Consider the following 57,671-nt stretch of genomic DNA (forward strand, 5'->3'; position numbering starts at 1 on the left):
CATCTGCTAGTAAAAATCCCCCCGAAATTATCGATATCACACGTAATAGGTCATTTGAAAGGAAAGACAGCGCTGAGATTGTTCAGCAAATTTCCGTACCTGAGGAAGAGCAAATTGTGGGGAAATCATTTCTGGGCGCGAGGGTATTGCGTGGATACCGTAGGTATCAATGAAGAGATGATAAGAAGGTATGTGAAATATCAGGAAAAACACGAACAAGAAGAGAGCCAGCTTCAGCTAAAAGAGATGTGAAGCGAAGGCTCTCAGAGTCAGAGCTAAGTACGCCCCTCTGGGGCGCAATCAATGCCACCTGCTATGCAGGTGGTTTTTTACGCCTGTAATTTGTGCCGGGCGGGTTGTTAGCCTCCCTGTCTGGCTTCATCTGGCGATTCTGCCGGCTGCGACAGCCTGCATCTCTCTTCTGGCATTCTGTTTCTGGACTGCACGCAATGTGCTGAACCGGATAGATGCGAGCAGCAAATTGAAAGCTCTGCGCTTTACCCACGCACCGATGCAGCTTGCCCGATGGGTAACCAGAAAGGTGAGATGTTTCCGCCTCAAGACCCTTTTTTTAAAGCCATTTATAACCCTCTGATTAACAAGTTCTTTTATATTGCGATGAAAAAAAGGGTTAAGACGCTGAAAAGTGATTATCTTTTATTAAAAACAACAGGATGATATTGTTTCCCTTCAGTTCACTGCCGCACAGGCAGCTTAGAAAGCAAGGAACAGGACGAACTTTTAGATGAATGGGTTCACTGCCGCACAGGCAGCTTAGAAAAGTGTAGGATATATTTGGTTCATGGCGCAATGGTTCACTGCCGTACAGGCAGCTTAGAAATTCTCCTGCGTTGCCTTTCACCGCCCGCAGCCGTTCACTGCCGTGCAGGCAGCTTAAAATCATCGCTACCGCACAGAAAACCGTTTGCTAACGTTTGCAACTGTGTAGATAAGCAGAAAATAACAGGCCGTTAAAATCGGTGGGGAAAAGCTAATTAAGAGTTAATTTAGCAGCACTATTATTTTTGTTGCGAAGAAACACAAAAGACCGGGGATTACCCGGCCTTTAAAAGAGATGCACTTAACTGTGCTGGCGGAAGATCTTAGCGGCTACGGAAGACAATGCGGCCTTTGCTCAGGTCGTACGGGGTCAGTTCCACAGTCACTTTATCGCCCGTCAGAATACGGATGTAGTTTTTACGCATTTTACCGGAGATATGCGCAGTGACCACGTGACCGTTTTCCAGTTCTACGCGGAACATCGTATTAGGTAACGTTTCAAGAACGGTACCCTGCATTTCAATATTGTCTTCTTTGGCCATCTAATCCTCGGGGGTATCACTACCATAATTTTTGAACCGGCAAGATAATGCCGAAGTTCGTGTGTTAAGTAAAGATTTGTGCTGATAAAACGCAAGTGCAGCAAAACGACTTTTGCCAGTTACCCTCACGCCACAGCCAGGACGCGCTAAATGCGCAACCGTAAAGGGGAGCGATGGAGTAAACGAAGGGCATCCCTGATACGAACAACTCCCGGATGGGGCGGGGCAACAGGCAAAAGCTGCTTTGAGCGTCCATTATAACACCCTGATAAAAAATGTGCCGAAAACATTATTCAGGAGATAAAAACAGCGTACGTGGCACCCAAAAATGCGAAGGCAAAGGGACTGCACGCAATTTGGCAAGCTGGAGTAAATAATCTCTGCGCGGTATTTCTACCGCGCCCAGCGATGCAGTGTGATTATTTAGTACCTGGCAATCAATCAGTTTGCCGCCCTGACGGAGAAACTCGTCGCAGAAAACAAGCAGCGCCGTCTTCGAGGCGTTAATGCGGCGGCTAAACATCGACTCGCCGCAAAACAGCAAGCCCTGCGCCACCCCGTACATTCCGCCGACCAGTTCGTCACCTTCCCACACTTCAATTGAGTGCGCATGACCAAGCTCGTGCAGGCGATGGTAGGCCATCACGATATCGGACGTAATCCAGGTCCCTTCGTCGCGATCCTGCGCGCAACCGTCAATCACTTTGCCAAAGGCATGATTAAGGGTAACGCGATAAGGGGAGGACTTATGAAAACGTTTCATGCTGCGGCTGATATGAAACGTCTGCGGCCACAGTACGGCGCGAGGATCGGGTGACCACCAGAGGATCGGGTCGCCAGGAGAAAACCAGGGGAAAATGCCGCGCTGATAGGCCATCAGTAACCGGGCCGGGCTTAAATCTCCGCCCAGCGCCAGCAGACCATTAGGTTCGCGTAGCGCCGCTTCAGGCGAAGGAAAAGCGATAGAGTGACGAGAAAGCTGAACCAGGCGCATGACAACAACGCTCCACAACGCGACAAGGGACCCCTTTTAATATCGTCATTTTGCCATTTCACTTTAATTGCGCTGCGGCAGAAGCGGCAAAATGACGAATATCCACTACAGACGCTGCTTAAACTGGTAGTACCGACCCTGTTTCGCCATTAACGCTGCGTGATTACCTTGCTCAATTATTTGTCCGTTGTCCATCACAATTATGCGATCAAAAAACGCCAGACCGCGAAGACGATGCGTGACCATTAACAGCGTTTTGCCTTTCATCACTTCACGAAGTAATTCAAGAACCTGGCTCTCTGTTTCAGCGTCCAGCCCTTCAGTTGGTTCATCCAGTAAAACCAGTGGAGCGTCATGCAACAGCGCGCGGGCAATGGCCAGACGGCGCAATTCACCGCCGGAAAGCTGGCGTCCACCTTCCCCAAGCCACGCGTTCAGACCGCCATCATTGAGCAGCTTTTCCAGCCCGACGCGCGTCAGCATTGCACTCAACGTTTCATCACTGGCTTGCGGCGCTGCAAGCAACAAGTTATCACGCAGCGTAGCGCTAAACAGATGCACGCGTTGTGGAACCATGCTGATGAGCGAACGCAGCGTTGCTTCGGCCACATCGCGCAGAGGCCGATCGTTCAGCCGAATTTCGCCTTGTTGTGGATCCCAGGCACGCGTAAGCAGTTGCAGCAATGTTGATTTGCCGCAGCCGGTACGGCCGAGAATAGCGACATGTTCACCAGCGGCTATCGACAAGGCGATATTCTCCAGCGCACGCTGTGGTTGCCCTGGATAGCTAAAAGCCAGATCCTTAAATTGCACCGCAACATGCTCGGGTACAGGCATACTGGCTTGCGGGAAAGTCACATCTGGCGGGCAGTCGGTGATTTGCGTAATACGGGTGGCAGAAGCGATCACCTGGCCAAGGTGCTGGAAAGCGCCAGTAACCGGTGCCAGCGCTTCAAACGCCGCCAGTGCGCAAAAGACGAACAGTGCGATTAATGCGCCTGGCTGAGAATTGCCGCCAACATCGGCGGAAGCAAACCACAGCATAACGATGACTGCTGCACCGCTAATCAGCAACATCAGCGCCTGCGAGACGGCACTCAGATCAGACTGACGGCGTTGAGCGTCGTGCCAGTTTAATTCTGTGTTCTCCAGTTGTTCACGGTAGCGCTGGCTGGCGCCAAAAATGGTCAGCTCCGCCTGGCCCTGCAACCAACTGGTTAATTGCTGACGGTACTGGCCACGCAGGGATGTCAGACTCTCACCGGTTGGTTTCCCCGCCCGGTAAAAGAGTGGCGGCAACACAAGCAGCGTAGCCAGCATAATACCGCTGAGCATGAGCGCCAGAGAGACATCCAGCATGCTTAAACCGACCATCACCACAATGATGACCACCAGTGCGCCTACCAGCGGAGAGATGACACGCAAATAAAGATGGTCGAGTGTATCGACATCGGCCACCACCCGGTTCAGTAACTCCCCCTGGCGAAAACGCGCCAGCCCGGCAGGGGAGAGGGGCAACAGTTTGCTGAAAGTGGCGACGCGCAAATGTTCCAGTACGCGGAAAGTGGCTTCATGGCTGACCAGACGCTCAAAATAACGTCCGGCGGTACGGATAATAGCTGCACCACGAACCCCGGCCGCAGGCAGCATATAGTTAAAACTGTAAAGCCCGGAAACGCCAACGACCGCAGAGGCCGACAGGAACCACCCGGAGAGCGTTAACAACCCGATACTGGCCAGCAGGGTGATAATCGCGAGGATCACGCCCAGCAGCAACATCCATTTGTGACGTTTATACAGCGCGAGATAAGGCAACAAAGCACGCATTTAAATCTCCTCCTGGCGGTGGGCGAGAAGGTCGGCAAACGTTCCCTGCGACGTTGAAAGTTCAGCATAGCTGCCTTGCTCAATGATCTTGCCATCCTGCATCACCCAAATGGCATCCCATTCGTTCAGATTTTCCAGTTGGTGAGTAACCATCAGTGTGGTTTGCTGGTGGGAGGCCTCAGTCAATGCCTGCATAACCCGTTGCTCGCTATGGGCATCCAGGCTGGCGGAAGGCTCATCCAGCAACAGCAATTTGCATGATGAGATCAGGGCGCGGGCTACGGCGACACGTTGCGCCTGACCAACAGAGAGACGCACGGCCTGGTCGCCAGGCTGCGTTTCCAGACCTTCCGGCAACAGAGGTAAAAATTCGCTGACCCAGGCTTTATCCAGTGCCGCTTGCAATTCAGCCGCACTGGCATTTGGCCGCGCCAGCAAAACATTTTCCCGTAATGTGGCAGCCGGAAGCTGTGGATTTTGCCCCACCCAGCTTATCACTTCGTGCCAGCTATCCGGCTCAAGCGCGCTCAGCTCAACGTCATTGACGCGCAGTGAACCCTCATAAGGCAAGAAACCGGAGATAACATTAATCAGTGAACTTTTACCGGAACCACTTTTCCCTACCACTACCACTCGTTGTCCGGCAGCAAGGGTGAAGTTGAGCGGACCGGCGAGTGCTGCGCCTTCTGCTGACTTTATTATCAGATTGTGTGCGGTGAGTGTGACAGGCTCATCGCTTACTAGCCGGGTTTCACCGCGTTGAGGATGTGCCAGCGGTGCTTCCATAAACGTTTTTAAGCTGTCGGCGGCGCCGATAGCTTGCGCCTTGGCATGATAGAAGGTACCCAGATCGCGTAGCGGCTGGAAAAACTCCGGCGCCAGTACCAGTGCAAGGAAGCCAGCGAACAACGTAACGCCGGTGCTGTAATGACCAAAATTCAGCTCGCCAAGATAAGAAAAGCCGAAGTAGACAGCGACCAGCGCAATCGACAACGAAGCAAAAAATTCCAGCACGCCGGAAGATAAGAAAGCCAGACGCAATACTTCCATGGTTCTGCTGCGGAAATCCTGAGATGCGCGACGGATACTTTCGGTTTCCGCTTCGCCACGACCAAAAATACGCAGCGTTTCCATGCCGCGCAGGCGATCAAGAAAATGACCGCTCAAGCGCGCCAGCGCTTTAAAATTACGGCGGTTAGCATCGGCGGCTCCCATTCCAACCATCGCCATAAACAGCGGGATAAGGGGAGCTGTACCGAGCAAAATAAGCGCGGCGGCCCAATTGACGGGGAGTAAAGTGACAACGATTAACAGTGGCACGCTGCCCGCAAGGGCCATCTGTGGTAAATAGCGGGCATAGAAATCGTGCATATCGTCAATTTGTTCAAGGACCAGTGTCGCCCAGCTCCCGGCGGGTTTACCCTGGATCCAGGCAGGCCCCGCCTGGTGAAGGCGATCCAGCACTTGTCGGCGGATTTCAAAACGAATATGTGCCCCGGCATAAAATCCTACTCGTTCCCGCAGCCAGACAACCCAACTACGCAGGATGAAGATCAGCGCCAGTAAGGTGAAGGGTAGCAGCAACGCCTCACGCGGTATATTTCCCATAATCATATGATTGAGGATGCGCGCCAGTATCCAGGCTTGCGCCACAATCAGTGCACCGCTTACCACACCGAGAAGGCGGGAAAGCATTAACCAGCGGCGGGAAATAATGCTTTGCTGTTTCAACCAGCGAGTGAGTTCTTGTTGACGGGTTTTATTCATTGCGCGCTTAGCAGGTGAAGTTATCGGAATTTTTAACTTGCGCAATGTTACATCGGGGCAAAAATAAAGGCGACTTATAGTCGCCTTCTTTACCTTTGTTACTGACTTGTAAAGATTATTTACTTTCAGCCAGCCCGTCGAGATAGCGTTCCGCATCCAGAGCGGCCATACAGCCTGTACCTGCAGAAGTGATCGCCTGACGGTAGATATGATCCATAACATCACCGGCGGCAAAGACACCCGGAATGCTAGTTTGCGTGGCGTTACCGTGAATACCAGACTGCACCTTGATGTAGCCATTTTCCAGTGCCAGTTGACCTTCGAAGATACCGGTATTCGGGCTGTGGCCGATAGCCACAAACAGCCCCGCAACGTCCAGTGACTCCACGTTGTCTGCATTTTGCGTATCACGCAGACGCAGACCCGTGACGCCCATCTGATCGCCGGTGACTTCTTCCAGCGTGCGATGAGTATGCAGCACAATGTTACCGCTCTCTACTTTATCCATCAGACGCTTAATCAGGATCTTTTCCGCACGGAAAGTGTCGCGACGATGGATCAAATGCACTTCAGAGGCGATATTTGCCAGATATAGCGCTTCTTCAACAGCGGTATTGCCGCCGCCGATTACCGCTACTTTCTGATTGCGGTAAAAGAAACCGTCGCAGGTTGCGCAAGCGGAAACGCCGCGGCCTTTAAATGCTTCTTCCGAAGCCAGCCCCAGATAACGTGCAGACGCGCCAGTCGCGATGATAAGCGCATCGCAAGTATATTCGCCGCTATCGCCAGTCAGGCGGAAAGGCCGATTTTGCAAATCAACGCTGTGGATATGATCAAAGATGATTTCAGTATCAAATTTGGTGGCATGCTCATGCATGCGCTCCATCAGCAGCGGCCCGGTCAGATCGTGCGGGTCGCCCGGCCAGTTTTCCACTTCAGTGGTGGTGGTGAGCTGGCCGCCTTTTTCCATCCCGGTAATCAGCACTGGCTGTAGGTTTGCGCGTGCAGCATAGACCGCAGCGGTATAACCGGCAGGGCCTGAACCAAGGATGAGCAGCTTACTGTGTTTGGCCGTACCCATGAGATCCTCATTGTTGTTTGGCAGACATTAAGCTGAATTGTAGGGAATTTAGCATCGTAAAAAAAGAGCGCGCCAGTTTTGTTAACGATATGTGTAATAGAAATAGCCGATGACGCGGGGGGGATTTTGGCCAGAAATATAATAATTTCTACTGAAAATCGGTCAGTTATAAGGTGATAAAGTGAGGATTAGGGAGTGGGGTTGATGAATATCTGGCATGTTGTACTAAAAAAAGATGTTTTACTTTGACAATCCCCTGCGCATTTGCGAAAACATCAAAGGAAGAAAAAAGCAGTGTTTCGCGCGTCATGCAAACTCATGCACGTGAATGCCATCTTTTACCGGGCTAGTGAAATCTACGCATGGCGTGGACAGACGCCATGCGTGATATTGATAGCTGCCTTTGGCAACGGTCTTCTTAATATTGCCTCCGCAGCGCCGTAACGCGACGGGCAAAGACTCTGAACAGTGAAGTGCACAGGGTCAAGACAGGAGTAGGGAAGGAATACAGAGAGACAATAATAATGGTAGATAGCAAGAAGCGCCCAGGCAAAGATCTCGACCGCATTGATCGTAATATCCTGAACGAACTGCAAAAAGATGGGCGTATTTCCAACGTCGAGCTTTCTAAACGAGTGGGGCTTTCCCCGACGCCGTGCCTTGAGCGTGTGCGCAGGCTGGAAAGACAAGGATTTATCCAGGGCTATACCGCACTGCTAAATCCGCATTATCTGGATGCATCACTTCTGGTATTTGTTGAGATTACTCTGAATCGTGGCGCGCCCGATGTGTTTGAACAATTCAACACCGCTGTGCAAAAACTTGAAGAAATTCAAGAGTGCCATCTGGTTTCAGGCGACTTCGACTACCTGTTGAAGACGCGTGTGCCGGATATGTCGGCCTACCGCAAACTGTTAGGGGAAACCCTGCTGCGTCTGCCAGGCGTGAACGACACCCGCACATATGTGGTGATGGAAGAAGTTAAACAGAGCAATCGTCTGGTAATTAAGACGCGCTAATACGGAACAGGTGCACAATCGCTGTTTTTTGATTACACTCCTGTTAATCCATACAGCAACAGTGCCGGGGAGACCCGGCGCTGTTGTCCGTTTTAGCATCAAGGACCTGGAGAGCCTGTCTTGAGCCAGGAATACACCGAAGACAAAGAAGTCACACTGACCAAGCTTAGCAGCGGGCGCCGACTCCTGGAGGCGTTGCTGATCCTCGTTTCACTTTCTGCCATCTGGTTGATGGCCGCGCTTGTAAGTTTTAACCCGTCGGACCCTAGCTGGTCGCAAACGGCCTGGCATGAACCTATCCATAATCTGGGCGGTGTGCCCGGCGCATGGCTTGCCGATACGCTGTTTTTTATTTTTGGCGTTATGGCTTACACCATTCCGGTGATCATCATTGGCGGCTGCTGGTTTGCTTACCGTCACCGCGCCAGTGAAGATTATATCGATTACTTTGCCGTATCGCTGCGTATGATTGGTGCGCTGGCATTGATCCTGACCTCTTGCGGCCTGGCCGCGATTAATGCTGATGATATTTGGTATTTCGCCTCCGGCGGCGTGATTGGCAGCCTGCTGAGTACTACACTGCAACCTCTGCTGCGCAGCAGTGGCGGTACGCTCGCGCTGCTCTGCATTTGGGCTGCCGGGCTGACCTTATTTACCGGCTGGTCGTGGGTCACCATCGCCGAGAAAATCGGCAGCGTCATTCTCAATATTCTGACCTTCGCCAGTAATCGCACCCGTCGCGATGACACCTGGGTTGATGATGACGAGTACGAAGACGACGAAGAGTACGAAGAGGAAAAACCCCGTGAGTCGCGTCGTGCTCGTATTCTTCGCGGAGCGCTGGAACGCCGTAAGCGTGTTGCTGAAAAATTCGCCAACCCGATGGGGCGTAAAACCGACGAAGCGCTGTTCTCCGGTAAGCGGATGGACGATGAGGAAGATGAGATCGCATACAGCGCGCGCGCTGTACCAGCGGATGCCGACGACGTCCTGTTCTCCGGTCATCGTGCTACGGAAGCTGAGCAGGAATACGATCCATTGCTGAACGGCCACAGCGTTACTGAACCTGTAGTGGCCGCTGCCACAGCGACAACCGCAGCTGTGCAGGCGCATGCAGCACCTGCTGCTGCGATGCAGCAACAAGATGTCGAATGGCCGTATGCGCAGGCACCAGCAACTCAGGTGCCACCGCAGGCGTCTTATCAGCCAGAGCAGTATGCCGAAGCTGCTCAGAAGGCCCCGTATCATTCTCCTCAACATCTCCCCGAGTGGCAGCAACCTGTCGCAGAAGAAGTGTGGACGCCTGATGCGCCGGTAACGCCACTGCCGCCGGAAGAAGAGGTTTATGCTCAGCAGGCGCCGCAGGAACCGTTACCATGGCAAAGCGAATCGCAAATCGCACCAGCTCCGGAACCGATAGTCACGCCTGAATCTGAACCAGTTGTTGAAGAGGTAAAACAGACTCGTCCGCCGCTTTACTACTTTGAAGAGGTGGAAGAGAAGCGCGCGCGTGAGCGTGAACAACTGGCTGCCTGGTATCAGCCAATCCCTGAGCCTGCTGTTGATGAACCCGCGACAAAACCTGCTGTTTTCTCTGCGCCATCGGCCGCAGCAGTTGATCCATCCGTTGCTCCTGTTGCGGCTGGCGTACAACAAGCTACGGCACATGCCGCCGCCACCGCCGCAGCGCCAGTCTTTAGCCTGGCCGCTGGTGGTGCGCCGCGTCCGCAGGTTAAAGAGGGGATTGGTCCGCAGTTGCCGCGCCCGAACCGCGTTCGTGTTCCGACGCGACGCGAACTGGCGTCTTACGGTATCAAATTACCTTCTCAGCGTATGGCAGAGGAGCGTGCCCGCGAGGAAGAAGTGCGTCAGCATGATGACGACGAAGCCGATATGCTGCAGCAGAACGAACTGGCTCGCCAGTTTGCCGCTACACAGCAAGATCGCTATGGAAATGAATTCCAGCACGAGGCACCACAGTTCCATCCGCAGCACCCGGTAATCAGCGACGAAGAAGCGGAAGAAGCTGAACTGGCCAGCCAGTTCGCTGCCTCTCAGCAACAGCGCTATTCGGGAGAACAACCGGCAGGCGCACAAGCGTTTATGCCTGAAGATTTTGCATTTTCACCAATGAAAACGCTGGTTGATGATGGGCCGCACGAACCGCTGTTCACGCCAGGCTCGATGCCAGAGCCAGCACAGCCAGTACAGCAGCCGCATCATTATCAACAACCGACGCCGCCGCAATACCAACAGCCAGCACAGTCGCACTATCAGCCGCAGGTTCAACAGGCGGTTCAGCAGTCCGCTATGCCGCAGCAACAGCATCAGGCTGCGCCACAGCCGCAAGAGAGCTTGATCCATCCGCTGCTGATGCGTAATGGTGATAGCCGACCCGTGCAGAAACCGACCACGCCGCTGCCATCCCTCGATCTGTTGACGCAGCCGCCAGCGGAAGTTGAACCTGTTGATACCTTTGCGCTTGAGCAAATGGCGCGCCTGGTCGAAGCGCGTCTGGCCGATTTCCGCATCAAAGCCGATGTGGTGAATTATTCGCCGGGGCCGGTGATTACCCGCTTTGAGTTGAATTTGGCGCCGGGGGTGAAAGCCGCACGTATTTCCAACCTGTCCCGCGATCTGGCACGTTCACTTTCCACCGTTGCCGTGCGCGTAGTGGAAGTGATCCCTGGCAAGCCATATGTTGGCCTGGAATTACCGAACAAGAAACGTCATACCGTCTATCTGCGTGAAGTGCTGGATTGCGTGAAATTCCGGGAAAGCCCGTCGCCGTTGACCGTGGTGCTGGGTAAAGATATCGCTGGCGATCCGGTGATTGCCGATCTGGCGAAAATGCCGCACCTGCTGGTTGCCGGTACGACTGGCTCTGGTAAGTCGGTGGGCGTGAACGCCATGATCCTCAGCATGCTGTATAAAGCGACACCGGAAGAGGTGCGCTTTATTATGATCGACCCGAAAATGCTCGAACTTTCGGTGTATGAAGGCATCCCGCATCTGCTGACCGAAGTGGTTACCGATATGAAAGATGCGGCCAATGCGTTGCGCTGGAGCGTCAACGAAATGGAACGTCGCTACAAATTGATGTCAGCGCTCGGCGTGCGTAATCTGGCGGGTTACAACGAGAAGATCGCAGAAGCAGCGCGTATGGGCCGTCCAATTCCGGATCCGTACTGGAAGCCGGGCGACAGCATGGATGCGCAACATCCGGTGCTGGAAAAACTGCCATATATCGTGGTGATGGTGGATGAGTTCGCTGACCTGATGATGACTGTCGGCAAGAAAGTGGAAGAGCTAATTGCGCGTCTGGCGCAGAAAGCGCGCGCCGCAGGTATTCACCTGGTATTGGCGACTCAGCGCCCGTCGGTCGACGTTATCACCGGGTTGATTAAAGCGAACATCCCGACGCGTATTGCTTTTACCGTATCGAGTAAGATCGATTCGCGTACCATCCTCGATCAGGGCGGTGCTGAATCGCTGCTTGGGATGGGTGATATGCTGTACTCCGGTCCAAACTCTACCTCTGCGCCTGTACGCGTACATGGTGCGTTCGTACGTGACCAGGAAGTCCATGCCGTAGTGCAGGACTGGAAAGCGCGTGGTCGCCCACAGTATGTCGATGGCATTACGTCAGAAAGCGAAAGCGAAGGTGGCGCCGGCGGAGGCTTTGATGTTGGTGAAGAGCTGGACCCATTATTTGATCAGGCCGTTAACTTCGTGACCGAAAAACGCAAGGCCTCTATCTCTGGCGTTCAGCGCCAGTTCCGCATCGGCTATAACCGTGCGGCGCGTATTATCGAGCAGATGGAAGCCCAGGGTATTGTCAGCGAGCAGGGGCATAACGGTAACCGTGAGGTGCTGGCACCGCCGCCGTTCGAATGATTGCAAAGCCAGGTAAATAAGTAAAAATTCAGTCTTTTCTTCTGTCTCTCTTTGCATACGGTGCTTAGAGTGACAGAAGTATTCTCCCGTGTCGGGAGTGACGTATCTGAGGAATAACGATGAAAAAAATCGCCGTGGCGTGTGCGTTAATGGGCAGCTTGCTGGCCAGTAACGTGTGGGCAGATGCTTCCAGCGACCTGAAAAGCCGTCTTGATAAAGTTAGCAGTTTCCACGCCAGCTTCACTCAAAAAGTGACGGATGGCAGCGGAGCTGCTGTACAGGAAGGTCAGGGGGATTTGTGGGTTAAACGCCCGAATCTGTTCAACTGGCATATGACCCAGCCGGACGAAAGCGTGCTGGTTTCTGACGGGAAAACCCTGTGGTTCTACAACCCGTTTGTGGAACAGGCCACTGCGACCTGGCTGAAAGATGCCACCGGCAATACACCGTTTATGCTGATTGCCCGTAATCAGGCCAGCGACTGGCAGCAATACAATATAGAGCAAAAGGGCGATGACTTTGTTCTTACGCCGAAAGGTAACAACGGTAACCTGAAGCAATTCACTATCAATGTTGGTCGCGATGGCACCATTCATCAGTTCAGTGCAATTGAACAGGACGATCAGCGCAGCAGCTATCAACTGAAATCACAGCAAAATGGCGCGGTCGATCCCGCTAAATTCACCTTTACCCCGCCGAAGGGCGTAACGGTTGACGATCAGCGTAAGTAAGAGGCGCGGATGAGCAATATGTCGCTCGATTTCTCCGATAATGCGTTTCAACCTCTGGCCGCCCGTATGCGGCCAGAAAATTTAGCGCAGTACATAGGCCAGCAACACCTTCTGGCGGCAGGCAAACCTTTGCCGCGCGCCATTGAGGCTGGGCATCTGCACTCGATGATCCTCTGGGGACCTCCGGGGACGGGGAAAACGACGCTGGCGGAAGTGATTGCCCGTTATGCGAACGCGGATGTTGAACGCATTTCTGCGGTGACGTCTGGCGTGAAAGAGATCCGTGAAGCTATCGAGCGCGCGCGGCAGAATCGCAATGCCGGGCGGCGTACCATTCTGTTTGTTGACGAAGTTCACCGTTTTAACAAAAGCCAGCAGGACGCGTTTCTGCCGCATATTGAAGACGGCACCATCACCTTTATTGGCGCAACAACGGAAAATCCCTCTTTTGAACTCAACTCAGCGCTGCTCTCCCGTGCGCGTGTTTATCTGTTGAAGTCTCTCACGACTGAAGACATTGAGCAGGTATTGACACAGGCGATGGAAGATAAAGCCCGTGGTTATGGCGGTCAGGATATCGTTCTACCGGATGAAACCCGACGGGCTATTGCCGAACTGGTGGGTGGCGATGCGCGACGGGCGCTCAACACGCTGGAAATGATGGCCGACATGGCGGAGCTGGATGAGGCCGGCAAACGCGTGTTGAAACCGACCCTGTTGACCGAGATTGCTGGTGAACGCAGCGCGCGCTTTGATAACAAAGGCGATCGTTTTTACGATTTAATTTCCGCATTGCATAAATCGGTACGCGGTAGCGCACCGGATGCCGCACTTTACTGGTATGCGCGCATTATCACAGCCGGAGGCGATCCGCTGTATGTGGCGCGTCGCTGTCTGGCAATTGCTTCGGAAGATGTCGGCAATGCCGATCCGCGCGCCATGCAGGTGGCCATTTCCGCCTGGGATTGTTTTACGCGCGTTGGCCCGGCCGAAGGTGAGCGCGCAATTGCGCAGGCAATTGTTTATCTTGCCTGTGCGCCGAAGAGTAATGCGGTGTATACGGCGTTTAAAGCGGCACTTGCAGACGCACGCGACCGCCCGGATTTCGATGTGCCTGTACACCTGCGTAACGCTCCAACGAAATTGATGAAAGAGATGGGGTACGGCCAGGAGTATCGTTATGCACACGACGAACCCAATGCCTATGCTGCTGGTGAGGAGTATTTCCCACAGGAATTAGCACAAACGCGCTATTATCACCCCACCAACAGAGGTCTTGAGGGCAAGATTGGCGAAAAGCTCGCCTGGCTGGCCGAACAGGATCATAAAAGCCCTATAAAACGCTATCGCTAGTGCAGGCGTTGCGGTAAGGTTACCGCTGTACATTATATCGATCGCAGGCAGCGATCGACTTCTTCTTTTTACAATACAACAAGCACAGGAAAAGCATGCTCGATCCCAATCTGCTGCGTACCGAGCCAGACGCAGTCGCTGAAAAACTGGCACGCCGGGGCTTTAAGCTGGATGTAGACAAATTACGCGCGCTCGAAGAGCGTCGTAAAGTTTTGCAGGTTAATACCGAGAACCTGCAAGCAGAGCGTAACTCGCGATCGAAATCCATTGGCCAGGCGAAAGCACGCGGGGAAGACATTGAGCCATTACGCCTGGAAGTGAACAAGCTGGGTGAAGAACTTGACGCAGCGAAAGCCGAACTGGAAACCCTGTTGGCTGAGATCCGTGAGATTGCACTGACTATTCCGAACCTGCCTGACGACTGTGTCCCGACGGGGCGCGATGAGAACGATAACGTCGAAATCAGCCGCTGGGGTACACCGCGCCAATTCGATTTTGAAATCCGCGATCATGTTACGCTGGGCGAAATGCACAGCGGTCTGGATTTTGCTGCCGCCGTAAAACTGACTGGCGCCCGTTTCGTGGTGATGAAAGGGCAAATCGCCCGTATGCATCGCGCGTTGGCGCAGTTCATGCTCGATTTGCACACCGAGCAGCATGGCTACGCGGAAAACTACGTACCGTATCTGGTCAACCACGACACGCTGTATGGCACCGGCCAGTTGCCGAAATTTGCTGGCGATCTGTTCCACACGCGTCCGCTGGAAGAAGAATCTGACAGCAGCAACTATGCATTGATCCCGACGGCTGAAGTGCCGCTGACCAACCTGGTACGCGATGAGATCATCGACGAAGACGATCTGCCGATCAAAATGACCGCTCACACACCGTGTTTCCGCTCCGAAGCGGGGTCTTACGGCCGTGATACCCGTGGTTTGATTCGTATGCACCAGTTCGACAAAGTTGAAATGGTGCAGATTGTCCGCCCGGAAGAGTCGATGGAAGCGCTGGAAGAGATGACCGGTCATGCTGAGAAAGTGTTGCAACTGCTCGGTCTGCCGTACCGCAAGATTCTGCTCTGTACTGGTGATATGGGCTTTGGTGCATGCAAAACCTACGATCTGGAAGTATGGGTTCCGGCGCAGAATACTTACCGTGAAATTTCTTCCTGTTCTAACGTATGGGATTTCCAGGCGCGTCGCATGCAGGCACGCTGCCGCAGCAAGTCCGACAAGAAAACCCGTCTGGTGCATACGCTGAATGGTTCTGGTTTAGCTGTCGGCCGTACGCTGGTTGCCGTGATGGAAAACTATCAGCAGGCCGATGGTCGTATCGAGGTTCCTGAAGTACTGCGTCCGTATATGAACGGTCTTGAATTCATCGGTTAATCATTTCTTTAATATTTATCAAAAAGCGCCTGTTGGCGCTTTTTTTACGCCCTTGCTTGATACCAAACAATAATCACCTTCCTCCAAAGTAGTAGTACTCAAATAGCATAGTCAGTACAAAACTCTGATAAAAAGCAAATTCGCTATATAAATAAATATATATCGGTTTTTCTTTATGAGCAATCAAAGCGAGTCGTTATGAACATGAAAATGTCTGATGAGTTGCTGGATGCTGAGGTTAGCCGTCGTGGGTTTATGAAAACGACGGCACTCGGTGGTCTGGCGGTTGCAAGTAGCACTTTCGCATTGCCTTTTACCCGCCTGGCGTCCGCTGCGGATGCGATTACCCCGGTGCAGGAAAACGTGGTATGGAGTGCCTGTACCGTGAACTGTGGTAGCCGGTGTCCGCTGCGCATGCATGTGGTGGATGGTGAAATCAAATATGTAGAAACCGACAATACCGGTGACGACAACTATGACGGGTTGCACCAGGTACGTGCGTGTCTTCGCGGTCGTTCAATGCGCCGCCGCGTCTATAACCCGGATCGCCTTAAGTATCCGATGAAGCGCGTGGGTAAACGGGGTGAGGGTAAATTCGAGCGCATCAGTTGGCAGGAGGCATTCGATACCATTACCAACAATATGCAGCGTCTGATTAAAGAGTACGGTAACGAATCTATCTATCTGAACTATGGTACGGGTACGCTGGGGGGGACGCTGACGCGTTCATGGCCGCCAGGCAAGACACTCATTGCCCGCTTGATGAACTGTTGCGGGGGATATCTTAATCAATATGGCGACTATTCTAGCGCCCAAATCGCCGCCGGGCTGAATTATACCTACGGCGGATGGGCAGACGGCAACAGTCCGTCGGATATTGAAAATAGCCAGTTGGTGGTGATGTTCGGTAACAACCCTGGCGAAACCCGCATGAGTGGTGGAGGCGTAACGTACTACATTGAACAGGCACGGCAAAAATCGAATGCCCGCATGATCATTATCGATCCACGTTACACTGATACTGGTGCCGGGCGTGAAGATGAGTGGATCCCAATCCGCCCAGGCACTGATGCTGCGCTGGTGTCAGCACTGGCCTGGGTGATGATCACGGAAAACCTTGTTGATCAGCCTTTTCTCGATAAATACTGTGTTGGCTACGATGAAAAAACGTTACCCGCAGACGCGCCAGCCAACGGACACTATAAGGCGTACATTCTGGGTCAGGGCAATGATGGCATTGCCAAGACGCCGGAGTGGGCATCTGTTATTACTGGGATCCCCCAGGCGCGTATTATTACGCTGGCTCGTGAAATTGCCAGCACCAAACCGGCATTTATCTCCCAGGGTTGGGGGCCGCAACGCCATGCGAATGGCGAGTTGGTGTCGCGTGCCATTGCCATGCTGGCAATTTTGACCGGCAATGTTGGGCTCAACGGTGGTAATAGCGGCGCACGTGAAGGCTCATACGAGCTGCCGTTTGTGCGCATGCCGACGCTGGAAAATCCGGTGCAGACCAGTATCTCGATGTTTCTGTGGACCGATGCTATTGAGCGTGGCCCGGAGATGACGGCTACGCGTGACGGGGTACGCGGCAAAGATAAGCTGGATGTGCCGATCAAGATGATCTGGAACTATGCCGGTAACTGTCTGATTAACCAGCATTCACAGATCAACCGCACCCATGACATCTTGCAGGATGATAAGAAGTGCGAGCTGATCGTGGTGATCGATTGCCACATGACCTCTTCCGCGAAATATGCCGACATTTTGCTTCCGGATTGTACCGCCTCGGAACAGATGGATTTCGCACTGGATGCCTCCTGCGGCAACATGTCGTACGTCATTTTTGCCGATCAGGCGATTAAACCACGCTTTGAATGCAAAACTCTCTACGAAATGACCAGTGAACTGGCTAAGCGTATGGGTGTGGAACAACAGTTCACCGAGGGCCGCTCACAAGAAGAGTGGATGCGTTATCTCTACGAACAGTCCCGTCAGGCTATCCCTGACATGCCAACTTTCGATGCATTACGCAAACAGGGCATGTTCAAACAGCGCGATCCGGCCGGTCACCATGTGGCTTACAAGACTTTCCGTGACGATCCGCAAAAAAATCCACTCACCACACCATCAGGGAAAATCGAGATCTACTCAGCGCAACTGGCAGCCATTGCGGCAAGTTGGGAGCTGGACAAGGAGGATGTTATCGATCCGCTACCGGTATACAGCGCTGGTTTTGAAAATTACAACGCTCCGCTCAGCAAAACCTATCCGCTACAACTAACCGGTTTTCATTACAAAGCGCGAACTCACTCTACATACGGCAACGTTGATGTGCTGAATGCGGCTTGCCGGCAGGAGATGTGGATTAACCCAATTGATGCGCAATTACGCGGGATCAGCAACGGTGACCGCGTGCGCATCTTTAACGACCGGGGTGAAGTTCAAATCGAGGCGAAAGTAACGCCACGCATGATACCAGGTGTGGTCGCGCTGGGTGAGGGTGCCTGGTACAACCCTGATGCCCGGCGTGTCGATCAGGCTGGATCTATAAATGTGCTGACTACGCAACGACCATCTCCGCTGGCGAAAGGCAACCCGTCGCATACAAACCTTGTCCAGGTCGAAAAGGCGTAAGGAGTAAGTGATGACTACGCAGTATGGATTTTTTATTGATTCAAGCCGTTGCACCGGGTGTAAAACCTGTGAACTGGCCTGTAAAGACTACAAAAACTTAACTCCCGACATTAACTTCCGCCGCATTTATGAATATGCAGGTGGCGACTGGCAACAGGATAACGGCGTCTGGCATCAGAATGTGTTTGCCTATTATATGTCGATTGCCTGCAACCACTGTGAAGATCCGGCATGTACCAAAGTGTGTCCTAGCGGCGCTATGCACAAGCGAGAGGATGGCTTTGTGGTGGTGGACGAAGATATATGCATCGGTTGCCGCTACTGCCATATGGCCTGCCCGTATGGCGCACCGCAGTACAATGCACAAAAAGGACATATGACCAAGTGTGATGGTTGCTATGAACGCGTTGCTGACGGGAAAAAACCAATTTGTGTGGAATCCTGCCCATTACGGGCGCTGGAATTCGGCCCTATAGAAGAACTACGGCAGAAACATGGCCAACTGGCGGCTGTCGCGCCGCTACCCGCAGCGCATTTCACGAAACCATGTATCGTAATTAAACCCAATGCTAATAGCCGCCCGACAGGGGACACCACCGGTTATCTGGCGAATCCGCAGGAGGTGTGAGATGGGAAGTGGATGGCATGAGTGGCCGCTGATGATCTTCACGGTCTTTGGGCAGTGTGTCGCTGGTGGGTTTATTGTCCTGGCGTTGGCTTTGCTGAAGGGCAATCTGACGGTTGACCAGCAACAGCGCGTAATACGCAGTATGTTCGGCTTATGGGTGTTGATGGGGGCGGCGTTTATTGCCTCGACCCTGCACCTCGGTTCACCGTTGCGCGCCTTCAATGCCCTTAACCGTGTGGGCGCATCGGCGTTGAGCAATGAAATCGCTAGCGGTGCCATTTTCTTTATTGTCGGCGGTGTGGGCTGGTTGCTGGCAGTGCTGGGCAAGTTACCTGTAGGGTTACGCAGCCTGTGGTTGGTAGTGACGATGGTGCTGGGTGTGGTATTTGTGTGGATGATGGCGCGCGTCTATAACAGCATTGATACCGTACCGACCTGGTACAGCATCTGGACCTCACTGGGTTTCTTCCTGACCATGCTTATCGGTGGGCCGCTGCTGGGTTACTTGCTATTACGTTGTGCGGGCGTCGATGGCTGGGCGATGCGTCTATTGCCTGCTATCTCACTATTGGCATTGTCACTCAGTGCCATGGTGGCACTGATACAGGGGACGGAACTGGCGACGATTCATAGCTCGATTCAGCAGGCTTCTGCGCTAGTTCCGGCATACGGCTCACTGATGGCATGGCGGGTAGCGCTACTACTGATTGCACTGGCGTGCTGGGTTATTCCGCAACTGAAAGGGTACCAGCCTGCTTTGCCGTTGCTGTCGCTGGCATTTGTCCTGGCGCTGGCGGGCGAACTTATTGGACGCGGCGTGTTCTACGGATTGCATATGACGGTTGGTATGGCTATTGCCAGCTAATATGTTAATGGGTTATATCCGGCCGGGCGAAATGCCCGGCTTTTTTCATTTTCTATCATGAAATTTTTCTACTGTTCTCTGTGCTGTTTCGGCGGCTTAGCACAATAAAAACAATCAGATGAATATTATCTGAAGTTCATTGAATCGATGCGGGATAAGTTTTTCAAATCGACAACGCACAATTCATGCCAGCCCGCTAATTCTGTGGATTGACTTTGCGTTTGCCAGTGGCATGATGCGCACGCAATCTGAACTTCCTCACGGTTTGAATCCATGTCCACCTATACCCGGCCGGTGCTGCTATTGCTCTGCGGTCTGATGCTGTTGACGCTGGCGATCGCGACGCTGAATACGCTCGTGCCGCTCTGGCTCGCCCATGAAAACTTACCCACCTGGCAGGTCGGTATGGTGGGGTCATCTTATTTTACCGGTAATTTACTCGGCACCTTATTGACCGGGCGTCTTATCCGTCGTCTGGGGTTTAATCGTAGCTATTACATTGCCTCGCTGATTTTCGCTGCCGGCTGCGTTGGGCTGGGGCTAATGGTGGGTTTCTGGAGCTGGATGATTTGGCGCTTCATCGCCGGTGTGGGCTGCGCAATGATCTGGGTGGTGGTGGAAAGTGCGCTAATGTGCAGCGGCACCTCCCGTAACCGTGGCCGCCTGCTGGCGGCTTATATGATGGTTTATTATGTAGGCACTGTGCTGGGACAGGTAATTGTCAGCAAATTGCCGACGGATCTGATGAGTGTGCTGCCTTTGATGACAGGGCTGGTGCTGGCGGCGATCCTGCCGCTGCTGTTTACCCGTATTGTTAATCAACAGAATGAGGAGCAAGCCGTGACCTCAGTATGGCCGATGCTGCGCCTTCGCCAGGCGCGCCTGGGGGTGAACGGTTGCATTATCTCAGGGATTATTCTCGGCTCGTTGTATGGTCTGATGCCGCTCTATCTTTCACATCAGGGGATCAGTGATTCCGGTATCGGTTTCTGGATGGCGCTGTTGGTGAGCTCAGGCATTATCGGGCAGTGGCCTGTTGGCCGTCTGGCTGATCGTTTTGGCCGACTGTTGGTGCTGCGTGTGCAGGTGTTTGTCGTGATTATCGGTTGTATGGGAATGCTGAGTAATGCGGCGATGGCACCGGCGCTGTTTGTATTGGGAACGGCCGGTTTTACTCTTTACCCGGTGGCAATGGCCTGGGCGTGTGAGAAAGTGGAACACCGCCAGTTGGTGGCCATGAATCAGGCTCTGCTGTTGAGCTACACCATTGGTAGCTTGCTTGGCCCGACGCTTACGGCGATGCTGATGCAAAGCTATTCAGACAGTCTGCTGTTTGTCATGATTGCGGGCGTATCGCTTATCTATCTGGTGATGTTGATGCGTAAAGCCGGGCATCATCCCACTCCGGTTGCGCACGCCTGAGTGACATCGGCAGTGAAGCAGCCCGGCATAAAAAAGCCACAACGGCGTGTTGTGGCTTTTTGCTGTTACAGCGGCTTAGTACATCACTTTATGACCGTACTGCTCCAGAATGCCTTTGACACGTTCCATGGTCTCTTTTTTCGGTGGATGGATGCCATCAAGCTTGTACTCTTCACCCATGGCGACCCATTTGTGTTTACCCAGCTCATGGTAGGGCAACAGTTCTATTTTCTCGACATTGCCCATATCACGGGTAAATTCACCGAGGCGGTGCGCGGAGTCGTCATCGTCTGACCAGCCCGGAACGACCACGTAGCGGATCCAGACCTGAATATTTTTCTTCGCCAGGTACTGGGCAAACTCCAGCGTACGCTGGTTAGAGACACCGGCCAGATTCTGGTGAATCTCATCGTTCATTTGTTTCAAATCGAGCATGACCAGGTCGGTAACTTCCAGAAGCTCATCAATCACCGGATCGTAGCGGCGCACAAAGCCGTTAGTGTCGAGGCAGGTATGAATCCCTTCTTTTTTACAGGCGCGAAACCAGTCGCGGACAAACTCCGCTTGCAGAATAGCCTCACCGCCGGATGCGGTTACGCCGCCGCCGGATGCGTTCATAAAATGGCGATAAGTCACCACGTCGCTCATCAGATCTTCAACCGTGATCTCTTTACCAGCATGTGTGTCCCAGGTATCACGGTTATGACAATAGAGGCAGCGCATCAGGCAGCCCTGGAAGAAAGTAATGAAGCGGATACCCGGGCCGTCAACCGTGCCACAGGATTCGAAGGAGTGGATGCGACCAATAACTGACATTGCGGTGTTTTCTCCAGATGCGGCCCATCCGGGCCTGTGTCTGCGCAATTTATTTCCTTTTGCGCTAAGTCTGTTTTGTCAGATATCCAGCAAGTATAGACCTCTGACAAAGCGGGCTCGGGTATTAAAAAGGCCCCACCTACGTGGAGCCTTTATTGTACGCTTTTTACTTCGCGATTTCAGTCAATACCATTACATGGTTTGAGTGAAGGTACGAGTAATAACGTCCTGCTGCTGTTCTTTAGTCAGGGAGTTGAAACGTACTGCATAACCTGAAACACGGATGGTCAACTGCGGATATTTTTCCGGGTTTTCCATCGCGTCGAGCAGCATTTCACGGTTCATCACGTTCACGTTCAGATGTTGACCACCTTCGATGGACGCTTCGTGATGGAAGTAACCATCCATCAGACCTGCGAGGTTGGCTTTACGCACTTCATCGTCTTTACCCAGTGCATTCGGAACGATAGAGAAGGTGTAAGAAATACCATCTTTAGCGTAAGCGAACGGCAGTTTAGCAACGGAGGTCAGAGAGGCAACAGCACCTTTCTGGTCACGGCCGTGCATCGGGTTGGCACCTGGTCCGAACGGAGCACCAGCGCGACGACCATCTGGGGTGTTACCGGTTTTCTTACCATACACAACGTTAGAGGTGATGGTCAGAACAGACTGAGTCGGGATAGCGTTGCGGTAAGTAGTCAGTTTCTGAATTTTCTTCATGAAACGTTCTACCAGGTCAACAGCCAGATCGTCGACGCGAGCGTCGTTGTTACCAAACTGCGGGTATTCGCCTTCGATTTCGAAGTCGATTGCCAGACCGTCTTCGTCACGAATCGGTTTAACTTTCGCATATTTGATTGCAGACAGGGAGTCAGCAGCAACGGACAGACCGGCGATACCGCATGCCATGGTGCGAATTACGTCACGGTCGTGCAGCGCCATCAGAGAGGCTTCGTAGCTGTACTTGTCGTGCATGTAGTGGATAACGTTCAGTGCGGTGACGTACTGTTTAGCCAGCCAGTCCATGAAGTGATCCATACGATCCATGACTTCGTCGAATTTCAGCAAGTCACCTTTGATCGGCTCAGCTTTCGGACCAACCTGCATTTTCAGTTTTTCATCAACGCCGCCGTTGATTGCGTACAGCATGGTTTTCGCGAGGTTAGCGCGAGCACCGAAGAACTGCATTTGTTTACCCACAATCATCGGGCTTACACAGCAAGCAATCGCATAGTCGTCGTTGTTGAAGTCAGGACGCATCAGGTCATCGTTCTCGTATTGCAGAGAAGAGGTATCGATGGAGACTTTCGCAGCGAATTTTTTGAAGTTCAGCGGCAGTTTTTCAGACCACAGAACGGTGATGTTCGGTTCCGGAGACGGGCCCATGGTGTACAGGGTGTTCAGGAAACGGAAGCTGTTTTTGGTAACCAGAGTACGGCCGTCAACGCCCATACCGCCGATAGATTCAGTTGCCCAAATCGGGTCACCGGAGAACAGTTCATCATACTCAGGAGTACGCAGGAAGCGAACCATACGCAGTTTCATGACCAGGTGGTCAATCATTTCCTGCGCGTCTTTTTCAGAGATTTTGCCTGCTTTCAGGTCGCGTTCGATGTAAGCATCCAGGAAGGTGGATACGCGACCGAAGGACATTGCAGCGCCGTTCTGAGATTTAACTGCAGCCAGGTAACCGAAGTAGGTCCACTGGATTGCTTCTTTAGCGTTAGTTGCCGGACCGGAGATATCGCAGCCGTATTTAGCCGCCATCTCTTTGATCTGACCCAGTGCGCGGTGCTGTTCAGCGATTTCTTCACGCAGACGGATAGTTGCTTCCAGATTTACGCCGTTTTCCAGATCGGATTGCAGAGACAGGAACTGGGCGTATTTGTCTTTCAGCAGGAAGTCGATACCGTACAGCGCAATGCGACGGTAGTCACCAATGATACGACCACGGCCGTAAGCATCCGGCAGACCAGTCAGAATACCGGATTTACGGCAGTTCAGAATGTCTTTGGTGTAAACATCGAATACACCCTGGTTATGGGTTTTGCGGTATTCGGTGAAGATTTTTTTCAGCATCGGGTCCAGTTCGCGATTGTACGCTTTGCAGGAACCTTCAACCATTTTGATGCCGCCAAACGGGATGATAGCGCGTTTCAGCGGAGCTTCAGTTTGCAGACCAACGATTTTCTCAAGCGCTTTATTGATGTAGCCAGCGTCGTGAGAAGTAATGGTGGAAGCAACAGAGGTGTCAAAATCAACTGGCGCGTGAGTGCGGTTTTCCAGTTTAACCCCTTCCATGACTTTGTCCCACAGGGCGGTGGTCGCGTCAGTAGCGCCAGCCAGGAAGGATTCGTCGCCTTCATATGGGGTGTAGTTTTTCTGGATAAAGTCACGTACGTTGACTTCTTTCTGCCAGTCACCTTTCGCAAAACCTTCCCAGGCTGTGGCTAATTTTTCATTAAGCTCGGACATGTAACACCTACCTTCTTAAGTGGATTTTTTATTTACTGCCTGAAACAACCATTAATGATGATCGTTGCCACGCAGGTAAATGACCCAGTATGTCAACCCGACTAATAACCCACCACCTATGATATTCCCGATTGTTACCGGAATAAGGTTATCGATGATGAAATTCGTAATAGTCAGATGAGAAAAACTTTCCGGGCTGGAACCAACTGCGGTCCAGAACTCCGGGCTAGCAAAGTTACGGATTACGACACCCATCGGTATCATAAACATGTTTGCAATACTGTGCTCAAAGCCGCTGGCAACAAACATGGCCACCGGCAGCACCATAATCAGCGCCTTATCGGTCAGACTGCGACCTGAGTAGCTCATCCATACGGCGAGGCAGACCATCAGGTTCGCCAAAATACCCAGTGCGACAGCTTCAATAAAGGTATGGTGCAGTTTATGGTCAGCAGTTTGCAGAACATTCAAGCCCCAGCCGCCATTTGCTACCATATATTCCCCGGATAACCACATCAGCAGCACGAACAGCAGTGCGCCAATCAGGTTACCGATATAGACGTTTATCCAGTTACGAGCCAACTGGCCCCAGGTAATGCGTCCACTGGCTTTTGCCACCACGATCAACACAGTTGATGTGAAAAGATCTGCGCCGCAGATGACGCAAAGAATTAACCCTAATGAGAAGCATATCCCACCAACCAGTTTAGCCATGCCGAACGGCATTGATGCTGTCCCGGTGGTGGCAGTAATATAAAAAACAAACGCGATGGAGATAAAGACACCTGCTGTAATCGCCAAAAAGAACGTTGTCAGCGGTTTCTTAGTTGCTTTGTAGACACCTGCTTCTTCGGCAACTTTGGCCATCGCAGCTGGAAGTATTAGATCAAAAGGGTTGTCAGCTTTCACACTAACTCTCTCTTTATTTAAGTCGGCGACGAGATACTAACAAAGCATTATGCAAGAGAATTTGATATGGATCATATCTCGCCTGGCTTATAGGACCGCAAAGTGCATGGTTTTTCAGCAGGTGCGGAGTAACTTGTTGATTATCAAAATAAAAATAAATTTTAAAAGTTATAAAATGAGTTGATTGTTTTTATGAAGCCTCCGAAAAATCGTTAATTAAAATGGGGTAGTTGCCATAAGAAGTAACAATATTAGTCCGCAGGTAATAATACCATTTACCCATATTTAACTTAATTATTACAACTGACTGGCATTGCAAAAATATAAATAAAAAGGGGCAATAAAATTGCCCCGTAATATAGCGTAGACCTGCGATGAAGCCTACATATTGTCGTACTGGTTGTCGTTATTTCGCCCAGAATGCCGCTTTGGCGCGTTGTAACTTTTCGTAAGCCGCTAACAGTGATTGATGCGCCGGGAATGCCTGCAGGGTACCGTCTGCTGGTTGCAAGCCATAGAACGGCGCTTCACCGCTCAATGCGGCGCTGGCCGCTTCAACTGTCTGCGCGCCGTACATGCGTACGAATGCATTCAGATATTGCAGCGGTTCGCGATCCTCTTCTTGCGCCAGCAACAGTAGCGTTTGCAGGCAGCGGTAGTAGTTGGCGCGCTCCGCACTGAAGATGGACGCGTTGAATTCCATGGTCCATTCGGTCCAGGTCAGCGCTTGATCCAGATCGCCACCAGCCAGCGCCAGCATCGCTTTTAACTCACCAATACGCAGGGTATACCAGCCATTCTCTTTACCGGTCGCCAGACCCAGCAGTTCACGAACGCGGGTAAAATCATCATGACCTTCGTCGTCCAGTTGGGCGATAAGATTGAGATACTCCTCTTTATCCCACTCGCTGGCTGGTAGTGACAGGATAGTTTCGCGCAGATGGCTGCCCATGGTGTTATTCGCCAGCCATAGATCTTCTGCCGGATAAATATCGGACATGCCCGGCACCAGAATACGGCAGGCGTACACGCCAAGGTGCTCGTAATCGGCGATATAAACCTCTTTATCCTCCGCATTGAAGATGGCCATCAGCGTGGCGAACTCTTCTTCGGTGGTTCCTGCGAAACTCCAGTCAACGAACGGATAATCCGCATCCTGCTTAAACAGATCCCATGAGATCAAACCGCTGGAATCAATGAAGTGAGTTTCCAGGTTAGCGTGTTCAGCCACTTCTTCGTCATCAAAAGTTGGCGGGGTAAAAACATCGAGATCTTTCAGACCGCGTCCCTGCAACAGCTCGGTGACTGTACGTTCCAGCGCAACGCCAAAATCCGGGTGCGCACCAAAGGAGGCAAAACAGGTGCCATTCGCCGGATTAAACAGCACGACGCAGATCACGGGATATTTACCGCCCAGCGAGCCATCGTAGGCAAAAATCGGGAAGCCTTCTGCCTCCAGTTTAGCAATGGCTTCCACCACGCCAGGGTAGCGGGCCAGCACTTCCTGTGGGATCTCCGGCAGGCTGATACTCTCTGCGATAATACGGTTCTTAATATGGCGTTCGAACACCTCAGACAGGCCCTGTACGCGGGCTTCGTTGCGGGTGTTACCGGCAGACATGCCGTTGGAAACATACAGGTTGCCGACGATGTTCATCGGAATATAAACCGTCTGCTCGTCAGACTGGCGGGTAAACGGCAGGGCGCAGATACCGCGTTCATCATTACCGGATTGCAGATCAACCAGCATCCCGGCGGTCAGCTCGTTCTGTGGATCGTAGAATGCACGCAGACGAGCATCAAGGATCGCCTCAGGCAGAGAGTCATCTTCCGGCAGTGGGAACCACTTTTCGTTCGGGTAGTGAACGAACGGGCCTTGCGCGATGGCATCACCCAGCCAGAAGTCAGCGAAGAAGTAGTTGGTGGAAAGACGTTCGAAGTATTCGCCCAGTGCAGAGGCAAGCGCAGCCTTTTTCGTTGCGCCCTTACCGTTGGTGAAGCACAACGCGCACTCTTTATCGCGAATATGCACGGACCAGACGTTTGGTACCGGATTCAGCCATGAGGCTTCTTCAATGTGAAAACCGAGGTCGGTGAGCTTTTGCTGGAAGCGAGCGATGGAGTCTTCCAGTGCGGCGTCTTTGCCGGGAATAAATGTTTGAGTCATGGCGGTCACTTTTTTCGTACGTAAAGCGCGCAATGATACGGGTTTTGCGTGACTGGCGCTATCTTCCGCATCTGCCCGGCGAAAATAAAACAGCGGTCTATGCTTAGGGAGAATAACCGACTGTTCACGGATGGAAAAATGAAAGCATTCGACCTTCATCGCATGGCCCTGGATAAAGTTCCCTTCGAATTTTTGTGGGAAGTGGCACTACGTAGCCTCTATACCTTCGTTTTAGTCTTTTTATTTCTCAAGATCACTGGCAGGCGTGGCGTACGGCAAATGTCGTTGTTTGAAGTCCTTATTATCCTGACGCTGGGCTCAGCAGCGGGAGATGTGGCCTTTTATGACAACGTTCCAATGCTACCCGTGCTGGTGGTTTTTATTACGCTGGCAGTGCTTTACCGTCTGGTGATGTGGCTGATGTCGCACAGCGAAAAGCTGGAAGATCTGCTGGAAGGTAAACCGGTTGTTATTGTTGAGAACGGTGAGCTGGCATGGGAGAAATTGCATGAAGAGAACATGACTGAATTTGAGTTTTTCATGGAATTGCGCGGCCACGGTATAGAGCATCTTGGGCAGATTCGGCTGGCTATCATGGAAACCAATGGCCAAATCAGCGTCTACTACTTCCCCAACAAGGAGGTTAAACCTGGGCTTTGTATTCTGCCAGAAGGGTGCAGTGAGCGGTATACCTCAGTGCCTGAATCGGGCGACTACGTTTGCGTACGTTGCAGTAAAATTGTCACTTTGCAGGCAGGCGAAAAGCGATCCTGCGCGCGCTGTGCAAATCCGGAATGGTCGAAGGCCAGTCGGGCAATTCGAGTGACATAACAGGTTTTTTATCGGGCACGGCTTGGCTGTGCAAAACATTCTGCTATGTGACTGAGTGCACATTTCCCCCTGCGCGGCTATTACCCATTGCGGCGCGTGACGCGCAATGATAAAACCGATGTCACAGGAATAACTTATTGCTTTTTAGCGTGGTGAGGGGAAATGACTCAGGTCTTCAATTTTAGTTCTGGCCCGGCAGTATTACCGGCGGATGTGCTCAAACAGGCGCAACAGGAATTGTGCGACTGGCAAGGTCTTGGCACTTCGGTGATGGAAATTAGCCATCGTAGTAAAGAGTTTATCCATGTGGCTGAAGAGGCGGAGAAGGACTTTCGTGATCTGCTGAACATCCCCTCCAACTATAAGGTTTTGTTCTGTCACGGCGGCGGTCGCGGTCAGTTTGCTGGCGTTCCGCTCAATTTGCTGGGTGATAAAACAACCGCTGATTATGTTGATGCCGGTTACTGGGCGGCGAGTGCGGTTAAAGAAGCGAAAAAATACTGCATTCCGCACGTTATTGACGCGAAAATCACTGTTGATGGCCTGCGTGCTGTTAAGCCGATGAGCGAATGGCAACTCAGTAATAACGCGGCTTACCTCCACTACTGCCCGAACGAAACGATTGATGGTATCGCGATCGATGAAACACCTGCGTTCGCCAATGATGTGGTAGTAACGGCCGATTTCTCCTCAACCATCCTTTCGCGCGAAATTGATGTCAGCCGTTTTGGTGTGATTTATGCGGGCGCGCAGAAAAATATCGGTCCGGCAGGATTAACGCTGGTGATCGTACGTGAAGATCTGCTGGGCAAAGCTCATGTCGCCTGTCCGTCTATCCTCGATTACAGCGTGCTGAATGAAAACGACTCTATGTTCAACACGCCGCCGACTTTTGCCTGGTACCTCTCAGGGTTGGTGTTTAAATGGCTGAAAAAACAGGGTGGCGTCGCCGCAATGGAGAAAGTCAACCAGCAAAAAAGCGAACTGTTGTATGGCGTAATCGACCACAGCGACTTTTATCGCAACGATGTGGCGAAGTCTAACCGTTCGCGCATGAACATTCCGTTCCAGTTGGCGGACAGCGAACTGGACAAACTCTTCCTTGAAGAGTCATTCGCTGCGGGTCTGCACGCTCTGAAGGGCCACCGTGTCGTTGGCGGTATGCGCGCCTCAATTTATAATGCGATGCCACTGGCTGGCGTACAGGCGCTGACCGACTTTATGGTCGATTTCGAACGTCGCCACGGTTAATTGCCGTAGTCTGCATTCCCCGCAGTCGCACTGCGGGGTTTTATTTTGTCTGTTGAGAGTAAAGTTTCATGGAATCCCTGACGTTACAACCCATCGCGCGGGTAGATGGCACCATCAATCTGCCTGGTTCGAAAAGTGTCTCAAACCGCGCTTTGTTGCTTGCTGCATTTGCCCGTGGTACTACCGTTCTGACCAATTTGCTGGACAGCGACGACGTGCGCCATATGTTGAATGCGCTCAGCGCGCTGGGAGTTCATTACACCTTGTCTGCCGATCGTACCCGTTGTGAAGTGACGGGCATGGGTGGTCCGTTGCACTCTGCGGAAAAACTGGAGCTGTTTCTTGGCAATGCCGGAACAGCAATGCGCCCTCTGGCTGCGGCACTTTGTCTTGGGGCAAACGACCTGGTGTTGACCGGTGAACCGCGCATGAAAGAGCGCCCGATTGGACACCTGGTTGACGCGTTGCGTCAGGGGGGAGCGCAAATTGATTACCTCGAGCAGGAAAATTATCCTCCTTTGCACCTGCGCGGCGGTTTTACCGGCGGTGACGTGAGCGTGGATGGCAGCGTTTCCAGTCAGTTTCTGACAGCGTTGCTGATGACTGCGCCATTGGCGCCGCAGGATACCGTTATCACTATCAAAGGCGATTTGGTCTCTAAACCTTATATCGACATCACGTTGCATCTGATGGAAACCTTTGGCGTGGTGGTCGAAAATCAGCACTACCAGCGTTTCGTGGTGCGCGGCGGTCAGCAATATCAGTCTCCTGGCCAGTATCTGGTGGAGGGCGATGCATCCTCTGCCTCTTATTTTCTGGCAGCAGGTGCGATCAAAGGCGGCACGGTAAAAGTGACCGGGATCGGGCGTAACAGCGTACAGGGTGATATCCGCTTTGCCGACGTACTGGAAAAAATGGGCGCGACGGTGGTCTGGGGCGATGACTATATTGCTTGCACACGCGGTGAGCTGAACGCTATTGATATGGACATGAATCATATCCCGGATGCGGCAATGACTATCGCGACGGCTGCACTTTTTGCCAAAGGCACCACTACGCTGCGTAATATTTATAACTGGCGAGTGAAGGAAACAGATCGCCTGTTTGCGATGGCGACAGAGTTGCGCAAAGTGGGCGCAACGGTGGAAGAGGGTGAGGATTATATCCGCATCACACCGCCGGGAAAATTACAGTTTGCGGAAATTGGCACATATAATGATCACCGTATGGCGATGTGCTTCTCGCTGGTGGCGCTGTCAGATACGCCAGTCACTATTCTGGATCCGAAATGTACGGCGAAAACCTTCCCCGACTATTTTGAGCAGTTAGCTCGCATCAGTACGCTCGCGTAACCCTCTGTGCTCCGGGCTGGTGTAAATCAGCCCGACCTGCCGAACATTTATTCTACACTCAGCTTCAGACCCCTCTGTTATTCGCACGCAGTAGTAACGATTGTGTGCATTGCCGCGTATAATGCGCGACGTTTACGTAACGATATGCCTTGATTAAGGAGAAAAAGATGACGGCAATTGCCCCGGTAATCACCATTGATGGACCAAGCGGTGCGGGAAAAGGCACGCTTTGCAAGGCAATGGCGGAAGCATTGCAATGGCATCTGTTGGATTCAGGCGCAATTTATCGTGTGCTGGCACTCGCTGCACTGCATCACCACGTCGATGTAACCTCGGAAGAGGTGCTGGTTCCTCTGGCAGCGCATCTGGATGTGCGATTTATCTCAACCGACGGAAATCTGGAAGTGATCCTTGAAGGTGAGGATGTGAGCGCTGAAATTCGCACCCAGGACGTGGCAAATGCAGCATCGCAGGTTGCTGCGTTTCCGCGCGTGCGTGAAGCATTATTACGCCGCCAGCGCGCGTTTCGCGAAGCACCGGGTCTTATCGCCGATGGCCGTGATATGGGGACGGTCGTTTTCCCCGACGCACCAGTGAAAATTTTCCTTGACGCTTCTTCTGAAGAACGTGCGAATCGTCGTATGCTCCAGTTGCAGGAGAAAGGCTTTAGTGTTAACTTTGAACGCCTTTTGGCCGAGATCAAGGAACGTGACGATCGCGATCGTAATCGTCCTGTAGCGCCGCTGGTTCCCGCTGCTGATGCTTTAGTTCTGGATTCAACCAGTTTAAGCATTGAGCAAGTGATTGAGAAAGCGCTACAATATGCACGCCAAAAATTGGCTCTCGCGTAAGCGACCGAATTCGTAGTACCTGCTGCAATGGAATGTGAGCAGGCATGTGAAACAACCCCATCCGGCATGAAGCCAGGTGGACGTTAAATTGAAGAATCCTGAAGATTATCAATATGACTGAATCTTTTGCTCAACTCTTTGAAGAGTCCCTGAAAGAAATCGAAACCCGCCCGGGTTCTATCGTTCGTGGTGTTGTTGTTGCTATCGACAAAGATATTGTACTGGTTGACGCCGGTCTGAAATCTGAGTCTGCCATTCCGGCTGAGCAGTTCAAAAACGCCCAGGGCGAACTGGAAATCCAGGTTGGTGACGAAGTTGACGTTGCTCTGGATGCAGTAGAAGACGGCTTCGGTGAAACCCTGCTGTCCCGTGAGAAAGCTAAACGTCATGAAGCCTGGATCACGCTGGAAAAAGCTTACGAAGACGCTGAAACTGTTACCGGTGTTATCAACGGCAAAGTCAAGGGCGGCTTCACTGTTGAGCTGAACGGTATTCGTGCGTTCCTGCCAGGTTCTCTGGTAGACGTTCGTCCGGTCCGTGACACTCTGCACCTGGAAGGCAAAGAGCTTGAATTCAAAGTAATCAAGCTTGACCAGAAGCGTAACAACGTTGTTGTTTCCCGTCGTGCGGTTATCGAATCCGAAAACAGTGCAGAACGCGATCAGCTGCTGGAAAACCTGCAGGAAGGCATGGAAGTTAAAGGTATCGTTAAGAACCTTACTGACTACGGTGCATTCGTTGACCTGGGCGGCGTTGACGGCCTGCTGCACATCACCGACATGGCATGGAAACGCGTTAAGCATCCGAGCGAAATCGTAAACGTTGGCGACGAAATCACTGTTAAAGTGCTGAAATTCGACCGCGAACGTACTCGTGTATCTCTGGGCCTGAAACAGTTGGGCGAAGATCCGTGGGTAGCTATCGCTAAACGTTACCCGGAAGGTACCAGACTGACTGGCCGCGTGACCAACCTGACCGACTACGGCTGCTTCGTTGAAATCGAAGAAGGCGTTGAAGGCTTGGTTCACGTTTCCGAAATGGATTGGACCAACAAAAACATCCACCCGTCCAAAGTTGTTAACGTTGGCGATGTAGTGGAAGTTATGGTTCTGGATATCGACGAAGAACGTCGTCGTATCTCCCTGGGCCTGAAACAGTGCAAATCCAACCCGTGGCAGCAGTTTGCTGAAACCCACAACAAGGGCGATCGCGTTGAAGGTAAAATCAAGTCTATCACTGACTTCGGTATCTTCATCGGCCTGGACGGTGGCATCGACGGCCTGGTTCACTTGTCTGACATCTCCTGGAACGTTGCAGGCGAAGAAGCCGTTCGTGAATACAAAAAAGGCGACGAAATCGCAGCTGTTGTTCTGCAGGTTGACGCAGAGCGTGAGCGTATCTCTCTGGGCGTTAAACAGCTCGCAGAAGATCCGTTCAATAACTACGTTGCACTGAACAAGAAAGGCGCAATCGTAAACGGTAAAGTCACTGCAGTTGATGCCAAAGGCGCAACCGTAGAACTGGCTGACGGCGTTGAAGGTTACCTGCGCGCTTCTGAAGCTTCTCGTGATCGTGTAGAAGATGCAACTCTGGTTCTGAATGTTGGTGATGACGTTGAAGCTAAATTCACCGGCGTTGATCGTAAGAACCGCGTAGTTAGCCTGTCTGTACGTGCGAAAGACGAAGCTGACGAGAAAGATGCTATCGCTTCTGTTAATAACAAACAGGAAGAAGGCAACTTCTCTAACGCTATGGCTGAAGCTTTCAAAGCAGCTAAAGGCGAATAAGATCAAGTATTCGGAGTTATTTGTGCGGTAACAGGACGAAAGTCACAGAGTTGCCGTACGAACGACGATGAGTTACTTGACAGATCACAGGATTCGTCCTGTAATCAATGACAAAGGGCGGCTACGGCCGCCCTTGTTAAAGCTATTAAGCGAATATTGCGTTGAAGGAAACCGGAGGAATCATGACCAAGTCAGAATTGATAGAAAGACTTGCAAGCCAGCAATCGCATATCCCGGCTAAAGCCGTGGAAGATGCTGTAAAAGAAATGCTGGAGCATATGGCCTCTACTCTTGCCCAGGGTGAGCGCATTGAGATCCGCGGTTTCGGCAGTTTTTCCCTGCACTATCGTGCACCTCGCACCGGGCGTAACCCCAAAACAGGCGATAAAGTGGATCTGGAAGGAAAATACGTTCCGCACTTTAAGCCGGGTAAAGAATTACGCGACCGCGCCAATATTTATGAGTAATTCTTAGCGAAAAGAAAAGAATTGTATGCGAGAAGGCACCTGAAAGGGTGCCTTTTTCATTTTATGCTTTTCTTCTCCTGAAGCAGCCTCGCATATTTTTGCTGATGTGATGTAACGCGATAAAAAAACAACAATTCGCGCCGCAAACCTGAAAACCTACGAAAGAAAAGCAAGCCAGAGCTCCGCATACTTCTGCTCCAACAAGGAGGTATGCATGGCGTTATCTACATTGGCTGCATGCATTATATTGGGCATTTTGCCGCTGTTGTGGTTGCCAGCATTACCCGATATCCGCAGTATTTGGTGCGTCATCATTAGTGGATGCCTGCTGGCATGCGTACGGCCACGGTTTTTACGCTATGGGGGTATCACGTTACTCATTTTTGCCTGGGGAGTTTTGAACGCAATGCAGGCACTTTGGCCAACGGTGAACCTTCCTGGATCAAACCGCCAGGTTGAAGTCATTATTACCGAAACAGACAATATGACTCGCCATCAGGCGAAGATAGTGAGTCTTAATGGTAAACGCCTGTTCCCGGCCGCTGGTATAACGCTCTATGGGCAATATTTACCTGTCCCGATCTGCACAGGACAGCGATGGGCGATGACCGTTCGCGTACGTGCAATGCATGGCCAACTCAACGACGGAGGATTTGATTCTCAGCGCTATGCGTTAGCAAACCATCTTCCTCTTAGCGGGCGCTTTAGCGATGCGCGTTTAATCGTGCCAACTTGTAGCTGGCGTGCTGATTATTTGCAGTCGCTGACACACACGCTTTCCCCTTATTTCTGGCGTCCGGTGATCCTGGCGCTGGGAATGGGGGAACGTTCAGCACTCGAAAGCCCGGTAAAAGAGATTATGCGTCAGACAGGAATCGCTCATTTAATGGCTATCTCTGGGCTGCATATCTCTCTTGCCGCGATGCTTGGCGGCGTTATTACCCGTGGTATACAGTTTTACTTCCCCGCCAATCGGGTTAATTGGGCCTTGCCTATGCTTACTGGCACGTTGTGTGCCATCGGATATGCATGTCTCACCGGCTTACAGCCCCCGGCATTGCGCACGGCCATTTCGCTTAGTGTCTGGGCCACGCTACGTCTTTCTGGGCGGTTGTGGTCACCCTGGCAAGTCTGGCTCTGTTGTGTCGCCGCGATACTGTTTATCGATCCGCTCTCCATATTGTCATATAGCCTGTGGTTATCGGCTTTCGCCGTGGCTGCATTGCTGTTCTGGTATCAGTGGCTACCAATGCCAGCTCAACAACACTGGCTTATGCATAGCAGTATGAGTCTGATCCATTTGCAGATAGGGATGACGTTATTACTGATTCCAATACAATTATCTATGTTCCATGGGATCAGTCTGAGCTCGCTGGTCGCCAATCTGGTGGCTATCCCTCTGGTAACATTTGTCACCGTACCCCTGATTTTGACGGGAATGCTGTTGCACTTGACTGGCCCCCCGTTAATTGAGGAAGTCTGCTGGTACCTGGCGAACCAGACACTCGCACTATTATTTGCTTTTCTGCGATGGCTGCCAGCAGGATGGATCAATATTGATGCACGTTGGCAGGCCGCAGCCTGGGTGCCATGGTTGATGCTGATCTGTTGGCGCTTGTCTCTATGGTGTCGTATTCCTGCGTTATGTCTGACTTGCCTGACGATGCTGCTATTACCGCTATGGCGGGCCGACCGGCCAGGAGAGTGGTCGGTGCATATGCTGGATGTTGGGCAGGGGCTGGCAATGGTGATTGAGCGTAATGGTAAAGCAATTCTCTACGACACCGGCGTTGTCTGGCCTGGTGGTGACAGTGGGCAGCAACTGATTATTCCGTGGCTGCGCTGGCATGCTTTGCAGCCCGAGGGCATCATTCTGAGCCATGAACATCTGGATCATCGAGGTGGTCTGGAATCGTTACTGAAAGCCTGGCCAGAATTATGGGTGCGTAGTCCATTAGGTTGGGCCGGCCATGCGCCCTGTTTTCGTGGAGAAACCTGGCAGTGGCAGGGGTTGACGTTCAGCGCGCACTGGCCGCTACCGAAAGCGCAGATGCAGGGGAACAATATCTCATGTGTCGTGAAGGTGGAGGATGGGCAACACAGCATCCTGCTAACCGGGGACATCGAAACGCAGGGCGAGATGGCAATGCTCAGCCACTATTGGCAGCATCTGCAATCTACACTTGTACAGGTACCTCATCACGGAAGTAATACCTCGTCGTCTCTGCCTTTCTTACAACGGGTTGAAGGTAAGGCGGCTGTGGCGTCAGCATCGCGGTATAACGCCTGGCGCTTCCCTTCGCTAAAGGTCATAAAACGTTACCGGGAACAGGGATATCAATGGTATGACACTCCACATCAGGGGCAGATAACCATCTCTTTTTCTCCCCAGGGCTGGGAAATCCATAGCTTACGGGATCAACTTTTACCGCGTTGGTATCATCAGTGGTTTGGCGTCCCAAACGATAACGGGTAGAATATGCGGCTATTTCAACAAGAGCTGGTTTTCTGAATGCAGAACGATAAAGATCTCTCCACATGGCAGACATTTCGCCGACTATGGCCAACTATTGCACCCTTCAAAACGGGTCTGATCGTGTCGGGAATTGCATTAATCCTCAACGCAGCCAGCGATGCATTCATGTTATCGCTGCTTAAACCGTTACTGGATGATGGTTTTGGTAAAGCGGAGCGTTCGGTACTGCTGTGGATGCCGCTAGTGGTTATCGGTCTGATGATCCTTCGCGGTATCACCAGCTATATCTCCAGTTACTTAATTTCCTGGGTTTCGGGGAAAGTGGTGATGACCATGCGCCGCCGCCTGTTTAGCCACATGATGGGCATGCCGGTATCATTTTTTGATAAGCAATCGACCGGCACTTTGCTGTCGCGTATTACCTACGATTCGGAACAAGTGGCTTCGTCTTCATCCAGCGCATTGATCACCGTGGTGCGTGAAGGTGCAAAGATCATCGGACTGTTTGTGATGATGTTCTGGTATAGCTGGCAGTTGTCGCTGATCCTGATTGTGCTGGCGCCTATCGTTTCTGTTGCTATTCGCATGGTATCTAAGCGTTTTCGTAATATCAGCAAAAACATGCAAAACACGATGGGCCAAGTGACCACCAGCGCGGAACAGATGCTAAAAGGACATAAAGAGGTGCTGATGTTTGGCGGTCAGGAAGTGGAAACCCACCGCTTTGACAAAGTCAGCAATAAGATGCGTTTGCAGGGGATGAAAATGGTCTCTGCCTCCTCTATTTCTGATCCTCTGATCCAGTTGATTGCCTCACTGGCGCTGGCATTTGTGCTTTATGCCGCCAGCTTCCCAAGCGTCATGCAGACGCTGTCGGCTGGTACAATTACCGTCGTCTTTTCTTCTATGATCGCCCTGATGAGTCCGCTGAAATCGCTGACTAACGTCAATGCCCAGTTCCAGCGCGGTATGGCGGCTTGCCAGACGTTGTTTGCTATCCTTGACAGCGAGCAGGAAAAAGACGAAGGAACATATGTTATCGAACGTGCTCGCGGCGATATTGTGTTCCACAACGTGACGTTTACTTATCCTGGTCGTGATACGCCAGCTCTGCGCAATATCAATCTGACGATTCCGGCGGGCAAGACTGTTGCACTGGTGGGGCGCTCCGGTTCTGGTAAATCGACGTTGGCCAGCCTGATCACGCGTTTCTATGATATTGACGAAGGGCAGATCCTGATGGATGGACACGATCTGCGCGAATACAAGCTCACGTCTCTACGCGACCAGGTCGCGCTGGTCTCCCAGAACGTGCATCTCTTTAATGATACCGTTGCCAATAACATTGCCTATGCCCGTACTGAGGTGTACAGCCGTGAAGAGATTGAGAAAGCTGCGAAGATGGCCTATGCCTCTGATTTTATAAATAAAATGGATGGTGGCCTGGATACAATAATTGGTGAGAACGGGGTACTGCTTTCCGGTGGCCAGCGTCAGCGTATCGCGATTGCCCGAGCGTTGCTGCGTGACAGCCCGATCCTGATCCTTGATGAAGCCACGTCAGCGCTGGATACCGAATCTGAACGTGCTATCCAGGCTGCGCTCAATGAATTGCAGAAAAACCGTACCTCTTTGGTTATCGCTCACCGCCTGTCTACCATTGAACAGGCCGATGAAATTGTGGTAGTGGAAGATGGCTGTATCGTTGAGCGCGGCAGTCATGCCGAGCTGCTGGAGCACCGCGGCGTTTACGCTCAGCTTCATAAAATGCAGTTTGGCGCATGATTGCACGTATCTGGTCCGGTGAATCCCCGCTGTGGCTACTGCTATTGCCACTCTCCTGGCTTTATGGCCTGGTGAGTGGCGCAATCCGTCTGGCTTATCGTCTGGGGCTCAAAAAATCCTGGCGCGCCCCTGTTCCTGTGGTGGTGGTCGGTAACCTGACGGCTGGTGGTAATGGTAAAACGCCAGTGGTTGTCTGGCTGGTTGAACAGCTTCAGCAGCGTGGTATCCGCGTGGGGGTGGTTTCGCGAGGTTATGGCGGGAAGGCAGAACGTTACCCGCTATTGCTTACGTCTGATACCACCACAGAAGAGGCAGGCGACGAACCTGTGCTGATTTACCAGCGCACCGGCGCGCCGGTTGCTGTGTCCCCCGTTCGCCGTGAGGCCGTGGAAGTCATACTGGCACACCATTCTGTGCAGATAATCGTGACTGATGATGGTTTGCAACACTATCGCCTGGCGCGAGACAAAGAGATTGTGGTTGTTGATGGCGTCAGACGTTTTGGCAATGGCTGGTGGCTTCCTGCGGGGCCGATGCGTGAACGAGCCTCACGTCTGAAGACGGTTGATGCGGTGATAGCCAATGGCGGAGTGGCAAGAGCGGGTGAGATCCCGATGCGCCTGATTCCGGGGATGGCAGTTAATTTGCGCACAGGTGAACGCCGCGAAGTACGCGAGTTGGCACCCTGCGTGGCGATGGCTGGTATTGGCCATCCCCCGCGTTTTTTCGCTACGCTCAGTGAGTGTGGCGTGACGCCGGAACAGACTTTTGCGCTCGCCGATCATCAGGCATTAACCCGGTCGGATGTTCAGGCGATGGTCAAACCGGGACAGACGCTGGTGATGACAGAAAAAGATGCGGTGAAATGTCGTCCCTTCGCTGAAGATAACTGGTGGTATTTGCCTGTGGACGCGAAACTGGAAGGCGAACAGGCGAACAAGCTGCTACAGGAATTGCTTACTCTGGCGCACTGACGATTGCTGCATGCATCGGCCGCGCCCTGTTAACTGAACAGGAATCTCCATGTCTGTGCCGCAACTCTCGTTAACATCTGCCCGTCATTTACATCTCGCCGCGCAAGGTTTACTGCGCAAACCTGCCAGACGTGCCACATCTTCCGATATTCTCTCTATGATTCAGCGCATGTCGCTACTGCAAATCGACACTATCAATATCGTTGCCCGTAGCCCTTATCTGGTGCTGTTCAGCCGCCTCGGGCAGTACCCACAGCACTGGCTTGACGACGCGCTACGCCGTGGTGAACTGATGGAGTACTGGGCACATGAGGCCTGTTTCTTGCCGCGTGATGATTTTGCCCTTATGCGCCACCGCATGCTGACACCTGACAAGATGGGCTGGAAGTACCGTAAAGAGTGGATGCAGGAGCATGCAGAAGAGATTGAGCAACTTGTTGCCCTTATCGAGCAAAATGGACCGGTTCGCTCAGCCGATTTTGAACATCCGCGTAAAGGTGTCAGCGGCTGGTGGGAGTGGAAACCTCACAAGCGTCATCTGGAAGGATTGTTTACGGCCGGAAAAGTGATGGTTATCGAACGCCGTAATTTCCAGCGTGTCTATGATCTCACGCAGCGGGTGATGCCTCATTGGGATGATGAGCGGGACGTGCTGTCGCAAGAGGCAGCGGAGTACCGGATGCTGGAAAACAGCGCCCGCAGTCTCGGGGTTTTTCGCGCTCAGTGGTTGGCAGACTATTACCGTCTGCGTCAGCCCGCATTGCCATTGCTGCTGGAGCAGTTGCAGGAGGCCGGACAAATTTTTCCGGTCAATGTTGAAACCCTGGGGCCCGCCTGGTTGCATGCCTCGCTATTGCCGCTGCTGGCAGAGGCGCAGGAGGACAAACTCACCGCCACGCACAGCGCAGTACTGTCACCGTTTGATCCGGTGGTCTGGGATCGCAAACGGGCCGAGCAGTTTTTCGATTTTAGCTATCGTCTGGAGTGCTACACCCCGGCGCCTAAGCGGCAGTTTGGCTATTTCGTGTTGCCGCTGCTCCACCGTGGGCGGCTGGTGGGGCGCATGGATGCCAAAATGCACCGCAAAGAGGGTGTACTGGAAGTGATCGCGCTCTATCTTGAGAACGGGGTTAAGCCTGGTCGTATGCTGGAAAAGGGGCTGCAAAACGCTATTACGGAATTCGCTCGTTGGCAGGGGGCCCGGAGGATCACGTTTGTGCGTCTGCCGGATGGGGTGTTTTCTGCCTGCCGCAGCGGGCTGGAAATAGACACGGTGTAAGAAATGGATGTGATAAGCTTAACTCATTAATTGTCGGTGTATCAGGAGGAAAAATGGATCACCGTTTGCTTGAAATTATTGCCTGTCCGGTGTGTAACGGCAAACTTTACTACAGCCAGGATAAGCAAGAGCTGATCTGTAAAATTGACAGTCTGGCTTACCCGGTACGGGAAGGCATTCCAGTCTTGCTGGAAACTGAAGCACGTTCGTTAACTGCGGAAGAGAGCCAGCCATGAGTTTCGTTGTTATTATTCCTGCGCGTTACGCTTCCACGCGTTTGCCGGGAAAACCTTTGGTGGATATCAACGGCAAACCGATGGTGGTGCACGTGCTGGAACGCGCGCGTGAATCTGGTGCCGATCGCATCATTGTGGCAACGGACAACGAAGAGGTGATGCGAGCGGTGCAGGCGGCTGGCGGTGAAGTCTGCATGACTCGCGCAGATCACCAGTCCGGAACCGAGCGCCTGGCCGAAGTCGTTGAAAAATGCGGTTTCAGCGACGATACGGTAATAGTCAATGTTCAGGGCGATGAGCCGATGATCCCGCCAGAGATTATTCGTCAGGTGGCCGACAACCTCAGCATTCGCAATGTTGGTATGGCGACGCTCGCCGTACCCATTCACAGCGCGGAAGAGGCATTCAATCCCAACGCCGTTAAAGTGGTGATGGATGCCGAAGGTTATGCGCTGTACTTTTCCCGCGCTACGATCCCGTGGGATCGGGACCGTTTTGCGCTTTCACGTGAAACGATAGGTGACACCTTCCTGCGCCATATCGGCATTTATGGCTATCGGGCTGGTTTTATCCGTCGCTATGTCAGTTGGCAAACCAGTCCGCTGGAGCAGATCGAAATGCTGGAACAGCTTCGTGTGCTCTGGTATGGCGAAAAGATCCACGTTGCAGTGGCAAGCGTTGTGCCGGGCACGGGTGTGGATACGCCAGACGATCTTGAGCGCGTCCGCCAGGCCTTGCGTTAAGCCTTTCTATCCCCTCTGTCCGGGGGGATTTTCCGTTTCCCGTCAAATTCCTGCACTGTTTTGATCTTACCAGGGTGACATCCGTCCTGCAGGCGCTCATTATAAAAGCAGTCGTTTTTGTGAGGGCATTCTGCTATGGAGCAATTGCGTGCTGAACTGAGTCATCTGCTGGGAGAAAAACTCAGCCGCATGGAGTGTGTCAGTGAAAAACCTGATTCTGCACTCTGGTCGCTGTATGACAGCCAGGGTAATCCGCTGCCGCTGCTGGCCCGGAGTTTCTCTACACCGGGCATTGCTCGCCAACTGGCCTGGAAAATCTCAATGTTGGCAAGGAACGGTGCAGTGCGGATGCCGGTAGTATACGGAGTGATGACACATGAAGAACATCCCGGCCCTGATGTGTTGCTGATTGAGCGTCTGCGCGGCGTGCCAGTGGAAGCTCCGACGCGCACGCCAGAGCGCTGGGAACAGTTAAAGGACCAGATTGTTGAGGCGCTACTTGCCTGGCACCGTCAGGACAGCCACGGCTGCGTCGGTATGGTCGACAACACCCAGGAAAATGTCTGGCCATCATGGTATCGCCAGCGCGTGGAGGTGCTGTGGACGACCCTCAATCAATACCAGAATACCGGGCTAACCATGCAGGATAAACGGCTGTTGTTTCGCACCCGCGAATGCCTGTCCGCGCTGTTTGACGGTTTCAATGATAACTGCGTGCTGGTGCACGGCAGCTTTAATTTGCGCAGTATGCTGAAAGATGCCCGCAGCGATCAGCTGCTGGCGATGGTCGGGCCTGGCATTATGTTGTGGGCACCCCGTGAATATGAGTTGTTTCATCTCGTTGATGGGCCGCAGGCGGAAGGGCTGCTTTGGCGCTATTTACAGCGCGCACCAGTGGCAGAATCTTTCCTCTGGCGGCGCTGGCTCTATCTGCTCTGGGACGAGGTGGCGCAGCTGGTGAACACTGGCAGATTCAGCCGCGCCAATTTCGATCTCGCCTCGAAATCACTGCTCCCCTGGCTGGTCTGAACTGCCCTTTAGCCACTGCCAGATACGCCCCAGCGTTTCATAGCCTACCCGGTCGCTGTGCATCAGCCAGACCGGGGAAGGAATAATGCGCTCCCACGGATTCAACGGTGACTCAATAGCCATCTGGTTTGCTGGTGCGGGGAGTGGATGCAGCCCTGCGTGCTGGAAGAAAATAATTGCTCGCGGCAAATGGGATGCGGAGGTCACCAGCAGAAATGGCGCATCGCCGATGGCTCGCTTCACCGCCGCCGCTTCTTCTTCCGTATCTTTTGGATCATTCAGCGTGATAATTTCGCTGCGTGGGACGCCAAGGCTTTCCGCCACACGCGCACCGGCTTCTGCGGTGCTGACCGGGTTGGTTTTCGCTGCCGCGCCGGTAAAGATCAGTTTCGCGCCCGGATTGGCCTGCCAGAGGCGAATCCCTTCATTCAGGCGAGGCAAACTGTTATTAATCAGGTTTGAGCTGGGCGCCCAGGCATCATTCCAGGTGTAACCACCACCAAGGACGACGATATACTTTACTGGCTGTGTGCCGCGCCAGGTGGGATATTTCGCTTCGATAGGTTTTAGCAGACCATCTGCGACTGGTTGTAGGCTTAACAGCAGCAAAACCAGCCAGCCGAAAGTAATACATGTCTTACCTGTTTTCTGCCAGCGGCTGAACCAGACAAGCATAACTCCCAGCCCGATTACCAAAAGCAAAAAAGGCAGGGGAAGCATCAGGCCGCCCAGGAATTTTTTTAGGGTGAAAAGCACAGGAAACGTCTCCTTTTTGAGCATATAGCAAGCGATTTCAGCCGATCTTACACCTGATGGGTTCATTCTCGTCACGGCTGTGACAAAATAACGGTTTTGCCAAAAGCGTGGAGCGTGCATGCAGGATCGTAACTTCGACGATATCGCGGAGAAATTCTCGCGCAACATCTACGGCACCACCAAAGGGCAGTTGCGGCAGGCGATCCTGTGGCAGGATCTTGATGCGCTGCTGGCAACGCGCGGTAATGTTCCGTTGCGGGTTCTGGATGCTGGCGGAGGCGAAGGGCAGACGGCGATTCGGATGGCGCAGTTGGGTCACCACGTTACCCTTTGCGATGTATCTAAAGAGATGATCGCGCGTGCGCAAACCGCAGCAGAGGCGAAAGGTGTGAGCGGTAACATGCATTTTGTACAATGCGCCGTTCAGGATGTGGCTGAGCATTTGGAATCGCCCGTTGATCTGATATTGTTCCATGCTGTGCTTGAATGGGTGGCAGAACCCATATTTGCATTAGAAAAATTGTGGTCGACGCTACGCCCGGGCGGAGCGTTGTCATTGATGTTTTATAATGCCGACGGTCTGCTAATGCACAATATGGTGGCAGGGAATTTCGACTACGTGAAAGCAGGTATGCCAAAACGGAAAAAACGTACCCTTTCTCCGGACTATCCGCGCAATCCTGCGGACGTTTACGGCTGGCTCGAACAGATTGGCTGGCGCATTACCGGTAAAACCGGCGTACGGGTTTTTCACGATTACTTGCGTGAAAAACATCAACAGCACGACTGTTTTGACGCATTGCTCGAGCTTGAAACACGCTTTTGTCGTCAGGAGCCGTATATCAGCCTTGGCCGCTATATTCACGTGACAGCGCTTAAGCCGCAAATCGATGGAAGGACAAACGATGAGTGAATTTTCCCAGACAGTCCCCGAACTGGTTGCCTGGGCCAGGAAAAATGATTTCGCTATTTCGCTGCCAGTCGACAGGCTCTCTTTCTTGCTGGCTATCGCCACGCTCAACGGCGAGCGTCTTGATGGCGAGATGAGTGAAGGCGAACTGGTGGACGCGTTTCGCCACGTCAGCGAGGCGTTTGAGCAAACCAGCGAAACCATCGTTCAGCGAGCCAATAACGCTATCAATGACATGGTGCGTCAGCGTTTGTTAAATCGCTTTACCAGCGAACTAGTGGAAGGCAATGCGATCTATCGCCTGACGCCGCTCGGCATCGGCATCACTGATTACTACATCCGCCAGCGTGAATTTTCCACGCTGCGCCTCTCTATGCAGTTGTCGATTGTGGCAAGCGAGCTAAAACGCGCTGCTGACGCGGCGGAAGAGGGCGGCGACGAATTTCACTGGCATCGTAACGTTTTTGCGCCGCTGAAATATTCGGTGGCGGAGATTTTCGATAGCATCGATTTAACCCAACGTTTGATGGATGAACAGCAGCAGCAGGTGAAAGATGATATCGCCCAGTTGCTGAATAAAGACTGGCGGGCGGCTATCTCCAGCTGTGAACTTTTGTTGTCAGAAACTTCCGGCACACTGCGTGAGTTGCAGGATACGTTGGATGCCGCCGGAGACAAACTTCAGGCGAATCTGCTGAGCATTCAGGATGCCACCGTAGGCCGCGACGATCTGGAGTTCCTCGATCAACTGGTGTTCAACCTGCAAAGCAAACTGGATCGCATCGTGAGCTGGGGTCAGCAGTCGATCGATCTGTGGATCGGTTACGACCGCCACGTGCACAAATTTATCCGTACCGCTATCGATATGGATAAAAACCGCGTCTTCGCTCAGCGTCTGCGCCAGTCGGTGCAGTCTTATTTTGATGCGCCGTGGGCATTAATCTACGCCAACGCCGACAGGCTGCTGGATATGCGCGATGAAGAGATGACGCTGCGTGATGAAGAGGTAACCGGCGAACTGCCGCCAGATCTGGAGTTCGAAGAGTTTAACGAAATCCGCGAGCAGCTAGCGGCAATGATTGAGCAGCAACTGGCGATTTACAAAACCAAAGGTGTGCCGCTGGATCTTGGGCTGGTCACCCGCGAATATCTGACGCAGTATCCGCGTGTCCGGCATTTCGACATCGCGCGTATTGTAGTCGATCAGGCGGTACGTCTTGGCGTAGCGCAAGCAGATTTCACCGGACTGCCACCGAAATGGCAGCCGATTAATGATTACGGAGCCAAGGTACAGGCGCATGTCATCGATAAATATTGAACAAGTGATGCCGGTTAAACTGGCACAGGCGCTGGCTAACCCGTTGTTTCCGGCGCTCGACAGCGCATTGCGCTCAGGACGGCATATCGGCCTTGACGAGCTGGATAATCACGCCTTTTTGATGGACTTTCAGGAGTATCTGGAAGAGTTTTACGCGCGTTACAACGTTGAGCTGATCCGTGCGCCGGAAGGTTTCTTCTATCTGCGCCCGCGCTCCACCACGCTGATTCCGCGTTCGGTGCTTTCCGAGCTGGATATGATGGTTGGTAAAATTCTCTGCTACCTGTATCTGAGCCCGGAGCGTCTGGCGAATGAAGGGATCTTCACGCAACAGGAGTTGTACGACGAACTGCTGTCGCTGGCCGATGAACCGAAACTATTGAAACTGGTCAACAACCGCTCAACCGGCTCCGATCTTGACCGGCAGAAGTTGCAGGAAAAGGTACGCTCCTCACTCAACCGTCTGCGTCGCCTTGGCATGATTTGGTTTATGGGCAATGACAGCAGCAAATTTCGCATCACGGAATCGGTGTTCCGCTTTGGCGCAGATGTCCGCTCCGGCGACGATCCGCGTGAAGCGCAACTGCGTATGATCCGCGACGGTGAAGCCATGCCAGTCGAAAACCACTTGCAGCTCAATGATGAGCCTGAAGAAAATCAGCCGGATAGCTCGGAGGAAGAGTAATGATCGATCGCGGTAAATTTCGTTCGCTAACGCTGATTAACTGGAACGGCTTTTTCGCCCGCACCTTTGACCTGGATGAGCTGGTTACCACGCTTTCCGGGGGGAACGGTGCCGGAAAATCCACCACCATGGCGGCGTTTGTCACGGCGTTGATCCCCGATCTGACGCTGCTGCACTTTCGTAACACCACCGAAGCGGGCGCGACCTCCGGCTCCCGTGATAAAGGGCTGCACGGTAAGCTGAAAGCCGGTGTCTGTTATTCGGTGCTGGACGTGATCAACTCCCGCCATCAGCGCGTATTGGTAGGGGTGCGCCTGCAACAGGTTGCCGGGCGCGATCGTAAAGTGGATATTAAACCTTTCGCTATTCAGGGCCTGCCGACCTCCGTACTGCCGACGCAGTTGCTGACCGAAACGCTGAACGAGCGCCAGGCACGCGTGCTGTCCTTACAGGAAGTGAAAGACAAACTGGATGCGATGGAAGGTGTGCAGTTTAAGCAGTTCAACTCCATCACCGATTACCACGCGCTGATGTTCGATCTGGGTATCGTCGCGCGCCGTCTGCGTTCCGCATCGGATCGCAGCAAATTCTATCGCCTGATTGAAGCCTCGCTGTACGGCGGGATTTCCAGCGCCATCACCCGTTCGCTGCGCGACTATCTGCTGCCGGAAAATAGCGGTGTGCGTAAAGCGTTCCAGGATATGGAAGCGGCGCTGCGCGAAAACCGGATGACGCTGGAAGCGATTCGCGTGACCCAGTCGGATCGCGATCTGTTCAAACATTTGATCAGCGAAGCCACCAATTATGTGGCGGCGGATTATATGCGCCATGCCAATGAACGCCGCGTGCATCTGGATAAAGCGCTGGAGTTTCGCCGGGATCTGTTTACCTCGCGCCAACAACTGGCGGCCGAGCAGTTTAAGCATGTCGATATGGCACGTGAGCTGGCAGAACATGCTGGGGCGGAAGGCGATCTGGAAGCCGATTACCAGGCGGCCAGCGATCACCTTAACCTGGTGCAAACGGCGCTGCGCCAGCAAGAAAAAATCGAACGCTATGAAGCGGATCTCGAAGAGTTACAGATTCGCCTCGAAGAGCAGCACGAAGTGGTGGCTGAAGCCGCCGAGCGTCAGGAAGAGAACGAAGCCCGCGCCGAGGCCGCTGAGCTGGAAGTGGATGAGCTGAAGAGCCAGCTCGCCGATTACCAGCAGGCGCTGGATGTGCAGCAAACCCGCGCTATCCAGTACAACCAGGCGTTGCAGGCGCTGGAACGGGCAAAAGAGCTGTGCCGACTGCCGGATCTCACATCGGAAACCGCTAACGAATGGCTGGAAACTTTCCAGGCCAAAGAGCAGGAAGCGACCGAAAAACTACTGTCGCTGGATCAGAAATTAAGCGTTGCGCAGACCGCACACAGCCAGTTCGAGCAGGCTTACCAGTTGGTGGCTGCCATCAACGGTCCGCTGGCACGTAATGAAGCCTGGGAAGTGGCGCGCGAGTTGCTGCGTGATGGTGTAAACCAGCGCCATCTGGCCGAACAGGTGCAGCCGCTGCGCATGCGGCTGAACGAGCTGGAACAGCGTCTGCGTGAGCAGCAGGAGGCCGAGCGTCTGTTTGCCGAGTTCTGCAAACGTCAGGGTAAACAGTATGACGTCGAAGAACTGGATAACCTGCATCAGGAACTGGAGGCGCAAATCGCCGCGCTCTCCGATAACGTTGCTGCTGCCGGTGAACAGCGTCTTACGCTGCGTCAGGAGCTGGAACAGCTGCAATCGCGCATTCAGACGCTGACCAAGCGCGCGCCGGTATGGCTGGCGGCACAGAGCAGTCTGACGCAACTGAGCGAGCAGAGCGGCGAAGAGTTCGAATCAGGCCAGCAAGTGACGGAATACCTGCAACAATTGCTGGAGCGTGAGCGCGAAGCGATCGTTGAGCGTGATGAAGTTGGCGCGCGTAAACGTGGCGTCGATGATGAAATTGAACGTTTAAGTCAGCCTGGCGGTGCGGAAGATGGTCGTCTGAACGCGCTGGCGGAACGCTTTGGCGGCGTGCTGCTGTCGGAAATTTATGACGATGTCAGCATCGACGATGCGCCCTATTATTCAGCGCTGTATGGCCCGTCGCGTCATGCCATTGTAGTTCCTGATCTGTCGCAGGTGGCAGAGATGCTGGAAGGGCTGGAAGATTGCCCGGAAGATCTCTATTTGATCGAAGGGGATCCGCAATCCTTCGACGATAGCGTGTTCGCCGTCGACGAGCTGGAAAAAGCGGTAGTGGTGAAAATCGCCGATCGCCAGTGGCGTTATTCGCGTTTCCCATCGCTACCGCTGTTTGGCCGTGCGGCGCGTGAAAGCCGCATCGAAAGCCTGCACGCCGAGCGTGAAGAGCTGGCCGAGCGTTTTGCGACGCTCTCTTTCGATGTGCAAAAAACGCAGCGTCTGCATCAGGCATTCAGCCGCTTTATCGGTAGCCATCTGGCGGTTGCGTTTGAGGACGATCCGGAAGCGGAAATCCGCACGCTCAACAGTCGCCGCGGCGAGCTGGAACGTGCTATCAGCAATCATGAAAACGACAACCAGCAAAACCGTGTGCAGTTTGAGCAGGCGAAAGAGGGTGTTGCCCAGCTTAACCGCCTGCTGCCGCGCGTGAATTTGCTGGCTGACGATACGTTGGCCGATCGCGTTGATGAAATACAGGAACGTCTGGACGAAGCACAGGAAGCCGCGCGCTTTATTCAGCAGTTTGGTAACCAACTGGCAAAACTGGAACCGGTCGTTTCTGTACTGCAGAGTGACCCGGAACAGTTTGAGCAGTTAAAAGCCGACTATGCCACATCCCAACAGGTGCAACGCGATGCTCGCCAGCAAGCGTTTGTGTTGGCGGAAGTGGTACAGCGCCGCGCGCACTTCAGCTACTCCGATTCGGCGGAGATGTTCAACGGTAATAACGATCTGAACGAGAAGTTACGTCAACGTCTGGAGCTGGCGGAAACTGAGCGTACCCGGGCGCGTGAAGCGATGCGCAGCCATGCCGCGCAGTTCAGCCAGTACAACCAGGTACTGGCCTCGCTGAAAAGTTCGTTTGATACCAAAAAAGAGCTGCTTAACGATCTGCAAAAAGAGTTGCAGGAGATTGGTGTCCGCGCCGATGGCGGCGCGGAAGAGCGGGCGCGTATTCGTCGTGATGAGCTGCATGCGCATCTCTCCACGAACCGCGCGCGTCGCAATCAACTGGAAAAATCGCTCACCTTCTGTGAAGCGGAAATGGATAACCTGACCCGCAAACTGCGTCACCTGGAGCGCAATTATCACGAAATGCGCGAGCAGGTGGTAACGGCAAAAGCGGGCTGGTGCGCGGTAATGCGCATGGTGAAAGACAATGGTGTCGAGCGGCGTTTACATCGTCGCGAGCTGGCCTATCTTTCGGCTGACGAACTGCGATCCATGTCGGATAAAGCGCTGGGTGCGTTGCGACTGGCTGTGGCGGATAACGAACACCTGCGCGATGTGCTGCGTATGTCGGAAGATCCGAAGCGCCCGGAACGTAAGATCCAGTTCTTTGTGGCGGTATATCAGCATCTGCGCGAACGTATCCGTCAGGATATTATTCGCACTGACGATCCGGTGGAAGCGATCGAACAGATGGAGATCGAGCTGAGCCGTCTGACGGAAGAGCTGACCTCGCGCGAGCAGAAATTGGCTATCAGTTCCCGCAGCGTAGCGAACATCATCCGCAAAACCATTCAGCGCGAGCAGAATCGTATTCGCATGCTGAACCAGGGGCTGCAAAGCGTTTCGTTTGGTCAGGTCAATAGTGTGCGGCTGAACGTGAACGTGCGGGAAAGCCACGCGACGCTGCTGACGGTGCTTTCTGAACAACATGAACAGCATCAGGATCTGTTTAACAGTAATCGCCTGACCTTCTCGGAAGCGTTGGCGAAGCTTTATCAGCGTCTGAACCCGCAAATCGATATGGGCCAGCGGACACCGCAAACCATCGGTGAAGAGCTGCTCGACTACCGCAACTATCTGGAGATGGAAGTGGAAGTTAACCGCGGTTCCGATGGTTGGCTGCGCGCGGAATCGGGTGCATTGTCGACCGGTGAAGCGATAGGTACCGGGATGTCGATTCTGGTGATGGTGGTGCAGAGCTGGGAAGACGAAGCCCGTCGTCTGCGCGGCAAGGACATTTCGCCGTGTCGCCTGCTGTTCCTCGACGAAGCGGCGCGTCTTGATGCCCGCTCCATCGCTACGCTGTTTGAACTGTGCGAGCGTCTGCAGATGCAACTGATTATCGCGGCACCGGAAAATATCAGTCCGGAAAAAGGCACCACCTATAAACTGGTGCGTAAAGTCTTCCAGAATCATGAGCATGTACACGTCGTAGGGCTGCGCGGTTTTGCTGCTCAACTGCCGGAGACGCTCCCTGGTACGGCGGATGCCTCTTAACGGTAGGGCAGGTTACAAAGGCGGCACAGGTGTCGCCTTTTTTATTTACTGTAAGGGCCGCTGCGGCCTGTGCTTCATCTTTAAATTTCTTTACATTAGGTCAGGCAAATGCTTTTTTGTCTTAATATACTGAGAAAAGGTGACGCACATGTCACCAGCAATGTGAGAGAAACAGGGGGCAAGGGATGTTGCTTAAGAAGTTAAATGGTCGTCGGATGTCAGCGCTGAGTTTGTGTCTGACACTGGCATTTGCTCCACTGTTCAGCGTACAGGCCGATGAGCCTGAAATCGTGCCAGTTGATAGTTCCGCCACGCCGGGCGATCAACCGACCGTGTTACAAGAGCCGCAGGCGCAATCGCCTGCTACCGCTATGTTAATCGGCGTGAAGCCTTATCCTGCTGGCGTTTCTGTGGCAGATGTTCGTGCACAGTTGCAGTCGCAATTGCCTGCCAACTGGACGCCCGTCTATATGAATCAACTGGCGGCCCTGTATGCGGCGCGCGGTCAGAAACCCATGTGGGATAACCACGATGCAGTGCAGGCGTTTCAACAGCAACTAGCTGAAGTGGCGATTGCCGGTTTCCAGCCGCAATTCACCACCTGGATTGAGCTGTTAACCGACCCGGGTGTTTCCGGTATGGCGCGTGATGTGGTGCTCTCTGACGCCATGTTGGGTTATCTGCATTTTGTGGCCGATATTCAGACCAAAGGCCAGCGCTGGCTTTATAGCGATAAACCCTATGTGCTGGCAACGCCAGCGATTTCGGTGATCAATCAGTGGCAACTGGCGCTGGATAACGGTTCGTTGCCGTCATTCATTCAGAGCCTTGCACCACATCATCCGCAATATGCCGCTATGCATCAGTCATTACTGGCGTTGGTGGGGGATTCTCGCCCGTGGCCGCAAATCGTTAGTAACGTCGCACTGCGGCCAGGGCAGTGGAGCAACGATGTTCCGGCGTTGCGTGAGATCCTGCAACGTACCGATATGCTGGAGGGCGGGCCGAACATCGTGCTGTCTGGCGATCGGGGCGCAGTCAGTACCTCTGCGGCGTCGAGCAGAAAAAAAGTACCGACGCGTGCGGCTTACGATCAACAACTGGTTGAGGCAGTAAAACGCTTCCAGGCCTGGCAGGGGCTGTATGCCGATGGCGTGATTGGCCAGGGCACGCGTGACTGGTTGAATGTCAGCCCGTCGCAGCGCGCTGCATTGTTGGCGCTCAATATCCAACGGCTGCGCCTGCTGCCAGCGACACTTTCCACCGGCATTATGGTGAATATTCCGGAGTACTCGCTGGTTTATTATCTCAACGGCAGCCAGGTGCTGGCATCAAGGGTGATAGTCGGGCGCCCCGATCGCAAAACGCCGATGATGAGCAGCGCACTGAATAATGTGGTGGTCAATCCGCCGTGGAACGTACCGCCAACGCTGGCGCGCAAGGATATTCTTCCGAAGGTAATGAACGATCCGACGTACCTTGAACGCCATGGTTATACCGTCCTGCGTGGCTGGAATAGCAAAGAGGCGATCGATCCGTCAATGGTTGATTGGGCGACGATTACACCATCGAATTTACCGTTCCGTTTCCAGCAGGCGCCGGGCGTACAGAACTCCCTTGGTCGTTACAAATTCAATATGCCGAGCTCTGAATCCATCTATTTGCATGACACGCCGAACCATAACCTGTTTCAGAAAGAGACGCGGGCGCTGAGTTCGGGCTGTGTACGAGTGAATAAGGCGTCTGAACTGGCAAATATGCTGTTGCAGGATGCCGGATGGAGCGATACGCGCATCTCCGATGCTTTAAAGCAGGGAGATACCCGCTACGTTAATATCCGTCACAATATCCCCGTCAATCTCTACTATCTGACCGCGTTTGTGGGGGCCGATGGTCGCACGCAGTATCGTACAGATATTTACAATTACGATCTTACTGCACGATCGGGCGCACAAATCTTGCCAAAAGCTGAACAATTAATCAGATAAATGAAGCAGTTTGGCAAATAGCATTGTCGTAATAATTGGCAATAATGGGCTTTGTAGGCTACAAAGCCCATTATTGCTGAGGGGAAGCTGCCTTGACGCGGTGTTTATAGCCCGGTAAGGTGCCTTTCGTGCGCTAAAAAAGTGCATAAATTACGTTTAACTTTGCTTATCTATAGAATTTATTATCATGGATAAATTTGACGCTAATCGCCGCAAACTGCTGGCGTTGGGTGGGGTTGCTCTTGGCGCCGCCATGTTACCAACACGGGCGTTTGCTACCCTTTCCACGCCACGACCGCGTATTCTAACACTGAATAATCTGAATACCGGAGAGTCTATTAAAGCTGAGTTCTTTGATGGCAGAGGCTATATTCAGGATGAATTAGCAAAACTGAATCATTTTTTCCGTGATTACCGCGCGAATAAAATTAAAACCATCGATCCTCAACTGTTTGATCACATCTTTCGCCTGCAGGTGCTGCTGGGAACACGCAAACCTGTGCAACTGATTTCAGGGTATCGTTCAGTCGATACGAACAATGAACTTCGCGCGCATAGTCGTGGTGTGGCGAAACAGAGTTATCACACCAAAGGCCAGGCCATGGATTTCCATATTGAAGGGATTTCCCTGAGTAATATTCGCAAAGCAGCGTTATCTCTGCGCGCGGGTGGTGTAGGATACTACCCCAGCAGCAACTTTGTGCATATTGATACCGGGCCAGTACGGCACTGGTAAACCTCAGGCCTGAGCTACAGGAGCAGTATGAACTATCGTATTATTCCGGTTACCGCGTTCTCCCAGAATTGTTCGCTTGTCTGGTGTGAACAGACCCAACTTGCCGCCGTGGTCGATCCTGGCGGTGATGCAGAGCGTATTATTGCCGAGGTGGATGCTTCCGGCGTGACGCTGACGCAAGTTCTGCTCACGCATGGTCATCTTGATCATGTGGGTGCGGCAGCCGAAGTGGCGCAGCATTACGGTGTGCCGATTATCGGCCCGGAAAAAAATGATGAGTTCTGGTTGCAAGGGCTGCCTGCCCAAAGCCGGATGTTTGGTCTGGATGATTGCCCGCCGCTGACACCCGATCGCTGGTTAAATGAAGGCGATACGGTTACTGTCGGTAAGGTGACATTACAGGTATTGCATTGCCCGGGGCATACGCCGGGACATGTGGTGTTTTTTGATGTTCAGTCGCGTTTGCTGGTTTCCGGCGACGTGATCTTTAAAGGCGGCGTTGGGCGCAGTGATTTTCCGCAGGGGAATCATGCGCAGTTGATTGATTCAATCAAACGTAAATTGCTGCCTCTCGGTGATGACATCACTTTTATTCCTGGCCATGGGCCGATGTCGACGCTGGGCAATGAACGGCTCCACAACCCGTTCCTGCAGGATGAATTACCGGTGTGGTGAATAAAAAAGGGTCGCTTCGGCGACCCTTTCTGCATGCGTCACATTTTACAGCACGGCGACAATCGCTTCGCACAGCGGTGACATATTATCCGGCGTCATACCTGCGACGTTAATACGCCCGGAAGCGACAGCATAAATTCCAAACTCTTCGCGTAGACGCAGCACCTGCTCTTTGGTCAGGCCGCTGAACGAAAACATACCGTTCTGACGGGTAATAAAGCTGAAATCGCGATTAGCGCCTTTCTCCTGCAGCGTATTCACAAACAGCAGTCGCATACGCTGAATGCGCTGGCGCATATCCGTCAGCTCTTGCTCCCAAATTGCACGCAGTGCTTCATTGCTGAGAATGGTGGCCACTACAGAGGCACCGTGCGCCGGCGGGTTAGAATAGTTTGCGCGGATCACGGCTTTCATCTGGCTGAAGGCGCGATCGGCGCTTTCAGCGTCCGCAGTCACCAGCGTACAGGCACCCACGCGTTCGTTGTACAGACCGAAGTTTTTCGAGAACGAGCTGGCGACCAGCAATTCTTTATGCAGCGCCGCAAAGGCTCGCAGGCCTTCGGCATCTTCTTCCAGGCCACGGGCAAACCCCTGATAGGCGAAATCGAACAGCGGCAACCAGCCTTTCTCTACGGAGAGCTTCGCCAGTGATTCCCATTGCTCCAGCGTCGGATCGATACCGGTTGGGTTATGGCAACAACCATGAAACAGTACCACATCGCCAGCCTGCGCATTGTTCAGGCTCGCCAACATACCGTCGAAGTCCAGCGCGTGGTTCTGTGCATCGTAATAGTTATATTCGCAGACTTCGAGGCCCGCGGAGTTAAAGACGCCTTTATGGTTCGGCCAGCTTGGATTGCTTACCCAGACGCGCTTAACGGCGGTGTTTTTGGCAAGGAAATCCGCCGCGACGCGCAGACCGCCGGTACCACCCGGTGTCTGGGCCGTACGTGCACGTTTGTCGTTGATAATCGCGCTGCCTTTGCCGAACAGCAGTTCCTGGGTGCAACGGCCAAACTCAGGAATACCATCAATGCTGAGGTAGTTCTTGGTGGCTTCATTTTCCAGCAGGTACTGTTCTGCTTTCTTCACGCTGGTTAATACCGGGGTCTTGCCGGTTTCATCTTTATAAACACCGATCCCTAAGTTGATTTTATTGGGGCGTTCATCGGCGCGAAACAGATCCGCCAGACCCAGAATGGGGTCGGCAGGGGCAGCGGTTATATTCTCAAACATGACGAGGTTCCATTTTGATGACAGAAGGGAAGTCCGCTATCAGGGTAACGGCTGACGCACGAATTGCCAACCGTTTGCGATAAAAAGCGCGAGGCTTTTCAAAAGTCGTCGGCATTTGTGTCTCAGACATAAAAAAACAGGGCCGAAGCCCTGTTTGATATGCATATAACAGTCGAGGGGTGACTGATTAGAACTGGTAAACGATACCTACTGCAACAGTGTCGTCGTAACCTACGCCCAGTTTGTTGTCTTTCTTAATCTGGTTGATGATGTAGTCAACATAGGTGGACATATTTTTGTTGAAGTAGTAGGTTGCGCCCACTTCAACGTAGTTGATGAAGTCTTCGCTGCCAATGCCTTCAACATCTTTCGCTTTAGATTTGTAGTAAGCGATGGACGGACGCAGACCAAAATCGAACTGGTACTGTGCAACAACAGAGAAGTCCTGAGTTTTGTTCAGGAAGCCATTCTGTGCAACACCACTTGGCAGCGTAGTTTTCAGACGAGTTGCATTGTGGGTTTCGCCGTACAAAGCTGCCAGATAGATGTTGTTAGCATCGTATTTCAGGCCAGTAGCCCATTGTTCAGCTTTGTTGCCATCTGTACCGTAGGCGGTCAGAGCGCGCTGAGCGTTAGTACGGTCAGCCGCGCCGTAAGCACCAACGATGCCGAAGCCATCGACGGTATAGCTTAAAGAAGTCGCCCAGCCGTCGCCGTTGGAAGTAGTTGCGTCAGAACGCTCGTTTTTGCCCAGGTACTGAACGCCGAAGTTCAGACCGTCCACCAGACCGAAGAAGTTATTGTTACGGTAAGTAGCCAGACCACCCTGACGGCCAGAGAAGAAGTTGTCAGCGTTGCTGGTATCACCACCGAACTCTGGCAGCATATCGGTTACACCGATTGCATCGTAAACCAGACCGTAGTTACGACCGTAGTCGAAAGAACCAGCGTCGCCAGCTTTCAGACCAGCAAATGCCAGACGGGTTTTGTTACTGTTCTGTGCGTCGGTACCTTCGGAGTTGTTACCCTGGAAGTTATATTCCCACTGGCCGTAACCGGTCAACTGGTCGTTGATTTTGGTTTCGCCTTTGAAGCCCAGACGAGCATAGGTTTTGTCGCCGTTGGCTGCGTAGCTGTGGGCGCCGTTGTCTTTAGAGAAGTAGTGCAGACCTACAGCTTTACCGTAGATATCAACTTTATTGCCGTCTTTGTTGTAGACTTCTGCAGCGTTAGCTGCACCCGCTACCAGCAGGGCAGGGATAACCACTGCCAGGATATTGCGCTTCATCATTATTTATTACCCTCATTGGTTTTTTTGAACACCTGCCACTGCCGCCAATAAATTCCGTCAAAAAAAATTTACGGAACTATTGATGAGAGTTTGGTGTCTTTCTGTGTCTGAGAGGCATCTTTCCAAACATATAATCGTTTCGCTACCCTGAAAGTGCTACAAATGCCTTAAAGGAGTAACAAAAAGAAATATTGTGTAAAAAAGTATTAATTTAAGGGAACTTTGTGAACCATCTCAAAGTTCAGCATCAACCGCTGATAAAAACAGCACTCTCGTTACTATTTATATGAATTACTTATATTTAATTAAGCTAATGGTTTTTCCTGTTCCGTAATCGTTCTCATCTGGCTTTTTCTTATAACAGGGTTTAGCCATCCGGATAGCTGTATTCTTTTTGACCAAATGTGCTAATTAACAGTCAGACATATTCCGCAATAAGCTTGATGGATGTTTTTGTACGCAGTTATTTCAGGCGTAAAAATGCGCAAAGAAAAGTAAGGGTGGTGGGGGCGTCGACGATGATGTCGAAAAATTGTTAACCAGGGTTGACAGGAAAAGGATAAGAAAAAGGCCAGCGCTGGAGCTGGCCTTTATACATTATTAGAATGTCGCGCTGCGCGGTGTGCGTGGGAATGGAATCACGTCACGAACGTTCTGGACGCCCGTGACATAGGCGATCAGGCGTTCGAAGCCAAGACCGAAGCCAGAGTGCGGAACCGTGCCGTAACGGCGCAGATCGCGATACCACCAGTAGTCTTCTTTATTCAGACCCATCTCGGCCATACGTGCATCCAGCACATCAAGGCGCTCCTCACGCTGCGAACCACCGATGATTTCACCGATGCCCGGCGCCAGCACGTCCATCGCGGCCACGGTCTTACCGTCATCGTTCAGGCGCATATAGAATGCTTTGATATCTTTCGGGTAGTTTTTCACCACCACAGGCGCTTTAAAGTGCTTCTCTGCCAGATAGCGTTCGTGTTCAGAGGCCAGGTCAACGCCCCAGTAAACCGGGTTCTCGAATTTCTCGCCGCATTTTTCAAGAATAGCGACGGCATCGGTGTAATCCACCTGCGCGAAATCCGCTGCAATGAAACGCTCAAGACGGCCGATTGCGTCTTTATCGACACGCTCCTCAAAGAATTTCAGATCGTCGAGACGCTCTTCCAGCACCGCTTTAAAGGCATATTTCAGCATTGCTTCAGCCAGACGGGCGTTATCGTCAAGATCGGCAAAAGCGATTTCCGGTTCCAGCATCCAGAACTCTGC

The 57,671-nt window shown here is 52.7% G+C and carries 43 protein-coding genes (1 of these 43 running past the window's edge); 30 read left to right on the forward strand and 13 right to left on the reverse strand.

All coding sequences use genetic code 11. The features are described 5' to 3' along the window. Window positions 1–252 (forward strand): IS200/IS605 family transposase (gene tnpA / locus GA0061070_RS09890; RefSeq protein WP_139109745.1); only part of this gene is annotated, 252 nt, incomplete at its 5' end. Window positions 253–1,103: 851 nt separating this feature from the next. On the opposite strand, the gene infA is transcribed toward tnpA, so the two are convergent. The 5 genes from infA to trxB all read right to left on the reverse strand — a co-directional run bounded on the left by infA (window position 1,104) and on the right by trxB (window position 6,991). After that, window positions 1,104–1,322 carry a translation initiation factor IF-1 gene (gene infA, locus GA0061070_RS09895; protein WP_001040187.1) on the reverse strand — a complete coding sequence of 73 codons (219 nt, stop codon included), beginning with the start codon at window positions 1,320–1,322 and terminating at the stop codon, window positions 1,104–1,106. A 289-nt stretch (window positions 1,323–1,611) separates the two neighbouring features. Then, complete coding sequence (gene aat / locus GA0061070_RS09905; RefSeq protein WP_090135738.1) at window positions 1,612–2,316, reverse strand: leucyl/phenylalanyl-tRNA--protein transferase; 705 nt, start codon at window positions 2,314–2,316, stop codon at window positions 1,612–1,614. Window positions 2,317–2,421: 105 nt separating this feature from the next. Continuing rightward, on the reverse strand, window positions 2,422–4,143 hold the full coding sequence (gene cydC, locus GA0061070_RS09910) for a heme ABC transporter ATP-binding protein/permease CydC (protein ID WP_090135740.1): 1,722 nt from the start codon (window positions 4,141–4,143) through the stop codon (window positions 2,422–2,424). After that, entirely contained in the window at window positions 4,144–5,910 is a 1,767-nt protein-coding gene (gene cydD / locus GA0061070_RS09915; protein WP_090135742.1) for a heme ABC transporter permease/ATP-binding protein CydD, read from the reverse strand. A 115-nt stretch (window positions 5,911–6,025) separates the two neighbouring features. Continuing rightward, on the reverse strand, window positions 6,026–6,991 hold the full coding sequence (trxB, locus tag GA0061070_RS09920; RefSeq protein WP_090135744.1) for a thioredoxin-disulfide reductase: 966 nt from the start codon (window positions 6,989–6,991) through the stop codon (window positions 6,026–6,028). A 524-nt stretch (window positions 6,992–7,515) separates the two neighbouring features. Between trxB and lrp the strand changes: the two genes are divergently transcribed. The 9 genes from lrp (at window position 7,516) to GA0061070_RS09970 (ending at window position 20,931) form a co-directional block, all read left to right on the forward strand. Further along, the gene (gene lrp / locus GA0061070_RS09930) at window positions 7,516–8,010 is read left to right on the forward strand and encodes a leucine-responsive transcriptional regulator Lrp (RefSeq protein ID WP_000228473.1); all 495 of its coding nucleotides are present in this window, start codon (window positions 7,516–7,518) and stop codon (window positions 8,008–8,010) included. Between the two features lie 120 nt (window positions 8,011–8,130). Next, complete coding sequence (locus GA0061070_RS09935; protein ID WP_090135745.1) at window positions 8,131–11,907, forward strand: DNA translocase FtsK 4TM domain-containing protein; 3,777 nt, start codon at window positions 8,131–8,133, stop codon at window positions 11,905–11,907. A 119-nt stretch (window positions 11,908–12,026) separates the two neighbouring features. Then, window positions 12,027–12,638, forward strand: a complete 612-nt coding sequence (gene lolA, locus GA0061070_RS09940) for an outer membrane lipoprotein periplasmic chaperone LolA (RefSeq protein WP_090135747.1) — start codon at window positions 12,027–12,029, stop codon at window positions 12,636–12,638. A gap of 9 nt (window positions 12,639–12,647) precedes the next feature. Then, entirely contained in the window at window positions 12,648–13,991 is a 1,344-nt protein-coding gene (gene rarA, locus GA0061070_RS09945) for a replication-associated recombination protein RarA (RefSeq protein ID WP_090135749.1), read from the forward strand. 95 nt (window positions 13,992–14,086) lie between these two features. Continuing rightward, window positions 14,087–15,379, forward strand: coding sequence for a serine--tRNA ligase (serS, locus tag GA0061070_RS09950; protein WP_090135750.1), 1,293 nt, complete (start codon window positions 14,087–14,089; stop codon window positions 15,377–15,379). Window positions 15,380–15,577: 198 nt separating this feature from the next. Next, window positions 15,578–18,016 carry a dimethylsulfoxide reductase subunit A gene (dmsA, locus tag GA0061070_RS09955; RefSeq protein WP_090135752.1) on the forward strand — a complete coding sequence of 813 codons (2,439 nt, stop codon included), beginning with the start codon at window positions 15,578–15,580 and terminating at the stop codon, window positions 18,014–18,016. Window positions 18,017–18,026: 10 nt separating this feature from the next. Continuing rightward, window positions 18,027–18,644, forward strand: a complete 618-nt coding sequence (locus GA0061070_RS09960) for a DMSO/selenate family reductase complex B subunit (RefSeq protein WP_090135753.1) — start codon at window positions 18,027–18,029, stop codon at window positions 18,642–18,644. Between the two features lies 1 nt (window position 18,645). Further along, window positions 18,646–19,509: a dimethyl sulfoxide reductase anchor subunit family protein gene (locus tag GA0061070_RS09965; protein ID WP_090135754.1), complete on the forward strand. Its 864-nt coding sequence runs from the start codon at window positions 18,646–18,648 to the stop codon at window positions 19,507–19,509. Between the two features lie 273 nt (window positions 19,510–19,782). After that, window positions 19,783–20,931, forward strand: coding sequence for an MFS transporter (locus GA0061070_RS09970; RefSeq protein WP_090135756.1), 1,149 nt, complete (start codon window positions 19,783–19,785; stop codon window positions 20,929–20,931). 75 nt (window positions 20,932–21,006) lie between these two features. Here the strand turns inward: GA0061070_RS09970 and pflA are convergent, their stop codons facing one another. The 4 genes from pflA to ycaO all read right to left on the reverse strand — a co-directional run bounded on the left by pflA (window position 21,007) and on the right by ycaO (window position 27,298). Beyond that, window positions 21,007–21,747 carry a pyruvate formate lyase 1-activating protein gene (pflA, locus tag GA0061070_RS09975; RefSeq protein WP_090135757.1) on the reverse strand — a complete coding sequence of 247 codons (741 nt, stop codon included), beginning with the start codon at window positions 21,745–21,747 and terminating at the stop codon, window positions 21,007–21,009. Between the two features lie 192 nt (window positions 21,748–21,939). After that, window positions 21,940–24,222, reverse strand: coding sequence for a formate C-acetyltransferase (gene pflB, locus GA0061070_RS09980; protein ID WP_167353561.1), 2,283 nt, complete (start codon window positions 24,220–24,222; stop codon window positions 21,940–21,942). A 51-nt stretch (window positions 24,223–24,273) separates the two neighbouring features. Continuing rightward, window positions 24,274–25,131: a formate transporter FocA gene (focA, locus tag GA0061070_RS25145; protein ID WP_167353562.1), complete on the reverse strand. Its 858-nt coding sequence runs from the start codon at window positions 25,129–25,131 to the stop codon at window positions 24,274–24,276. 406 nt (window positions 25,132–25,537) lie between these two features. Further along, entirely contained in the window at window positions 25,538–27,298 is a 1,761-nt protein-coding gene (ycaO, locus tag GA0061070_RS09985; RefSeq protein ID WP_090135842.1) for a 30S ribosomal protein S12 methylthiotransferase accessory factor YcaO, read from the reverse strand. Between the two features lie 138 nt (window positions 27,299–27,436). Between ycaO and GA0061070_RS09990 the strand changes: the two genes are divergently transcribed. The 13 genes from GA0061070_RS09990 (at window position 27,437) to GA0061070_RS10050 (ending at window position 42,359) form a co-directional block, all read left to right on the forward strand. After that, window positions 27,437–28,129 carry a DUF421 domain-containing protein gene (locus GA0061070_RS09990; protein ID WP_090135760.1) on the forward strand — a complete coding sequence of 231 codons (693 nt, stop codon included), beginning with the start codon at window positions 27,437–27,439 and terminating at the stop codon, window positions 28,127–28,129. Window positions 28,130–28,291: 162 nt separating this feature from the next. Beyond that, window positions 28,292–29,380, forward strand: a complete 1,089-nt coding sequence (serC, locus tag GA0061070_RS09995; RefSeq protein ID WP_090135761.1) for a 3-phosphoserine/phosphohydroxythreonine transaminase — start codon at window positions 28,292–28,294, stop codon at window positions 29,378–29,380. 68 nt (window positions 29,381–29,448) lie between these two features. Next, on the forward strand, window positions 29,449–30,732 hold the full coding sequence (gene aroA, locus GA0061070_RS10000; RefSeq protein WP_090135763.1) for a 3-phosphoshikimate 1-carboxyvinyltransferase: 1,284 nt from the start codon (window positions 29,449–29,451) through the stop codon (window positions 30,730–30,732). A gap of 167 nt (window positions 30,733–30,899) precedes the next feature. Further along, the gene (cmk, locus tag GA0061070_RS10005) at window positions 30,900–31,583 is read left to right on the forward strand and encodes a (d)CMP kinase (RefSeq protein WP_090135764.1); all 684 of its coding nucleotides are present in this window, start codon (window positions 30,900–30,902) and stop codon (window positions 31,581–31,583) included. Window positions 31,584–31,696: 113 nt separating this feature from the next. Then, on the forward strand, window positions 31,697–33,370 hold the full coding sequence (gene rpsA, locus GA0061070_RS10010) for a 30S ribosomal protein S1 (RefSeq protein ID WP_090135766.1): 1,674 nt from the start codon (window positions 31,697–31,699) through the stop codon (window positions 33,368–33,370). A 182-nt stretch (window positions 33,371–33,552) separates the two neighbouring features. After that, a complete protein-coding gene (gene ihfB / locus GA0061070_RS10015) occupies window positions 33,553–33,837 on the forward strand; it encodes an integration host factor subunit beta (RefSeq protein ID WP_007374142.1) in 285 nt (94 codons plus the stop codon). A gap of 214 nt (window positions 33,838–34,051) precedes the next feature. Then, window positions 34,052–36,313 carry a ComEC family protein gene (locus GA0061070_RS10020; RefSeq protein WP_090135768.1) on the forward strand — a complete coding sequence of 754 codons (2,262 nt, stop codon included), beginning with the start codon at window positions 34,052–34,054 and terminating at the stop codon, window positions 36,311–36,313. 36 nt (window positions 36,314–36,349) lie between these two features. Then, window positions 36,350–38,098, forward strand: a complete 1,749-nt coding sequence (gene msbA / locus GA0061070_RS10025) for a lipid A ABC transporter ATP-binding protein/permease MsbA (RefSeq protein WP_090135770.1) — start codon at window positions 36,350–36,352, stop codon at window positions 38,096–38,098. Further along, a complete protein-coding gene (gene lpxK, locus GA0061070_RS10030; RefSeq protein ID WP_090135772.1) occupies window positions 38,095–39,072 on the forward strand; it encodes a tetraacyldisaccharide 4'-kinase in 978 nt (325 codons plus the stop codon). Before msbA ends, lpxK begins: the two co-directional genes overlap by 4 nt. Before the next feature lie 49 nt (window positions 39,073–39,121). Next, window positions 39,122–40,351: a winged helix-turn-helix domain-containing protein gene (locus GA0061070_RS10035; RefSeq protein ID WP_090135773.1), complete on the forward strand. Its 1,230-nt coding sequence runs from the start codon at window positions 39,122–39,124 to the stop codon at window positions 40,349–40,351. 53 nt (window positions 40,352–40,404) lie between these two features. Further along, window positions 40,405–40,587 (forward strand): protein YcaR, encoded by a 183-nt coding sequence (gene ycaR / locus GA0061070_RS10040; RefSeq protein WP_090135774.1) that lies wholly within the window; start codon window positions 40,405–40,407, stop codon window positions 40,585–40,587. Continuing rightward, window positions 40,584–41,330: a 3-deoxy-manno-octulosonate cytidylyltransferase gene (gene kdsB / locus GA0061070_RS10045; protein WP_090135777.1), complete on the forward strand. Its 747-nt coding sequence runs from the start codon at window positions 40,584–40,586 to the stop codon at window positions 41,328–41,330. The genes ycaR and kdsB overlap by 4 nt, the downstream gene beginning before the upstream one ends. Before the next feature lie 135 nt (window positions 41,331–41,465). Next, window positions 41,466–42,359 carry a YcbJ family phosphotransferase gene (locus GA0061070_RS10050; RefSeq protein ID WP_090135779.1) on the forward strand — a complete coding sequence of 298 codons (894 nt, stop codon included), beginning with the start codon at window positions 41,466–41,468 and terminating at the stop codon, window positions 42,357–42,359. Here GA0061070_RS10050 and elyC read toward each other — a convergent pair. Next, window positions 42,336–43,115, reverse strand: a complete 780-nt coding sequence (gene elyC / locus GA0061070_RS10055) for an envelope biogenesis factor ElyC (RefSeq protein ID WP_090135844.1) — start codon at window positions 43,113–43,115, stop codon at window positions 42,336–42,338. The two genes, GA0061070_RS10050 and elyC, sit on opposite strands and share 24 nt — an antisense overlap. Window positions 43,116–43,233: 118 nt before the next feature. Here elyC and cmoM point away from each other — a divergent pair, with 118 nt between their 5' ends. The 7 genes from cmoM to GA0061070_RS10095 all read left to right on the forward strand — a co-directional run bounded on the left by cmoM (window position 43,234) and on the right by GA0061070_RS10095 (window position 53,875). Then, on the forward strand, window positions 43,234–44,028 hold the full coding sequence (cmoM, locus tag GA0061070_RS10060; protein ID WP_090135781.1) for a tRNA uridine 5-oxyacetic acid(34) methyltransferase CmoM: 795 nt from the start codon (window positions 43,234–43,236) through the stop codon (window positions 44,026–44,028). After that, window positions 44,021–45,343, forward strand: coding sequence for a chromosome partition protein MukF (mukF, locus tag GA0061070_RS10065; RefSeq protein ID WP_090135783.1), 1,323 nt, complete (start codon window positions 44,021–44,023; stop codon window positions 45,341–45,343). Before cmoM ends, mukF begins: the two co-directional genes overlap by 8 nt. Then, complete coding sequence (gene mukE, locus GA0061070_RS10070) at window positions 45,324–46,028, forward strand: chromosome partition protein MukE (RefSeq protein ID WP_090135785.1); 705 nt, start codon at window positions 45,324–45,326, stop codon at window positions 46,026–46,028. Before mukF ends, mukE begins: the two co-directional genes overlap by 20 nt. Then, complete coding sequence (gene mukB, locus GA0061070_RS10075; RefSeq protein WP_090135790.1) at window positions 46,028–50,476, forward strand: chromosome partition protein MukB; 4,449 nt, start codon at window positions 46,028–46,030, stop codon at window positions 50,474–50,476. The genes mukE and mukB overlap by 1 nt, the downstream gene beginning before the upstream one ends. Before the next feature lie 185 nt (window positions 50,477–50,661). Continuing rightward, window positions 50,662–52,464 (forward strand): L,D-transpeptidase, encoded by a 1,803-nt coding sequence (gene ldtD / locus GA0061070_RS10080; protein WP_090135791.1) that lies wholly within the window; start codon window positions 50,662–50,664, stop codon window positions 52,462–52,464. A gap of 187 nt (window positions 52,465–52,651) precedes the next feature. Continuing rightward, window positions 52,652–53,200 carry a peptidoglycan L,D-endopeptidase MepK gene (gene mepK, locus GA0061070_RS10090; protein WP_090135793.1) on the forward strand — a complete coding sequence of 183 codons (549 nt, stop codon included), beginning with the start codon at window positions 52,652–52,654 and terminating at the stop codon, window positions 53,198–53,200. Window positions 53,201–53,227: 27 nt separating this feature from the next. Next, a complete protein-coding gene (locus GA0061070_RS10095) occupies window positions 53,228–53,875 on the forward strand; it encodes an MBL fold metallo-hydrolase (protein ID WP_090135795.1) in 648 nt (215 codons plus the stop codon). 45 nt (window positions 53,876–53,920) lie between these two features. Here the strand turns inward: GA0061070_RS10095 and GA0061070_RS10100 are convergent, their stop codons facing one another. The 3 genes from GA0061070_RS10100 to asnS form a co-directional block, all read right to left on the reverse strand. Beyond that, entirely contained in the window at window positions 53,921–55,111 is a 1,191-nt protein-coding gene (locus GA0061070_RS10100) for an amino acid aminotransferase (RefSeq protein WP_090135796.1), read from the reverse strand. A 187-nt stretch (window positions 55,112–55,298) separates the two neighbouring features. After that, entirely contained in the window at window positions 55,299–56,402 is a 1,104-nt protein-coding gene (ompF, locus tag GA0061070_RS10110; protein WP_090135798.1) for a porin OmpF, read from the reverse strand. A 600-nt stretch (window positions 56,403–57,002) separates the two neighbouring features. Further along, window positions 57,003–57,671, reverse strand: the final stretch of a protein-coding gene (gene asnS, locus GA0061070_RS10120; protein WP_090135799.1) for an asparagine--tRNA ligase. Its footprint extends 732 nt past the window's final position; the window shows 669 of its 1,401 coding nt (coding positions 733–1,401); its start codon lies off the right edge, out of view — the gene reads right to left on this strand; it ends in the stop codon at window positions 57,003–57,005.

Origin of the sequence: Kosakonia oryziphila (assembly GCF_900094795.1) — a bacterium.
GTDB lineage: Bacteria > Pseudomonadota > Gammaproteobacteria > Enterobacterales > Enterobacteriaceae > Kosakonia > Kosakonia oryziphila.

What these genes read in the sequence shown, in the direction of transcription:
- cydD (WP_090135742.1), bottom strand. Translation starts at nt 5,910, where the DNA reads ATGAATAAAACCCGTCAACAAGAACTCACTCGCTGGTTGAAACAGCAA.
- GA0061070_RS10020 (WP_090135768.1), top strand. Translation starts at nt 34,052, where the DNA reads ATGGCGTTATCTACATTGGCTGCATGCATTATATTGGGCATTTTGCCG.
- trxB (WP_090135744.1), bottom strand. Translation starts at nt 6,991, where the DNA reads ATGGGTACGGCCAAACACAGTAAGCTGCTCATCCTTGGTTCAGGCCCT.
- infA (WP_001040187.1), bottom strand. Translation starts at nt 1,322, where the DNA reads ATGGCCAAAGAAGACAATATTGAAATGCAGGGTACCGTTCTTGAAACG.
- serS (WP_090135750.1), top strand. Translation starts at nt 14,087, where the DNA reads ATGCTCGATCCCAATCTGCTGCGTACCGAGCCAGACGCAGTCGCTGAA.
- lrp (WP_000228473.1), top strand. Translation starts at nt 7,516, where the DNA reads ATGGTAGATAGCAAGAAGCGCCCAGGCAAAGATCTCGACCGCATTGAT.
- GA0061070_RS09960 (WP_090135753.1), top strand. Translation starts at nt 18,027, where the DNA reads ATGACTACGCAGTATGGATTTTTTATTGATTCAAGCCGTTGCACCGGG.
- ycaO (WP_090135842.1), bottom strand. Translation starts at nt 27,298, where the DNA reads ATGACTCAAACATTTATTCCCGGCAAAGACGCCGCACTGGAAGACTCC.
- pflB (WP_167353561.1), bottom strand. Translation starts at nt 24,222, where the DNA reads ATGTCCGAGCTTAATGAAAAATTAGCCACAGCCTGGGAAGGTTTTGCG.
- GA0061070_RS09965 (WP_090135754.1), top strand. Translation starts at nt 18,646, where the DNA reads ATGGGAAGTGGATGGCATGAGTGGCCGCTGATGATCTTCACGGTCTTT.
- mukF (WP_090135783.1), top strand. Translation starts at nt 44,021, where the DNA reads ATGAGTGAATTTTCCCAGACAGTCCCCGAACTGGTTGCCTGGGCCAGG.
- rarA (WP_090135749.1), top strand. Translation starts at nt 12,648, where the DNA reads ATGAGCAATATGTCGCTCGATTTCTCCGATAATGCGTTTCAACCTCTG.
- rpsA (WP_090135766.1), top strand. Translation starts at nt 31,697, where the DNA reads ATGACTGAATCTTTTGCTCAACTCTTTGAAGAGTCCCTGAAAGAAATC.
- pflA (WP_090135757.1), bottom strand. Translation starts at nt 21,747, where the DNA reads ATGTCAGTTATTGGTCGCATCCACTCCTTCGAATCCTGTGGCACGGTT.
- ycaR (WP_090135774.1), top strand. Translation starts at nt 40,405, where the DNA reads ATGGATCACCGTTTGCTTGAAATTATTGCCTGTCCGGTGTGTAACGGC.
- lolA (WP_090135747.1), top strand. Translation starts at nt 12,027, where the DNA reads ATGAAAAAAATCGCCGTGGCGTGTGCGTTAATGGGCAGCTTGCTGGCC.
- aroA (WP_090135763.1), top strand. Translation starts at nt 29,449, where the DNA reads ATGGAATCCCTGACGTTACAACCCATCGCGCGGGTAGATGGCACCATC.
- GA0061070_RS09970 (WP_090135756.1), top strand. Translation starts at nt 19,783, where the DNA reads ATGTCCACCTATACCCGGCCGGTGCTGCTATTGCTCTGCGGTCTGATG.
- GA0061070_RS10035 (WP_090135773.1), top strand. Translation starts at nt 39,122, where the DNA reads ATGTCTGTGCCGCAACTCTCGTTAACATCTGCCCGTCATTTACATCTC.
- kdsB (WP_090135777.1), top strand. Translation starts at nt 40,584, where the DNA reads ATGAGTTTCGTTGTTATTATTCCTGCGCGTTACGCTTCCACGCGTTTG.
- GA0061070_RS10050 (WP_090135779.1), top strand. Translation starts at nt 41,466, where the DNA reads ATGGAGCAATTGCGTGCTGAACTGAGTCATCTGCTGGGAGAAAAACTC.
- mukB (WP_090135790.1), top strand. Translation starts at nt 46,028, where the DNA reads ATGATCGATCGCGGTAAATTTCGTTCGCTAACGCTGATTAACTGGAAC.
- dmsA (WP_090135752.1), top strand. Translation starts at nt 15,578, where the DNA reads ATGAACATGAAAATGTCTGATGAGTTGCTGGATGCTGAGGTTAGCCGT.
- cydC (WP_090135740.1), bottom strand. Translation starts at nt 4,143, where the DNA reads ATGCGTGCTTTGTTGCCTTATCTCGCGCTGTATAAACGTCACAAATGG.
- msbA (WP_090135770.1), top strand. Translation starts at nt 36,350, where the DNA reads ATGCAGAACGATAAAGATCTCTCCACATGGCAGACATTTCGCCGACTA.
- cmoM (WP_090135781.1), top strand. Translation starts at nt 43,234, where the DNA reads ATGCAGGATCGTAACTTCGACGATATCGCGGAGAAATTCTCGCGCAAC.
- ldtD (WP_090135791.1), top strand. Translation starts at nt 50,662, where the DNA reads ATGTTGCTTAAGAAGTTAAATGGTCGTCGGATGTCAGCGCTGAGTTTG.
- serC (WP_090135761.1), top strand. Translation starts at nt 28,292, where the DNA reads ATGACTCAGGTCTTCAATTTTAGTTCTGGCCCGGCAGTATTACCGGCG.
- mepK (WP_090135793.1), top strand. Translation starts at nt 52,652, where the DNA reads ATGGATAAATTTGACGCTAATCGCCGCAAACTGCTGGCGTTGGGTGGG.
- GA0061070_RS10100 (WP_090135796.1), bottom strand. Translation starts at nt 55,111, where the DNA reads ATGTTTGAGAATATAACCGCTGCCCCTGCCGACCCCATTCTGGGTCTG.
- mukE (WP_090135785.1), top strand. Translation starts at nt 45,324, where the DNA reads ATGTCATCGATAAATATTGAACAAGTGATGCCGGTTAAACTGGCACAG.
- lpxK (WP_090135772.1), top strand. Translation starts at nt 38,095, where the DNA reads ATGATTGCACGTATCTGGTCCGGTGAATCCCCGCTGTGGCTACTGCTA.
- ompF (WP_090135798.1), bottom strand. Translation starts at nt 56,402, where the DNA reads ATGATGAAGCGCAATATCCTGGCAGTGGTTATCCCTGCCCTGCTGGTA.
- GA0061070_RS10095 (WP_090135795.1), top strand. Translation starts at nt 53,228, where the DNA reads ATGAACTATCGTATTATTCCGGTTACCGCGTTCTCCCAGAATTGTTCG.
- GA0061070_RS09990 (WP_090135760.1), top strand. Translation starts at nt 27,437, where the DNA reads ATGAAAGCATTCGACCTTCATCGCATGGCCCTGGATAAAGTTCCCTTC.
- ihfB (WP_007374142.1), top strand. Translation starts at nt 33,553, where the DNA reads ATGACCAAGTCAGAATTGATAGAAAGACTTGCAAGCCAGCAATCGCAT.
- cmk (WP_090135764.1), top strand. Translation starts at nt 30,900, where the DNA reads ATGACGGCAATTGCCCCGGTAATCACCATTGATGGACCAAGCGGTGCG.
- aat (WP_090135738.1), bottom strand. Translation starts at nt 2,316, where the DNA reads ATGCGCCTGGTTCAGCTTTCTCGTCACTCTATCGCTTTTCCTTCGCCT.